Origin of the sequence: Methylocystis sp. (assembly GCF_046349115.1) — a bacterium.
Lineage (GTDB): Bacteria > Pseudomonadota > Alphaproteobacteria > Rhizobiales > Beijerinckiaceae > Methylocystis.
The window spans coordinates 223,723-279,628 of the sequence record NZ_JAXMCX010000004.1; the positions used below are offsets into that span (position 1 = coordinate 223,723).

54 protein-coding genes, 1 tRNA gene and 1 pseudogene (2 of these 56 running past the window's edge) are annotated in these 55,906 nt (G+C 63.0%); 25 read left to right on the plus strand and 31 right to left on the minus strand.

All coding sequences use genetic code 11. The features are described 5' to 3' along the window. The 6 genes from U1E20_RS12935 to aat form a co-directional block, all read left to right on the plus strand. Positions 1 to 734, plus strand: partial view of an LPS-assembly protein LptD gene (locus U1E20_RS12935; protein ID WP_409981030.1) — the final stretch only. The gene continues 1,840 nt to the left of window position 1, outside the view; the window shows 734 of its 2,574 coding nt (coding positions 1,841-2,574); its start codon lies beyond the left edge, outside the window; the stop codon is at positions 732 to 734. Between the two features lie 172 nt (positions 735 to 906). Beyond that, on the plus strand, positions 907 to 1,668 hold the full coding sequence (locus U1E20_RS12940; RefSeq protein ID WP_409981031.1) for a DsbA family protein: 762 nt from the start codon (positions 907 to 909) through the stop codon (positions 1,666 to 1,668). Positions 1,669 to 1,757: 89 nt separating this feature from the next. Then, a complete protein-coding gene (aroQ, locus tag U1E20_RS12945) occupies positions 1,758 to 2,201 on the plus strand; it encodes a type II 3-dehydroquinate dehydratase (protein ID WP_409981032.1) in 444 nt (147 codons plus the stop codon). Positions 2,202 to 2,208: 7 nt separating this feature from the next. Beyond that, the gene (gene accB, locus U1E20_RS12950; RefSeq protein WP_409981033.1) at positions 2,209 to 2,748 is read left to right on the plus strand and encodes an acetyl-CoA carboxylase biotin carboxyl carrier protein; all 540 of its coding nucleotides are present in this window, start codon (positions 2,209 to 2,211) and stop codon (positions 2,746 to 2,748) included. A gap of 7 nt (positions 2,749 to 2,755) precedes the next feature. Then, positions 2,756 to 4,114: an acetyl-CoA carboxylase biotin carboxylase subunit gene (gene accC / locus U1E20_RS12955; RefSeq protein WP_409981034.1), complete on the plus strand. Its 1,359-nt coding sequence runs from the start codon at positions 2,756 to 2,758 to the stop codon at positions 4,112 to 4,114. 151 nt (positions 4,115 to 4,265) lie between these two features. After that, positions 4,266 to 4,937, plus strand: coding sequence for a leucyl/phenylalanyl-tRNA--protein transferase (aat, locus tag U1E20_RS12960; protein WP_409981035.1), 672 nt, complete (start codon positions 4,266 to 4,268; stop codon positions 4,935 to 4,937). On the opposite strand, the gene U1E20_RS12965 is transcribed toward aat, so the two are convergent. Together U1E20_RS12965 and U1E20_RS12970 are read right to left on the minus strand one after the other, a co-directional pair. Then, positions 4,931 to 5,665, minus strand: a complete 735-nt coding sequence (locus U1E20_RS12965; RefSeq protein ID WP_409981036.1) for a DUF2155 domain-containing protein — start codon at positions 5,663 to 5,665, stop codon at positions 4,931 to 4,933. The two genes, aat and U1E20_RS12965, sit on opposite strands and share 7 nt — an antisense overlap. Positions 5,666 to 5,752: 87 nt before the next feature. After that, on the minus strand, positions 5,753 to 6,160 hold the full coding sequence (locus U1E20_RS12970) for an NADH:ubiquinone oxidoreductase subunit NDUFA12 (protein WP_409981093.1): 408 nt from the start codon (positions 6,158 to 6,160) through the stop codon (positions 5,753 to 5,755). A 136-nt stretch (positions 6,161 to 6,296) separates the two neighbouring features. Here U1E20_RS12970 and U1E20_RS12975 point away from each other — a divergent pair, with 136 nt between their 5' ends. Beyond that, positions 6,297 to 7,526: an FAD-dependent oxidoreductase gene (locus U1E20_RS12975; protein WP_409981037.1), complete on the plus strand. Its 1,230-nt coding sequence runs from the start codon at positions 6,297 to 6,299 to the stop codon at positions 7,524 to 7,526. Between the two features lie 154 nt (positions 7,527 to 7,680). Here the strand turns inward: U1E20_RS12975 and U1E20_RS12980 are convergent, their stop codons facing one another. From U1E20_RS12980 to U1E20_RS12990, 3 genes are read right to left on the minus strand one after another with little or no spacing between them, the layout of a single operon-like run. Continuing rightward, positions 7,681 to 8,679, minus strand: coding sequence for a YncE family protein (locus U1E20_RS12980; RefSeq protein ID WP_409981038.1), 999 nt, complete (start codon positions 8,677 to 8,679; stop codon positions 7,681 to 7,683). Positions 8,680 to 8,738: 59 nt separating this feature from the next. Next, on the minus strand, positions 8,739 to 9,326 hold the full coding sequence (locus U1E20_RS12985; RefSeq protein WP_409981039.1) for an SRPBCC family protein: 588 nt from the start codon (positions 9,324 to 9,326) through the stop codon (positions 8,739 to 8,741). Positions 9,327 to 9,336: 10 nt separating this feature from the next. Then, positions 9,337 to 9,888: an SRPBCC family protein gene (locus tag U1E20_RS12990; protein WP_409981040.1), complete on the minus strand. Its 552-nt coding sequence runs from the start codon at positions 9,886 to 9,888 to the stop codon at positions 9,337 to 9,339. Positions 9,889 to 10,002: 114 nt separating this feature from the next. Between U1E20_RS12990 and U1E20_RS12995 the strand changes: the two genes are divergently transcribed. Then, positions 10,003 to 10,845, plus strand: coding sequence for a lysophospholipid acyltransferase family protein (locus U1E20_RS12995; RefSeq protein ID WP_409981041.1), 843 nt, complete (start codon positions 10,003 to 10,005; stop codon positions 10,843 to 10,845). A 27-nt stretch (positions 10,846 to 10,872) separates the two neighbouring features. On the opposite strand, the gene U1E20_RS13000 is transcribed toward U1E20_RS12995, so the two are convergent. Beyond that, a complete protein-coding gene (locus U1E20_RS13000; protein WP_409981042.1) occupies positions 10,873 to 11,316 on the minus strand; it encodes a YybH family protein in 444 nt (147 codons plus the stop codon). 537 nt (positions 11,317 to 11,853) lie between these two features. Here U1E20_RS13000 and U1E20_RS13005 point away from each other — a divergent pair. Continuing rightward, positions 11,854 to 15,495, plus strand: a complete 3,642-nt coding sequence (locus U1E20_RS13005) for a vitamin B12-dependent ribonucleotide reductase (RefSeq protein ID WP_409981043.1) — start codon at positions 11,854 to 11,856, stop codon at positions 15,493 to 15,495. Positions 15,496 to 16,089: 594 nt separating this feature from the next. Here U1E20_RS13005 and U1E20_RS13010 read toward each other — a convergent pair. From U1E20_RS13010 to glyA, 7 genes are all read right to left on the minus strand, one after another. Beyond that, on the minus strand, positions 16,090 to 16,410 hold the full coding sequence (locus U1E20_RS13010; protein ID WP_409981044.1) for a GIY-YIG nuclease family protein: 321 nt from the start codon (positions 16,408 to 16,410) through the stop codon (positions 16,090 to 16,092). A gap of 189 nt (positions 16,411 to 16,599) precedes the next feature. Continuing rightward, positions 16,600 to 17,052 (minus strand): transcription antitermination factor NusB, encoded by a 453-nt coding sequence (gene nusB, locus U1E20_RS13015; protein ID WP_409981045.1) that lies wholly within the window; start codon positions 17,050 to 17,052, stop codon positions 16,600 to 16,602. Then, positions 17,049 to 17,531, minus strand: a complete 483-nt coding sequence (gene ribH, locus U1E20_RS13020; protein WP_409981046.1) for a 6,7-dimethyl-8-ribityllumazine synthase — start codon at positions 17,529 to 17,531, stop codon at positions 17,049 to 17,051. Before ribH ends, nusB begins: the two co-directional genes overlap by 4 nt. A 282-nt stretch (positions 17,532 to 17,813) precedes the next feature. Next, a complete protein-coding gene (locus U1E20_RS13025) occupies positions 17,814 to 18,416 on the minus strand; it encodes a riboflavin synthase (protein WP_409981047.1) in 603 nt (200 codons plus the stop codon). Beyond that, a complete protein-coding gene (gene ribD / locus U1E20_RS13030; RefSeq protein WP_409981048.1) occupies positions 18,416 to 19,546 on the minus strand; it encodes a bifunctional diaminohydroxyphosphoribosylaminopyrimidine deaminase/5-amino-6-(5-phosphoribosylamino)uracil reductase RibD in 1,131 nt (376 codons plus the stop codon). Before ribD ends, U1E20_RS13025 begins: the two co-directional genes overlap by 1 nt. Continuing rightward, positions 19,543 to 20,043: a transcriptional regulator NrdR gene (gene nrdR, locus U1E20_RS13035; RefSeq protein ID WP_409981049.1), complete on the minus strand. Its 501-nt coding sequence runs from the start codon at positions 20,041 to 20,043 to the stop codon at positions 19,543 to 19,545. The genes ribD and nrdR overlap by 4 nt, the downstream gene beginning before the upstream one ends. Before the next feature lie 169 nt (positions 20,044 to 20,212). Beyond that, positions 20,213 to 21,487, minus strand: a complete 1,275-nt coding sequence (gene glyA / locus U1E20_RS13040) for a serine hydroxymethyltransferase (protein ID WP_409981050.1) — start codon at positions 21,485 to 21,487, stop codon at positions 20,213 to 20,215. A gap of 270 nt (positions 21,488 to 21,757) precedes the next feature. Here glyA and U1E20_RS13045 point away from each other — a divergent pair, with 270 nt between their 5' ends. From U1E20_RS13045 to U1E20_RS13060, 4 genes are all read left to right on the plus strand, one after another. Further along, the gene (locus U1E20_RS13045; RefSeq protein WP_409981051.1) at positions 21,758 to 22,360 is read left to right on the plus strand and encodes a hypothetical protein; all 603 of its coding nucleotides are present in this window, start codon (positions 21,758 to 21,760) and stop codon (positions 22,358 to 22,360) included. 9 nt (positions 22,361 to 22,369) lie between these two features. Beyond that, positions 22,370 to 23,017 (plus strand): TetR/AcrR family transcriptional regulator, encoded by a 648-nt coding sequence (locus U1E20_RS13050; RefSeq protein WP_409981052.1) that lies wholly within the window; start codon positions 22,370 to 22,372, stop codon positions 23,015 to 23,017. A gap of 113 nt (positions 23,018 to 23,130) precedes the next feature. Further along, complete coding sequence (locus U1E20_RS13055; protein WP_409981053.1) at positions 23,131 to 23,964, plus strand: intradiol ring-cleavage dioxygenase; 834 nt, start codon at positions 23,131 to 23,133, stop codon at positions 23,962 to 23,964. A gap of 45 nt (positions 23,965 to 24,009) precedes the next feature. Then, entirely contained in the window at positions 24,010 to 24,153 is a 144-nt protein-coding gene (locus U1E20_RS13060) for a hypothetical protein (RefSeq protein ID WP_409981054.1), read from the plus strand. Positions 24,154 to 24,190: 37 nt separating this feature from the next. Here the strand turns inward: U1E20_RS13060 and U1E20_RS13065 are convergent, their stop codons facing one another. Continuing rightward, on the minus strand, positions 24,191 to 25,804 hold the full coding sequence (locus U1E20_RS13065; protein WP_409981055.1) for a peptide chain release factor 3: 1,614 nt from the start codon (positions 25,802 to 25,804) through the stop codon (positions 24,191 to 24,193). A 218-nt stretch (positions 25,805 to 26,022) separates the two neighbouring features. Here U1E20_RS13065 and U1E20_RS13070 point away from each other — a divergent pair. Then, positions 26,023 to 26,181: pseudogene (locus tag U1E20_RS13070) on the plus strand (hypothetical protein); the annotation flags it as partial. Between the two features lie 11 nt (positions 26,182 to 26,192). Further along, entirely contained in the window at positions 26,193 to 26,792 is a 600-nt protein-coding gene (locus U1E20_RS13075) for an IS5 family transposase (protein WP_409980372.1), read from the plus strand. Here U1E20_RS13075 and U1E20_RS13080 read toward each other — a convergent pair. From U1E20_RS13080 to U1E20_RS13100, 5 genes are all read right to left on the minus strand, one after another. Beyond that, positions 26,789 to 27,457 carry a hypothetical protein gene (locus tag U1E20_RS13080; RefSeq protein ID WP_409981056.1) on the minus strand — a complete coding sequence of 223 codons (669 nt, stop codon included), beginning with the start codon at positions 27,455 to 27,457 and terminating at the stop codon, positions 26,789 to 26,791. The two genes, U1E20_RS13075 and U1E20_RS13080, sit on opposite strands and share 4 nt — an antisense overlap. Positions 27,458 to 27,679: 222 nt before the next feature. Then, positions 27,680 to 28,270 (minus strand): DUF3501 family protein, encoded by a 591-nt coding sequence (locus U1E20_RS13085; protein ID WP_409981057.1) that lies wholly within the window; start codon positions 28,268 to 28,270, stop codon positions 27,680 to 27,682. Between the two features lie 152 nt (positions 28,271 to 28,422). Further along, positions 28,423 to 29,769 carry a heterodisulfide reductase-related iron-sulfur binding cluster gene (locus tag U1E20_RS13090; protein WP_409981058.1) on the minus strand — a complete coding sequence of 449 codons (1,347 nt, stop codon included), beginning with the start codon at positions 29,767 to 29,769 and terminating at the stop codon, positions 28,423 to 28,425. Between the two features lie 127 nt (positions 29,770 to 29,896). Beyond that, complete coding sequence (locus U1E20_RS13095; protein ID WP_292529561.1) at positions 29,897 to 30,316, minus strand: rubrerythrin family protein; 420 nt, start codon at positions 30,314 to 30,316, stop codon at positions 29,897 to 29,899. 152 nt (positions 30,317 to 30,468) lie between these two features. After that, positions 30,469 to 31,482, minus strand: coding sequence for a methyltransferase (locus U1E20_RS13100; RefSeq protein WP_409981059.1), 1,014 nt, complete (start codon positions 31,480 to 31,482; stop codon positions 30,469 to 30,471). A 56-nt stretch (positions 31,483 to 31,538) separates the two neighbouring features. Between U1E20_RS13100 and U1E20_RS13105 the strand changes: the two genes are divergently transcribed. Continuing rightward, a complete protein-coding gene (locus U1E20_RS13105) occupies positions 31,539 to 32,141 on the plus strand; it encodes a poly-gamma-glutamate hydrolase family protein (RefSeq protein WP_409981060.1) in 603 nt (200 codons plus the stop codon). Here the strand turns inward: U1E20_RS13105 and der are convergent. From der to U1E20_RS13125, 4 genes are all read right to left on the minus strand, one after another. Next, positions 32,138 to 33,538, minus strand: a complete 1,401-nt coding sequence (gene der / locus U1E20_RS13110; RefSeq protein ID WP_409981061.1) for a ribosome biogenesis GTPase Der — start codon at positions 33,536 to 33,538, stop codon at positions 32,138 to 32,140. The genes U1E20_RS13105 and der overlap by 4 nt on opposite strands. A gap of 37 nt (positions 33,539 to 33,575) precedes the next feature. Then, on the minus strand, positions 33,576 to 34,358 hold the full coding sequence (locus tag U1E20_RS13115) for a tetratricopeptide repeat protein (protein WP_409981062.1): 783 nt from the start codon (positions 34,356 to 34,358) through the stop codon (positions 33,576 to 33,578). A 118-nt stretch (positions 34,359 to 34,476) separates the two neighbouring features. Beyond that, positions 34,477 to 35,805, minus strand: coding sequence for a PQQ-dependent sugar dehydrogenase (locus U1E20_RS13120; protein ID WP_409981063.1), 1,329 nt, complete (start codon positions 35,803 to 35,805; stop codon positions 34,477 to 34,479). A gap of 356 nt (positions 35,806 to 36,161) precedes the next feature. Further along, positions 36,162 to 37,724 (minus strand): MFS transporter, encoded by a 1,563-nt coding sequence (locus U1E20_RS13125; RefSeq protein ID WP_409981064.1) that lies wholly within the window; start codon positions 37,722 to 37,724, stop codon positions 36,162 to 36,164. 137 nt (positions 37,725 to 37,861) lie between these two features. Here U1E20_RS13125 and U1E20_RS13130 point away from each other — a divergent pair, with 137 nt between their 5' ends. The 4 genes from U1E20_RS13130 (at position 37,862) to U1E20_RS13145 (ending at position 40,251) form a co-directional block, all read left to right on the plus strand. Further along, positions 37,862 to 38,281 carry an MAPEG family protein gene (locus U1E20_RS13130; RefSeq protein WP_409981065.1) on the plus strand — a complete coding sequence of 140 codons (420 nt, stop codon included), beginning with the start codon at positions 37,862 to 37,864 and terminating at the stop codon, positions 38,279 to 38,281. A gap of 153 nt (positions 38,282 to 38,434) precedes the next feature. Continuing rightward, the gene (rlmN, locus tag U1E20_RS13135; protein ID WP_409981066.1) at positions 38,435 to 39,616 is read left to right on the plus strand and encodes a 23S rRNA (adenine(2503)-C(2))-methyltransferase RlmN; all 1,182 of its coding nucleotides are present in this window, start codon (positions 38,435 to 38,437) and stop codon (positions 39,614 to 39,616) included. A gap of 58 nt (positions 39,617 to 39,674) precedes the next feature. After that, positions 39,675 to 39,962 (plus strand): BrnT family toxin, encoded by a 288-nt coding sequence (locus tag U1E20_RS13140; RefSeq protein WP_409981094.1) that lies wholly within the window; start codon positions 39,675 to 39,677, stop codon positions 39,960 to 39,962. Further along, positions 39,943 to 40,251, plus strand: a complete 309-nt coding sequence (locus U1E20_RS13145; protein WP_409981067.1) for a BrnA antitoxin family protein — start codon at positions 39,943 to 39,945, stop codon at positions 40,249 to 40,251. The genes U1E20_RS13140 and U1E20_RS13145 overlap by 20 nt, the downstream gene beginning before the upstream one ends. A gap of 1 nt (position 40,252) precedes the next feature. On the opposite strand, the gene U1E20_RS13150 is transcribed toward U1E20_RS13145, so the two are convergent. Beyond that, positions 40,253 to 40,765, minus strand: a complete 513-nt coding sequence (locus U1E20_RS13150; protein ID WP_409981068.1) for a disulfide bond formation protein B — start codon at positions 40,763 to 40,765, stop codon at positions 40,253 to 40,255. A gap of 205 nt (positions 40,766 to 40,970) precedes the next feature. Continuing rightward, entirely contained in the window at positions 40,971 to 41,549 is a 579-nt protein-coding gene (locus U1E20_RS13155) for a YqaA family protein (RefSeq protein ID WP_409981069.1), read from the minus strand. A 128-nt stretch (positions 41,550 to 41,677) separates the two neighbouring features. On the opposite strand from U1E20_RS13155, the gene U1E20_RS13160 reads away from it, so the two are divergent. Then, positions 41,678 to 41,762 (plus strand) — tRNA-Leu (locus tag U1E20_RS13160). A gap of 213 nt (positions 41,763 to 41,975) precedes the next feature. Beyond that, positions 41,976 to 43,004: a hypothetical protein gene (locus U1E20_RS13165; protein WP_409981070.1), complete on the plus strand. Its 1,029-nt coding sequence runs from the start codon at positions 41,976 to 41,978 to the stop codon at positions 43,002 to 43,004. 47 nt (positions 43,005 to 43,051) lie between these two features. Here U1E20_RS13165 and U1E20_RS13170 read toward each other — a convergent pair whose 3' ends face one another. Continuing rightward, positions 43,052 to 43,804 (minus strand): hypothetical protein, encoded by a 753-nt coding sequence (locus U1E20_RS13170; RefSeq protein ID WP_409981071.1) that lies wholly within the window; start codon positions 43,802 to 43,804, stop codon positions 43,052 to 43,054. Between the two features lie 136 nt (positions 43,805 to 43,940). Beyond that, positions 43,941 to 46,331 (minus strand): patatin-like phospholipase family protein, encoded by a 2,391-nt coding sequence (locus tag U1E20_RS13175; protein WP_409981072.1) that lies wholly within the window; start codon positions 46,329 to 46,331, stop codon positions 43,941 to 43,943. A 287-nt stretch (positions 46,332 to 46,618) separates the two neighbouring features. Between U1E20_RS13175 and U1E20_RS13180 the strand changes: the two genes are divergently transcribed. Next, positions 46,619 to 47,596, plus strand: coding sequence for a hypothetical protein (locus tag U1E20_RS13180; RefSeq protein WP_409981073.1), 978 nt, complete (start codon positions 46,619 to 46,621; stop codon positions 47,594 to 47,596). A gap of 49 nt (positions 47,597 to 47,645) precedes the next feature. Here U1E20_RS13180 and U1E20_RS13185 read toward each other — a convergent pair whose 3' ends face one another. Further along, a complete protein-coding gene (locus tag U1E20_RS13185) occupies positions 47,646 to 50,336 on the minus strand; it encodes a glycosyltransferase family 4 protein (protein ID WP_409981074.1) in 2,691 nt (896 codons plus the stop codon). A gap of 93 nt (positions 50,337 to 50,429) precedes the next feature. Here U1E20_RS13185 and dusA point away from each other — a divergent pair, with 93 nt between their 5' ends. Then, entirely contained in the window at positions 50,430 to 51,443 is a 1,014-nt protein-coding gene (gene dusA / locus U1E20_RS13190; RefSeq protein ID WP_409981075.1) for a tRNA dihydrouridine(20/20a) synthase DusA, read from the plus strand. 3 nt (positions 51,444 to 51,446) lie between these two features. Here dusA and cobS read toward each other — a convergent pair whose 3' ends face one another. Beyond that, positions 51,447 to 52,214: an adenosylcobinamide-GDP ribazoletransferase gene (gene cobS / locus U1E20_RS13195; RefSeq protein WP_409981095.1), complete on the minus strand. Its 768-nt coding sequence runs from the start codon at positions 52,212 to 52,214 to the stop codon at positions 51,447 to 51,449. Between the two features lie 57 nt (positions 52,215 to 52,271). Then, on the minus strand, positions 52,272 to 53,771 hold the full coding sequence (locus tag U1E20_RS13200) for a phosphomannomutase/phosphoglucomutase (RefSeq protein WP_409981076.1): 1,500 nt from the start codon (positions 53,769 to 53,771) through the stop codon (positions 52,272 to 52,274). Positions 53,772 to 53,882: 111 nt separating this feature from the next. Here U1E20_RS13200 and U1E20_RS13205 point away from each other — a divergent pair, with 111 nt between their 5' ends. Then, positions 53,883 to 54,437 (plus strand): DUF3617 domain-containing protein, encoded by a 555-nt coding sequence (locus U1E20_RS13205; protein WP_409981077.1) that lies wholly within the window; start codon positions 53,883 to 53,885, stop codon positions 54,435 to 54,437. Between the two features lie 21 nt (positions 54,438 to 54,458). On the opposite strand, the gene hrpB is transcribed toward U1E20_RS13205, so the two are convergent. Continuing rightward, on the minus strand, positions 54,459 to 55,906 hold the 3' portion of the coding sequence (hrpB, locus tag U1E20_RS13210; RefSeq protein ID WP_409981078.1) for an ATP-dependent helicase HrpB. It continues 1,126 nt past the right edge of the window; only the last 1,448 of its 2,574 coding nucleotides appear in the window; the start codon falls outside the window, past its right edge — the gene reads right to left on this strand; the stop codon is at positions 54,459 to 54,461.

The window sequence follows — 55,906 nt, forward strand, 5'->3', positions numbered from 1 at the left end:
GCGGCCAGGCTACCATGTCGCTGCCTAATGGCGGCTTCATCAATACGATGATCGGCCAATCGCGCCAGATCGCCGGCGCCAACTCCTATGCGCAAGCTGACGCGGCCAATGTCGGCCTCGATTCCGGTCTGAATTCGCGCGCCTCGGACATCGTCGGGCGTTTCGCCTTTGCGCCCTCCTCGCTCCTTAGCTTCGTCGCCAAGGGCCGCTTCGACAAGGGCAGCCTGCGCGCGCGACGTCTGGACCTGTTCGCCACTATGAATCTGGATCCGATCTCGATCCAGCTTCAATATGCGAATTACGCTTCGCAGCCGGCTATCGGCTTTGATATGCGTCGGCAAGGTCTGTCGGCAACCGGGCAATATAATATTACGAAAAACTACTTCTTGAACGGCACCGTCACCTTCGACATGAGCCGCTATCTCTATAATTCATTGACCAATCCGACGATCGTTCCGTACACGACGACATTGACCGGCACCAATCTCACCGGCTCGGCGCCGCTGTTTTCGGTGGCGACGCTTGGCGCCGGCATCGGCTACCATGACGAATGCACCACCCTGTCGATCAATTATACGCAAATCTACCAGCCGCAGTCCTATACGGGACTGCCCGCCCGCAACCAGACGGTGATGGTGACGCTCCAGCTGCGCACCTTGGGCGAAGCGAAGTTTAACTACGGCGTCGGTTCGGTGCTGGTCAACGACGGCGTACGCTCCAATGTGACGCGCTGAGCGGCTCCAATTCGCCGCGCCGCCCTAGTTATATGTCGGATTTCCCTCGTCGGGAGGACGCCCGCCGCCCCCCGTGCTAAAAGCGCCGCGATGCGCGCCCTGCGGGACGCGCCCCGGCCGCCAGGCGCGGATTAGCCCGACACAGACGCGCCGTCGCGCAAAGGAGAATGGAATGAGGTTTTTGATCCCGCTCGCCGCCGGCGCGCTTCTCGCCATCGGGCCGACCACGCCGCTTTTCGCGGAAATATTTTCGGGCCAGCAGAAGGTCGAGATCGAGAAAGTCGTGCACGACTATCTCATCACCAATCCGGAGGTGATCAAAGACGCGATCGACGAACTTGGAAAGCGCGAAAAAGTCGCCGAGGCCGCGACGCGCGAAAAGGCCGTCAACCAGCATGGCGACAAGATTGTCAACTCGCCCAACCAGGCGGTCGTAGGAAATCCCAGCGGCGACGTAACGCTGGTCGAATTCTTCGACTACAATTGCGGCTACTGCAAACAGTCGCTCAATTCCATCGCCAAGCTGATCGAAGGCGATCCCAAGCTGCGCGTCGTGCTTAAGGATTTCCCGGTCCTTGGGCCGGACTCGGTGGAGGCGGCGCAGGTCGCGACCGCCGCGCGGATGCAGCTCGACAGCCAGAAATTCTGGGACTTCCATCGCAAGCTGCTTGCGACCCGCGGCCATATCGGCAAGCAACAGGCGCTGGCGGCGGCGAAGGAGGTCGGGGCCGACATGGCGCGCATCGAAAAGGACATGTCGAGCGCGGAAACGAAGGCTGCTTTGAAGGAAGTGGCGTCGCTGGCCGATGAGCTGCGGTTCGACGGAACGCCGGCCTGGGTTATCGGGAAAGAGGCGATCATCGGCGGCCTGCCCTATGCCCAGCTGAAAGCCAAAGTCGACAACATGCGCAAATGCGGCAAGACCGTTTGCTGACCGGGAGGCGGGCTTCCTTTGCGGCGGCAATAAGGCTAAGAGAGACGGCCTGCCGCCTTTGAGATTTTCGGGAACGTTTCGGAAGCGCTATGTCAGCCGTCCATGTGCTTAACGGTCCCAATCTCAATCTTCTCGGCAGTCGCGAGCCGGCGATATATGGAACGGCGACTCTCGACGAAATCCGCGCAACGCTCGAACGGCGTTGCGCCGAGCGCGGCGTCTCTCTCGTCTTTCGGCAGTCCAACCACGAAGGCGATCTCGTCGACTGGATCCAAGAGGCCGGCGGCGCCGGCGCGCCGGTCATCCTGAACGCCGGCGCGCTGACGCATACGTCGATCGCGCTTTATGACGCGATCAAAGGCGCGGACGCTTTCGTCATCGAAGTGCATCTTTCCAATGTGCACGCCCGCGAAAGGTTTCGCGCCCACTCCTTCATCTCGCCCGCGGCGCGCGGCGTGATCGCCGGCTTCGGCCCGCTGTCTTACATCCTCGCCCTTGAAGCCGTCTTTCAAAACGAACCGAGAAAGAGCTGACACAAATATGGCGCGAAAAGCTCAACCGCCTCGCAGCGCTCCCACCCGCAAGCCGGCGCCGCAAGGCGCGCCCGGCATCGACGCCGATTTGCTGCGCACGATCGCCGAACTTGTCGCAGGCAGCGATCTGACCGAATTCGAGGTGGAAAAAGGCGATCTGCGGATCCGCGCGGCGCGCACGCCGGCCGCCGTCCATGCGAGCGTCGTCGCCGCGCCGCCGCCGACGATCCACCACTTGCCCGCGGTTGCGCCCCCGACGCCAAAGCCGGCGATCTCTTCCGCGCCCGCCGCCGCGGCGCCGGCCGTCGAATTCGCCGACGCTGTGAAGTCGCCCATGGTCGGCACCGCCTATCTTCGGCCGAATCCGGACGCCAAACCCTTCGTCGAAATCGGCTCGCGCGTTTCCGCCGGCGACAAGCTCCTGCTGATCGAGGCGATGAAGACGTTCAACGACATCGTCGCAACGAAGTCGGGCGTCGTGACCGCGATACTGGTCGAAGACGGCCAGCCCGTCGAATATGGCGAACCCCTCCTGGTAATCGAGTAGGCGAGGGATGTTCGACAAAATCCTCATCGCCAACCGCGGCGAAATTGCGCTGCGCATCCTGCGGGCGGCGAAGGAATTGGGGGTCGCGACGGTCGCCGTCCATTCGACCGCCGACGCCGACGCCATGCATGTCAAGCTCGCCGACGAGTCGGTTTGCATCGGACCGGCGCCGGCGCGCGATTCCTATCTCAATATCCCCGCCCTGCTCTCCGCCTGCGAAATCACCGGCGCCGACGCCGTGCATCCGGGCTATGGCTTTCTTTCCGAGAACGCCCGCTTCGCCGAGATTCTCGAAGAGCACAACATCACTTTCATCGGTCCGAAGTCCGAGCACATCCGGCTGATGGGCGACAAGATCGAGGCCAAATCGACCGCCAGGAAGCTCGGCATCCCCTGCGTGCCGGGTTCGGACGGGCCGATCCTGAGCGAGAAGGAAGCGATGCGGGTCGCCGAAAAGATCGGCTTCCCGGTTCTGGTGAAGGCGGCCTCCGGCGGCGGCGGCCGCGGCATGAAGGTCGCGCATAACGCCCATGATCTTGGGATCGCCGTCGCCACCGCGCGCACCGAGGCCAAGGCCGCCTTCGGCGACGACACCGTTTACATCGAGAAATTTCTCGACAAGCCCCGCCATATCGAGATTCAAATCTTCGGCGACGGCAAGGGCCAGGCCGTGCATCTTGGCGAACGCGACTGCTCGCTGCAGCGCCGTCACCAGAAGGTCTGGGAAGAAAGCCCCTCGCCGGCGCTCAATGACGCGCAGCGCATGGAGATCGGCGAAATCTGCGCGCGCGCCATGCGCGACATGCAATATGCCGGGGCCGGCACGATCGAGTTCCTATACGAGAACGGCGAATTCTATTTCATCGAGATGAATACGCGCATTCAGGTCGAGCATCCGGTGACCGAGTCGATCACCGGCGTTGATCTTGTCTGCGAACAGATCAGAGTGGCGGCGGGGTCGCCGCTCTCCTTGCGCCAGGAAGACATCTGGTTCTACGGTCACGCCATCGAGTGCCGGGTGAACGCCGAACATCCAGTCAGCTTCCGGCCGTCGCCGGGACGCATCGCCTATTATCATCCGCCGGGCGGCGTCGGGGTGCGCGTCGATTCGGCGGTCTATCAGGGCTATGTCATCCCGCCGAACTATGATTCGCTGATCGGCAAGCTCATCGTTCACGGGCGCAACCGAACCGAGGCGCTAATGCGGCTGCGTCGCGCCCTCGACGAATTCATCGTCGACGGCATCGACACGACGCTGCCGCTGTTTCGAACGCTGGTGCGCAACGCCGACGTTCAGAACGGAATATATGACATTCACTGGCTGGAGCATTTTTTGGCGACGGGCGGCATCGAGCCGGGCTTCTGAAAATTATCGGCGACGTAGGCGACGACGACTGGTTTAGCGACCCGGCGCGGCAGGAAGCTCGACTGCGCGACCAAAAATTAATCCGACCTTTTTGAAAGAAAGTCTGGGCGCCGGGGTGGCGCGGCCGTCTCGCGCCGCTATCCTTGAAGGAATGTCGCGCCTCAACGCTCCCTACGCGATCACCCCGCATCTCCTGCTTCGAGCCTATTCCATCGGTCTTTTTCCGATGGCCGAAAGCGCCGAGGACGATCAGCTTTACTGGGTCGATCCGGAGCGGCGCGCGATTTTCCCGTTCGACGGCTTCGCCGTGTCGCGCTCCCTGGCCAAGACCGTGAGGTCGGATCGCTTCGAAGTGGCCGTCGACCTTGACTTCGACGCGGTGATCGACGCCTGCGCCGCGCCGGCTTTCCGCCGCGAACGCACTTGGATCAATGCCGAAATCCGTCGGCTTTATCGCGAGCTGTTCGATCTCGGCTTCGCCCATACGGTGGAGTGCCGCCAAGAGGGACGGCTTGTCGGGGGACTATACGGCGTCGCTTTGGGAAGCGCCTTCTTCGGCGAGAGCATGTTTCATCTCGAACGCGACGCCTCGAAGGTCGCGCTCGTCCATCTTGTCGCGCGGCTGCGCGTGGGCGGCTTCGAATTGCTCGACACGCAGTTCATTACGCCGCATCTCGCCTCGCTCGGCGCGATCGAGATTTCGCGGGACGGCTATCATTGCGCCCTCGAACGGGCGCTGACGGCGAAAGCCGACTTCTATGTCTGGCCGAAATCCGAGCGCGTGACTGGAACGAAGGCGCTTGCCGCGCTGAAGATTCAGTAGGGAATATTCGCCGGCGGCACGGGCGGCGCCTCCTCGCCGCGCCGCTTTCGTTTTCGCGGGGGCGGCGCGGCCGGCGCCGGCTCGGGCGGCGCCTCGCCGGCCTCTGGATCGATTGGCGCGGGCGCCGCCTGATCGGCCGGTCCGATCGGCTGGTTTTCCATCGGCGGCGGCGCCTCGGGCTCGACCCGGCGCGAGCGGCGCTTCTTGCCGGCATCGGGCGGGGCGGTCGTCTCAGCCTCGGCGGCCGGGGCCGCAGGCGCGGCTGTCGCCTCGGCGGGCGGCGGCGCGGCGGTCTCCTTGCCGCCTTTGCAGTCGACGAGCCAGACGTCATAGACCGGGTGCTCGACGCCATGCAGGCCGGGACTGGAAGCGAACATCCAGCCCGAGAAGATGCGCTTGGCTTCCTGCTTGGCGTCGGCCTTGGCGGCTTCCGGCTTCGGATCGGCCCCGCGCTCGGATTTGAGAATGAGTTCGTCGACCTCGACGAAGCTCGTCGTTTGCGGCGTCTCGGTCTGAGGCCTTGTGTTGCAGACCTTCGGCGTCACCTGAAGCGCGCCGAACTGCACGGTTTCGTCGATCGCCACGTCGAAATTGATGATCCGGCCGGTGGTCTTGTCGAGCCCGGCGAACACCGCGGTCGGATGCCGGATCGGATCGGCAGACGCGCCGGCCGCGAAAAGCGCCCAGGCCCCGAGGGCCGCTGGCGCCAGGGACAGGGGCAATTTCATTCGTTCACCGCAAAATTCTCCGCCGGCTGCGCGCCGAGCGGGGGACCAGAACAGGCAACAAAGGCGTTTCCAAGGAGCGCCCGCCGCTCAGCCTTCCGGCCGCCAGGCGGAATAATCGCCCCCGGCCGGCGGACGCTCGCCGAGCGCCAGCTGCGACCCCGGCGGGCGGTAGGCCTGCGGCGTTCCGGTCAGATTCTCCTGATGGGGACGCTCCCAGGCGCGCGCCCGGTAGGTCTCGTCGGTCGGCGGCGTGTCCACCGTGTGATGGAGCCAGCCGTACCAGCCGGGCGGCGTGGCCGAGCCCTCGCAATAACCCTTGTAGATCACCCAGCGCCGTTCGATCCCGAGCGCCTTGTCGATCTTGCCGCCGCGCCGGCGGTAATAGACATTGCCGAATTCGTCTTCGCCGACGCGCTCGCCGTAAAGCAGCGTCCACAGGCCGGTGCTGAGCGTGGCGCGGTTCCACCAGGTGAAGAATCGAACGATGTAGGACATGTAGGGGAGTCCTCGAATTTCGAGGCCCCTTATTGCGTCTGCCGGCGTCAATGTCCAGCCTTGCGGCGGCGCCGCAATGATTTGGGTCATTCATCTCCCACGCTCGCGCTTTACGCGACCAGAAACGGAGCGCCGCTTGTCCGAGACCCTTTCCGCCCAATGCTGTGTCGTCGGCGGCGGCCCCGCCGGGCTGATGGCGGGGTTCCTCCTTGCCCGCGCTGGCGTCGACGTGATCGTGCTGGAAAAACACGCGGATTTTCTGCGCGACTTTCGCGGCGACACGATCCATCCCTCGACGCTGCGGCTGATGGAGGAACTCGGCCTGCTCGACGACTTCCTGCGTCTCCCGCACCACAAGGCCTATGCGCTTTCCGCCTGGATCGGCGAGCGTCAATACAAGGTCGCGGATTTTTCGAGCCTGCCCGGCAAATGCAATTTCATCGCCTTCATGCCGCAATGGGATTTTCTCGATTTCATCGCCGAACATGCGCGCGCCCTGCCGAACTTTCGGCTGTTGATGAAGACGGAGGCCGAAAAACTCCTCTTCGACGGCGACCGCGTCCGCGGCCTTTCCGCCACCGGGCCCGACGGCGAATTGACCATCGAGGCCCGGCTCGTCATCGCCGCCGACGGGCGCGGTTCGCATATGCGCGACGACGCCAAGCTTCCCGTCGAGGATTTTGGCGCGCCGATGGACGTGCTGTGGTTCAAGCTGCCGCGCAAGGAGAGCGACCCGGACGAAAGCTTCGGCCGCGTCGCCCCCGGCCGCATGCTGGCGATGATCGACCGCGGGACCTATTGGCAATGCGGCTGCGTCATTCCCAAAGGCGGCGCGCAGGAGCTGCGCGAGAAGGGCATCGGCGCGTTTCGCGAGTCGATCGCGCGGCTGACGCCCTTCCTCGCCGATCGCGTCGATGCGCTCAAGGATTGGAGTGACGTGAGTCTGCTCACCGTTCAGGTCAATCGACTCAAGACATGGAGCCGGCCGGGACTGCTCTGCATCGGCGACGCCGCCCACGCCATGTCGCCGGTCGGCGGCGTCGGCGTCAATCTCGCGATTCAGGACCCCGTCGCCGCCGCCAATCTACTTGGCGCGAAACTGCGTGGCGACGCCCTCACCGATGCGGATGTGGCTTTGGTGCAGCGGCGACGCGAATTTCCGACGCGCGTCACGCAGGCGATTCAGCTCTTCATCCAGAATCGCGTGGTGCGCGGCGTGCTCTCAGCCGACAGGCCGTTCGAGGCGCCGCTGGTCCTGCGCCTGTTCGACGCCATGCCGCTGCTGCGCCGCCTGCCGGCGCGGCTCATCGGGCTCGGCGTGCGGCCCGAGCACATCGAACTTAACCGCGACGCCAGTTCCGCCTGATCCGTCGGGCCCTGTCATTCCCGGCAGGCCGAAGGCCTGACCGGGAATCTAGAGCCGATCCAAGAATGCTAGTTTTGCTCTAGATTCCCGATCGCGCTTCGCGCGTCGGGAATGACAGCCTAACCGTTCAAACGAATGCCATATGACGGCGAGATCACTCGACGTCGCGGATGAAGGCGCCGAAGGCGCGTGGGCCGTCGCCGGTTTCGGCCTTGCCGACGACTTTGAGCGTCTGCGCGTCGAGCGCCCAAAGTTCGTTCGAGAACCAGTTGGCGACATAGACGCGCGCGCCATCCGCGCTCGCGGCGAGGCCTTCGGGATATTCGCCGACCTTCAGAGTCTCGAGCGGCGCCCGAGTCTCGGCGTCGAAGACGCTGACGCTGTCGCCGTGCTGATTGGCGACGAAGATTCGGCCCTTGGCGAGCGCCACCGTATAGGGCCGGCTGCCGCATTTGAGCGTCGCGATCACTTTGCGCGCGGCAAGATCGATGACGCTGACGTCATCCGACTCGACATTGGCGGAATAGGCGCGCTTTCCGGAAGCGTCGATCGTCACGCCGAATGGATGTTTGCCGACGGGTAAGGTCGCGACGCGCGTAAAAGAAGCTGCGTCGATAAGCGACAGCGCATTGTCGTCACGGTCGGCGACGATGATCGTTTGCGCGTCCGGCGTAACGGCGACGCCCGACGCCATCGCGCCGACGCCGACGCTGCGCTGCGCGCCGTTTGTCAGATCGATCTCGACGAGGCGCCGGCCGTAAAGATCGGCGACATAAACGCGCCTGCCGTCGGGACTCGCCGCGACGCCAAGCGGTCCGCCTTCGACAGGAATGCGCTTCTCGATCTTGCGCGTCGCGGCGTCGACGATGGTGAGAAACTTGCCTTCGGGGCTGGTGACGAAAGCGCGCGCGCCGTCGCGCGACACGGCGATCCCCGCCGGCTTGCCGCCGATCGGCAACGTCGCGACGGTCTCCATTCTGGAAAGATCGACGATCGAGAGCGCATTGGCGCCTTGCGCGGTGACGAAAGCTTCCGCGGCGATCGCGGGGGAGGAAATAAAAAGGAGCGCGCCAAATAAGGCGCGAGTCCGCCCCCTCTCCCCATTTACGGGGAGAGGGCTGGGGTGAGGGGCCGGGGCGTTATTCCGAGCCATTCGATTATCCGCGATAGATTCGCAAAATCACCAAGCCCCTCACCCTAACCCTCTCCCCGCTATTCGCGGGGAGAGGGAACTTTCCCCTCAACCTTCGCCTTCAGCGCGGCGAGATAGGCGCGCTGCAGCGCCGTCACCGCGGCGATGGCGACGTCGTCGTTGAGCTCCGGCGGCGGATCATTGTTGGGATGGCCGCGATAGAAGCGCGCCTTCCACTCGACCTCGGTCTTGCCGCCTTCCGCCGGCCGCACAGTGATCAGCGCGGTGTAATTGGTCGCCGGCAGGCGCTTCGGATCGTCGCCCTCGCGATGCAGGCCGAGCATCATCCGCTCGGCGTCGCGCTTGGTCAGAAGCTCGTCGATGACGCCGCCATCGGCCATGATCAACCGGCGCCGCGCCTTATCGGGAACGTCTTCGCCCGACGCTTCGACGCGGGCGACGCCGGGCAGCCAGTCGGCGTGCGTGAAGTCGCTAACCACCGCCCAGACTTTTTCTGGCGGCGCGTCGAGGATCGCCGTCTCGACCACTTTGAGCGGCGACGCGCCATGCGCCGCGAGCGCGGCGAGCGGCGGCGACGAAACGAGCGCCGCCGCGCCTCCAAGAAAAAGCCGGCGCGTCACGGCGATATCGACGGGCGCTTGGCGCATGGCGCGGCGCTTACTTGCCCTCCGCCTTGGCCTTCAACGCGGCGAGGCCGGTTTTGTAGACATCGGTCACCGCCTTCACCCCCGCCTCGTCGGAGAGTTCCGGCGGCGGATCATTGTTCATGAAGCCGCGATAGAAGGCGCCCTTCCATTCGACGACGCTCTTGCCGCCTTCGTCCTTCACCGAAATCGTCGACGAATAATTGTTGACCGGCAGCACCTTCACATCGACGGCGTCGATCTTGTAGCTCATCGACTTGCCGTCGGCGTCATATTTGGTGAGCGACTCGTCGATGACGCCGCCATTCTGCAAGGTCAGCTTGCGCTTGGCGTCGGCGCCATTGCCGCCGGTCCCTTCCACCTTGGCGACGCCTGGATGCCAGCTCAAATCCTGAAAATTGCCAATGATCTCCCAGACCTTGCCAGCGGGCGCGTCGATCTCGATTTTTTCCACGACCTTCTGTCGCGACGGACCATGCGCGACGGCCGGTCCGGCCAGCAACCCGGCGGAAAGAAGCGACAGGGCCGCAGCGGCAAAGGCGCGGCGCGCAAGCACGAATGTCATTAGGTTCTCCCGAGAAGCCTGACCTTGGCCGCCGGCGTGGGGCGGCAGGCCGCACATAAGGGCGCCTGAAGCGGCGGCGTCAAGCGCGGATGCGTCGGGAGTCACACAACCGTCTTGCTGGAGCGTCATCTGCGGGCCATGCCCTATTTGCGCGCCCTGGCCTTTGTCATCACGCTGACCGGCGCTTTCATCTTTCTCGTCCCGCTGCAAGCGCTGGCGCGCCGGCGCGGCTGGCCGGTTCAGCACGCGATCCAGACGCGCTTCTGCCGCGCGGTCTGCGCCGTCATCGGCGTCAAGGTGGAGGCGCAGGGCGCCCTGCCCGCGCATGCGCCGCGCTTCGTCGTCGCCAATCATGTGTCATGGACCGACATTATCGCGCTCGCGAGCCTCTATCATTTCGTCTTCCTGGCGAAGAGCGAGGTCGCGCGCTGGCCCGTGCTCGGACTGCTGGCGCGGTTGCAAGGCACGATCTTCGTCGAACGCGGCGCAAAGCAGGATGTCGCGCGCGTCAATGACGCACTCGCCGGCGCGCTGCGCGGCGGGAGCGATCTCGTCGTCTTTGCCGAGGGCACGTCGAGCGACGGCGCCGATGTTCGGCCCTTTCGCTCGGCGCATTTCGCGCCACTCGAAGAGATGGCCGCGCGCGGCGAAGCGCCGACTCTCGCGCCTGTCGCGATCGGCTATTGCGACGGCGCGCGCAGGATCGATGTCGGCTGGTACGGCGATATGACCTTCCTGCCGCATCTGTGGAGCCTGATGAAACGCGACCGGGTTGAGTGCCATGTCAGCTTCGGCGCGCCGATCGCGACGCGCGGCAGGGACCGAAAAACACTCGCGGTCGAGACTCGTGCGAGCGTGCAGGCGCTCCTCGCATCACTCATTGAAGCCGAAGACTCGGATAGCCCTTCGAGACGCGCGCTTCCCGCGCTCAGCACGGAACCCGCCGCCTGGCGCTGAGAACCGGTCGGCGCAGATTCGACGCTGTCACTTCGCGAGATAGGGAAGCAGATCGGTGTGATGGCCGATCATCTTCCACTTGCCCTGCTCCAGCCGGTAGACATTCGTCGCCCTTAGGCGCACGCGCTCGGTCTTGCCCGAAGCATTGGTATTTTCGCCCTGCTCGTAATTGCTGACGACCGCAAGGTCATCGCGGACCACGGCGTGAATCTCGACCGGCTCGACATGCCCGTCAAGTTTGAGCGCCGCCTGTCGGTCCCAGTCCTTGGAAACATTCGCCCAGCCGATTTCGAATCGGCCGTTCGGGCCCATGTAGCTGATGTCGTCAGCATGCGAGCAGACCTCGCGCATCGGCGCGACGTCGCCCACGAAGAGCTTGTTCAAGGCTGCGTAGAAGGCGCTGTTGGCGGCCGCCACACCGGCGGCGTCAGCCGCCCCGGCGCCGCGCGGCGACAGGATGCCCGCCGCCATGACCGTCATCGAAAATACAAGTCCTGCGAGAAAGCGAGATCGCATCTGGAAAACCCCATTAGCCATTGAATGAGCGGCGAGGCTTGTATCACGCATCGAGCGGCGGCCGCGGCGGCCTCCCGTCTCGCGGCGCGGATCAACCGACTCCGCTTGCCGAATCTCTCGGAATGGCCGACGCTCGGCGTCAGGCGACTGGAATTTTCCCCAATATCCACTAAATTTTCCACATATTGTCGTTCTTTTAATTTTTGACCACTACATCTTGACGCCGTCGGAAGACTCGCGCAGTCTGGAGGCTCACGGAATGACGACGCGGCGAATGTTCCCCAGGGAGTTCGGCCGTCTCCGGCGCCAGCCGGACGTGAGCGTCGCTTTGCGTGGGCGTGATCCTCGTTATCGGCGTGCTTTCAATCGCGGCGCATCGGTTCGCGATCTTAGGGCGCGCGTCTTTCGAGTTCCGAATTGGGCAAGATTTGCGTCGCGGGCCGGCGAACGGCTGCGCGCGGGCGGACGCCTGCGTCTTGAGGGGATGGAACGATGAAAATTGAGCGGCGCTACACCAAGTCTGGCGAATCTCCTTATGCCAATATCGCCTTCCGCGTGACGAAGAGCGAAATCCGCAATCCCGACGGCTCGATCGTCTTCTCCCTCGACAATATCGAAGTCCCGAACCAGTGGAGCCAGGTCGCGGCCGACGTTCTGGCGCAGAAATATTTCCGCAAGGCCGGCGTGCCGGCGCGCTTAAAGCGCGTCGAAGAGAACGCCGTCCCCTCCTTCCTGTGGCGCTCCGTCGCCGATACGGAGGCGCTCGCAAACCTTCCCAAGGATCAGCGCCTCGTCTCCGAAATCTCGGCCAAGCAGGTCTTCGACCGCCTCGCCGGCGCCTGGGCCTATTGGGGCTGGAAGGGCGGCTATTTCGACACCGAGGAAGACGCCCAGGCGTTCAGCGACGAGCTTCGCTACATGCTCGCCATGCAGATGGCGGCGCCGAATTCCCCACAATGGTTCAACACCGGCCTGCACTGGGCCTACGGCGTCGACGGGCCGAGCCAGGGCCATTTCTACGTCGACTACGCCAACGGCAAGATGGTGAAGTCGAAGTCGGCTTACGAGCATCCGCAGCCGCACGCCTGTTTCATCCAGTCGATCGCCGACGATCTCGTCAATGACGGCGGCATCATGGATCTATGGGTGCGCGAGGCGCGGCTGTTTAAATATGGCTCCGGCACCGGCACCAATTTCTCCAAGCTGCGCGGCGAGAAGGAGAAGCTTTCGGGCGGCGGCTCCTCTTCCGGCCTGATGTCCTTCCTCAAGATCGGCGACCGCGCCGCCGGCGCGATCAAATCCGGCGGCACGACGCGGCGCGCGGCGAAAATGGTCGTCGTCGACATCGATCACCCGGACGTCGAAGCGTTCATCGACTGGAAGGTGAAGGAGGAAGAAAAGGTCGCTTCGCTCGTCACCGGCTCGAAGATCGTCAAGAAACATCTCAAAGCGATCATGCGCGCCTGCGTGAATTGCGAGGGGCCCGGCGACGATTGCTTCAACCCGGAGATCAATCCGGCGCTGAAACGCGAGATCAAGCTCGCGCGCCGCAACGACGTGCCGGACAATTACATCAAGCGCGTCATCCAATTCGCCAAACAGGGATATAAGGACATCCAGTTCGACACCTATGACACGGACTGGGACAGCGAAGCCTATCTCACCGTCTCCGGCCAGAACTCGAACAATTCGGTGCGCGTCACCGATGAGTTTTTGCAGGCGGTCGAGAAGGACGGCGACTGGAGCCTTGTCAAGCGCCTCGACGGCAAGGTTTCGAAGACGCTAAAAGCCCGCGAGCTATGGGAGAAGATCGGCTACGCCGCCTGGGCCTCCGCCGATCCCGGCATTCAGTTCCATACGACGATCAACGATTGGCACACCTGCCCGGCCGGCGGCCCGATTCGCGCGTCGAATCCGTGTTCGGAATATATGTTCCTCGACGACACGGCCTGTAACCTCGCGTCGCTCAATCTGCTGCAGTTCCGCAATCCCGAGACCAAGTGCATCGACGTCGATTCCTACGAACACGCCGTGCGGCTGTGGACCATCGTGCTCGAAATCTCGGTGCTGATGGCGCAGTTCCCCTCAAAGGAGATCGCGCAGCTTTCTTACGACTACCGCACGCTCGGGCTTGGCTACGCCAATGTCGGCGGCCTGTTGATGTCGTCGGGCGTCGCCTATGACAGCGAGGCGGGCCGCGCCATCGCCGGCGCGCTGTCGGCGATCATGACCGGCGTCTGCTATGCGACGTCCGCCGAAATGGCCAAGGAGCGCGGACCTTTCGTGCGCTTCATGGAGAATCGCGAGGCGATGCTGCGGGTGATCCGCAATCATCGCCGCGCCGCGCATGGCGAACGCGTCGGCTATGAGAAACTCGCAATCATGCCTGTGCCGCTCGACAAGGCCGCCTGCCCCGATCAAGCGTTGATCGAACGCGCCGGCGCCGCCTGGGACAGAGCGCTGGCGCAAGGCGAACTCTATGGCTATCGCAATGCGCAGGTAACTGTCGTGGCGCCGACCGGCACGATCGGCCTCGTGATGGATTGCGACACGACCGGCATCGAACCCGATTTCGCGCTGGTCAAATTCAAGAAGCTCGCCGGCGGCGGCTATCTCAAAATTGTCAACCGCGCCGTGCCGGAGGGTCTGCGCGCGCTCGGTTATCGCGAGAGCGAAATCGCCGAGATCGAAGCTTACGCCGTCGGCCACGCGTCGCTCTCCAACGCGCCGGCGATCAACACCGCAAGTCTGCGCGCGCGCGGCTTTACTGACGAGAAAATCGCCGCGATCGAGGCGGCGCTACCCTCCGCCTTCGACATCAAATTCGTCTTCAACAAATGGACGCTCGGACCCGATTTCCTCTCCGAGACGCTCAAAGTTCCGGCGGCTTCGCTCGACGACAAGAATTTCGACCTTCTCTCGCATCTCGGCTTCGCGAAATCAGAGGTCGAAGCGGCAAATATCCATGTCTGCGGCGCGATGACTCTGGAAGGCGCGCCGCACTTAAAGCGCGAGCATTATCCGGTGTTCGACTGCGCCAATCCCTGCGGGCGCACCGGCAAGCGCTATCTCTCCGTCGAGTCGCATATCCGGATGATGGCGGCGGCGCAGCCCTTCATCTCGGGCGCGATCAGCAAGACCATCAATATGCCGAACGACGCCTCGATCGAGGATTGCGAACAGGCCTATCTTCTGTCCTGGCGCCTTGGCCTCAAGGCCAATGCGCTCTATCGCGACGGCTCCAAGCTCTCGCAGCCGCTCTCCGCGCAGCTTATCGCCGGCGACGACGACATCGACACGATGGACGCGATTGAGGAAGTCGTGACCGCGACAATGCCGGCGCGCGCCGCGGCGATCGCCGAGCGCATCGTCGAACGCGTCGTGCATCAGGTGATCCGCGAGCGCGAGAAGCTCCCCGACCGGCGCAAGGGCTATACGCAGAAGGCGGCGGTCGGCGGCCACAAGGTTTATCTGCGCACCGGCGAATATGCCGACGGACGCCTGGGCGAAATCTTCATCGACATGCATAAGGAAGGCGCCGCCTTCCGCAGCCTGATGAATAATTTCGCCATCGCCATTTCGCTCGGCCTGCAATATGGCGTGCCGCTCGAAGAATATGTCGACGCCTTCACCTTCACGCGGTTTGAGCCGGCGGGTCCGGTGCAGGGCAATGACGCGATCAAGAACGCCACGTCGATCCTCGACTATGTCTTCCGCGAACTCGCCGTCTCCTATCTCGGCCGCAACGATCTCGCCCATGTCTCGCCCGACGACATCGGCCATGACGTGCTCGGCAAAGGCCAGCACGAAGGCAAGGCGCCTGAGACGAATTCCGTCGTCTCGCGCGGATTGCTGCGCTCCAAGACCGACCGGCTGATGGTGGTGCAGGGCGGCGGCGCGACCGCGTTGAGGTCGGAGCCGACGCCGGAAGTCGTGCGCGAGGCGGAAGCCCTGTCGTCGCTCGGCTGGACTGAGCCGACGAAGACCGTCACCGGCGTCGCCGAAAAACGCGCCGAAGCGCGCATGAAAGGCTATGTCGGCGAAGCCTGCCCTGAGTGCGCCAATTTCACGCTGGTCCGCAACGGGACGTGTCTGAAATGCGAGACGTGCGGGGCGACGACGGGGTGTTCGTGAGCAATGTTATAGGTACTTTGTTACGAGAATTCGCAAATCTCACAAAATGGCGCGAGCCTGTCATTTGGAGATCAATATGTCGACTTCGAAACGTGATGCATCGAAAGCTTCGAAACTTCTCAGAAGCAAGACATCTTCTAAAGATGTGAAGTCGGTGGCGGGATCTGATTTGGCGCAAGCAAAGCACAAGGCGGCAAAGAAAAAGAAGTGAAGGGGAAGAGAAGTCCTCGTCCTTCGAGACGCGCCCTGCGGGCGCTCCTCAGGATGAGGACTGCTTGGTGGCGCGGTTATTGTAGCGCGACAAGCGATCGGGGCATGTCCACAAAAATGCTGCGCAATCCAAGGCTCCTCAGGATGAGGACTGCTTTCAGGCGCGGGATAAATGTTCAGAAGTTCTACTTAAAAACTGCGCAACATAAGGCCCCTCATCCTGAGGAGGCCGCGTAGCGGCTGTCTCGAAGGACGAGGGGCCGACTCCAGTAGCGGACAATCGGCGCCGCTTCCTGCGAAGCGCGAATTCTGAATCGCGCAGTCCTCGTCCTTCGAGACGCGCCCTACGGGCGCTCCTCAGGATGAGGACTGCTTATGGGCGCTTCAACATGAGGGCTGCTTGGGGCCGCCCTTCTTGTTTCTGCGCGCCGCCAGCGCCGGCAGCGCGTCATAATCACCGCGGATCAGCGCGTCCTTCTTGGCGCGGCTCCAGCCCTTGATTTGGCGCTCCGTCGCGATGGCCTCCGTCAGCAGTTCAAAATGTTCGGACCAGACCAGCTTCACGGGTCGGCGCCGCGTCGTGTAATCGGCGTTGATCCCGAGATTGTGTTCGCTGACCCGCGTTTCGACCTCCTTGCGCGTCAGACCGGCGTAATAGCTGCCGTCGGCGCAGAGCAGAATGTAGACGCTCGCGCCGTTAACCACCGCCGTCCTCGTCCTTCGAGACGCCGCCTTCGGCGGCTCTTCAGGATGAGGACTGCTTGCAGGCTTGTCCAGAGAGAGAGCAGCAAGGGTCGTTCATCCCCTGCAGCTGCGAAACATAAGGCCCCCCATCCTGAGGAGGCCGCGTAGCAGCCGTCTCGAAGGACGAGGAAGCCACAGGCTCTGTTCCTGTCAACTCAGCTCCTCGGCGCGCTCCTCATGGGCGATCCGATCGAGCACGGCGTTGACCATTCCTGACTCGGTCGGGCCGAAAAAGGCGCCGGCGACGTCGACATATTCCTTGATGACAACGCGCGCCGGCACGTCCTTTCGCGCGCGCAGCTCATAGGCGCCGGCACGTAAGGCGGCGCGCATCACCGACTCCAGCCGCGATAGCGGCCAACCGCCGGCAAGCGCGCGATCAATCTGCCGGTCGATCGCCACCTGATCGGTCAGCACGCCCTGCAGCACGTCGCGAAAGAAGGAAGCGTCCGCCGGCTTATATTGCGCGCCCTCGATCTCGCGCCCGATCCAATGCGACTCGAACTCGGCGAAAATCTCATTGAGGCCCTTGCCGGCGACTTCCATCTGATAGAGCGCCTGCACGATGGCGAGACGCGCCGCCGAACGTTGATCCAGACTCATGCGACGCCCCGTTTGAGGCGCACCAGCGCCAGCGCCGCGCGGGCGGCGTCGGCGCCCTTGTTTCCCTGTTTCGGATCGGCGCGCACGATCGCCTGCGCTTCGTTCTCGACGGTGAGCACGCCATTGCCGAGCGGCAGCCGGCGCGACACCGAAAGATTGGTGAGCGCGCGCGCGCTCTCATTGGCGACGAGTTCGAAATGATAGGTCTCGCCGCGGATGACGCAGCCGAGCGCCACGACGCCGTCATAAGGCGCGCCGGCGAGTTCGGAATCGTCAAGCGCGATCGCCGCCGCCGTGGCGAGCTCCAGCGCGCCGGGGACATGGATCACCGTCGCCTGCGCCTGCAGCGCCCGCAACGCGTCAAGCGCGCCGTCGCGCAGCATGTCGACGATATCGGCGTTGAACTTCGTCGCGACGACGAGAATGCGCGCGCCGGGAACGGGCGCGGAATCATCATCGTCGGGTGCAAAACCTGCCATGGGGACTCCAGAATGCGCGCAACCCTCTCCCATCGGGAGAGGGTGGCTGCAAAGCAGCCGGGTGAGGGGCGGCGATCTCGAATATGAAAAGCAGGCGGGAGGCGACCCCCGCAGCAACCAGATTTGCCGAGACGCCAACCCCTCACCCGACCCGGCTGCGCCGGGCCGCCCTCTCCCTATGGGAGAGGGAATCCGCGAGCCGATTTTGTGCGCGGGTTATGTCACATGAGCGGCGCGTTGTCAGCGCTCCAACTCTTTCACGCATTCACGTCGTGGCGCAGGCTATCTCGCCTCGCTCAACCTTGCCGCATAGCGCGCCATCAGATCGACTTCGATGTTGAGCGCGTCCGCTGCCCGGCGCGCGCCGAGCGTCGTCACGGCCAGCGTATGCGGAATGAGCAGCACGGAAAAGCGATTCTCCTCGACCTCATTCACCGTGAGCGAAACGCCGTCGAGCGCGACCGAGCCCTTTTTGGCGATGAAGCGCGACAGGTCGCGCGGCGCCTCGAACCACAAGAGGCACATGTCGTCAAAGTCCTCGCGCGACAGAACTTTCGCGACGCCGTCGACATGGCCGGTGACGATATGGCCGCCGAGTTCGTCGCCGATCTTCAAGGCGCGTTCGAGATTGATGCGCGTTCCACAGGCCCATGCGCCGACCGTCGTCACCGCGAGCGTCTCGGCGGCGGCGTCAACCTCAAAGACCGTACGCGCGCCTTCACGCGCGACGGCGACGACCGTCAGGCAGACGCCCGAGCAGGCGATCGAGGCGCCAAGCGCGGTGCTGTCGGCGTCGTAAGAACAGGCGATGCGCAGGCGCCGCAATTCGCCGCGCGGCGCGACTGAAATTACTTCGCCCATATCGGTGACGATTCCGGTGAACATCAGCCGACCCGCGCGTAACGGGTCATGGTGTCGGCGCCGAGCGCGCGCGTTTCGATCAGACGATAGCGCGCGTCGTCTTCGAGCGCAGCGCGCGCCGCCGGCGTCAGCGCGGGACGCCCTTCCCTGCCCAACGGCTTGACGCCGGTGTGCAGGATCACCTCGTCGGCAAGATCGGCGGCGAGCAGACTTTCGGCGACGCGCGGACCGCCTTCGCTGAACACGCGGGTGACGCCGCGATCGGCGAGCAGCCTGAGCGCGCTCGGAAGATCAAGCAGGCCGTCATGCGTCGCGACGCAGGCGACCTCGGCGCCGGTGGCGTTTTCGAACGCCTTGACCGACTCATCGGAAACCGCCGAGCCGGTGATCACCAGCAGCGGCGTTTCACGCGCCGTGGACGCGAGGCGCGAACGCGGCGACAGCGAAAGTTTCTCGTCGAGCACGACCCGCAGCGGCTTGCAGTTCTGCATGCCCGGCAGGCGCACGGTCATCAGCGGATCGTCGACGCGCGCCGTGCCGCCGCCGATCATGATCGCGTCATGGAGCGAGCGCTGCACATGGGTGAAGGCGTCGGCGACCGGGCCGGTGATGTGCAGGCGCGGATCATGCGCGGCGCCGGCGGCGTAGCCGTCCGCGGTGCGCGCCAGTTTCAGCGTGATCATCGGCCGGCGGCGGGTGACGCGCAGAATATGCCCGAGATGATCGGCGCGCGCCGCGGCGGCGCCCGGCCCGACCAGCACCTCGATGCCCGCATTGCGCAATCGCGCATGGCCGTCGCCGGAGACGCGCGGGTCCGGGTCCTCAAGCGCCGCGACGACCCGCGCGACGCCGCCGGCGATGATCGAATCGACGCAGGGCGGCGTCGCGCCATGATGCGCGCAAGGCTCCAACGTCACGTAAAGCGTCGCGCCGCGCGCCGCCTCGCCGGCGGCCGCCATGGCGATCGCCTCGGCATGCGGGCGCCCGCCCGGCGCCGTCCAGCCGCGGGCGATGACAATCCCGTCGCGCACCAGCAGCGCTCCGACCGCCGGATTGGGCGCTGTGCGGCCGAGATTGCGCCGGCCGAGCGCCAGCGCCGCCGCCATATAGGCGTCGTCGGTCGCGGCCTGCAGGAAGGATTTGTGAAGCGTCATGACTTCTCTGGGTCGTCCCCGCCCGACGCAAAGACCGCGCCGTCGCCGCCGCTCTCCAATTCGTCGATCACCGCCGAAAAATCGCTGACCTCGCGAAAATCGCGATAGACCGAAGCGAAGCGCACGAAGGCGACGGCGTCGAGCGAGCGCAGGCCTTCGATGACGAGTTCGCCGATGCGCTGGCTTTCGACCTCGACTTCGCCGAGGCTTTCAAGCTGACGCACGATTCCAGAAATCATCTGCTCGACCCGCTCCGGCTCGACCGGACGCTTGCGCAAAGCGATTTCGACCGAGCGGGTCAGCTTGTCGCGATCGAAGGGTGCGCGGCGGCCTGATTTCTTGACGACGATGATTTCGCGCAGCTGCACGCGCTCGAAAGTGGTGAAGCGCCCGCCGCAGGTTGGACAGACGCGGCGCCGGCGTATGCAGGACGAATCCTCCGCCGGGCGGGAGTCCTTCACCTGCGTGTCGGCGGAGCCGCAATAGGGACAGCGCATCTTGCGTCCTTCGAGCCGCGCGGAACACCCTCCCCTGGAGGGGGAGGGTCGAGCCCGCGAAGCGGGGTCGGGGTGGGGTGACAAACCAACTCGACTCGGGGTTCACCCCCACCCGGTCGCCGCCGGCGACCGACCTCCCCCCTCAAGGGGGAGGTGGACGTCCCACCTTTTAATAGATCGGGAACTTCGCGGTGAGCGCGTGAACCTTTTCCTTCACCGCGGCTTCGGTCGCGGCGTTGCCCTCCTCGCCCTTCGACGACAAGCCGTCGAGCACTTCGACGATCATCTTGCCGACCGCTTTGAATTCGTCCTGGCCAAAGCCGCGCGAGGTCGCCGCCGGCGAGCCGAGACGAATGCCGGAGGTGACGAAGGGCTTCTCCGGATCGAAGGGAATGCCGTTCTTGTTGCAGGTGATATGGGCGCGGCCGAGAGCGGCTTCCGCCGCCTTGCCTGTGATTTTCTTGGGGCGCAGATCGACGAGCATCAGATGATTGTCGGTGCCGCCCGAGACGATCGCGAGGCCGGCGTCGACCAGCGTCTGCGCCAGCGTCTGGGCGTTGTCCTTGACCTGCTGCTGATAGGTCTTGAACTGCGGGGTCAGCGCCTCGCCGAAGGCCACCGCCTTGCCGGCGATGACATGCATCAGCGGACCGCCCTGCAGACCGGGGAAGACCGCCGAATTGATCTTCTTGGCGATGTCCTCGTCATTGGTCAGCACCATGCCGCCGCGCGGGCCGCGCAACGTCTTATGCGTCGTGGTGGTGACGACATGGGCGTGCGGGAAAGGCGAGGGATGCAGGCCCGCGGCCACGAGGCCGGCGAAATGCGCCATGTCGACCATGAAATAGGCCCCGACGCTGTCGGCGATCTTGCGGAAGCCTTCGAAGTCCCAAATGCGCGAATAGCCCGAGCCGCCGGCGATGATCAGCTTCGGCTTGTGCTCCTTGGCGAGCGCGGCGACCTGCTCCATGTCGATGCGATTGTCATCCTTGCGCACCGTATAGGGAACAGGCTTGAACCATTTGCCGGAGAGATTGACCGGCGAGCCATGCGTCAGATGGCCGCCGGCGGCGAGATCGAGGCCCATGAAAGAATCGCCCGGCGTCGCGAGGGCGAGGAACACCGCCTGATTGGCCTGCGAGCCGGAGTTCGGCTGCACATTGGCGAAGCCGCAGTCAAACAGCTTCTTGGCGCGGTCGATCGCGAGATTTTCGGCGATGTCGACGAACTGGCAGCCGCCGTAATAGCGCTTCCCGGGATAGCCCTCGGCGTATTTGTTGGTGAGAACCGAGCCCTGGGCCTCAAGCACCGCCTTGGAGACAATATTCTCCGACGCGATCAGTTCAATCTCATGCCGCTGGCGGCCGAGTTCGAGTTCGATCGCCTTGGCGATTTCCGGATCGGAAGCGCTGACGGAGGCGGTGAAGAAACCGGAATGGCTCATGGAATTGGACCTCTATGCCTAACGGCGCTGAACGAAAGCAAAAACCGGCTCCCGGCGTTAAGCGGCGAAGCCGGTCCTTACGACGCGCATCGTGAGAGGGGTCGCTTATCACGACGAAGTCGTGACGGGAAGAGCGGCCGCTGTCGCGGACCCGGTCCGGGGCCGCAAGCGCTGAAATGACGCATTCGGGCCCGGTCTTTTTGCGGCGCCATAATTTGGCTTCAAACGGGCGTTTGAAATTCAATCAGTCGTTTTAAACGGAGGTTCGCCATGGGGAGCCATTTGGAGGAAAAATTTGCCGCCGCCGGCGCGAGGTCGCGCCGGCTTCTCGTCGACGCCGCCGTCTGCTTCGTCGCGACCTCGCTCGTCGCCGTCGTGCCGCCGCAATGGAAGAATGGCGAAGCGTTGAAGGAGATGGTTTTCACCACCGACCCGGTGAGCGGCAAGATCATCGATCGGCTCCTGTCCGACGACCCCGAGCGTGGCGCGACGGAGCGCGACGGCGCCGCGCCGACGCCGGCCGTCGTCACGGTCTATCCCCGGGAGCACATCTATGATTGGTCAAACGAAATCGCCCCTGTGACGACGGAGACGCGCCCCGCGAAGCCGACGAAAGTCGCAGCTTCGCGCAAGCCGTCTGCGGAAACGAGAAACCCTGTCGAGTCGACGCCCCGAACGCCCCCGACCAAGAACGCCGAACCGGTCGCCCAGACAACGGGCGAAAGCGCGGACCAACCGGAACGGAGTTTCTTGGCCAAGTTCGACCCGACAGGGCTCCCATCAAAACTGGCCCCGCTCGGCCAAAAGGTGTGGAATGGGGCGACCTCGCTGACCGGCGCGGTGTCGGGCTTCGTCAACGCCTATCGTTTTTGAGGACCAGGATTGAGTAATCTGGATCAGGCGCGCGTCGCCTCTCGCACTGCGGAGACGACGCGCGCGGCGCTCATCAAGGCCGCGACGTCAGTCTTCGCCGAATATGGGTATGACGGAGGCTCGGTGCGGCTCATCACGCAACGGGCGACCGCCAATCAGGCCGCCGTGAACTATCACTTCGGCGGCAAGGAAGGGCTCTATCGCGAAGTGCTGCTCGCCGCGACGCGGGCCTTCGAAGAGAATGCGTTCCTGGACGCGGAAGAACTCGACGGGCTTTCGCCCGAAGACGCGTTGCGGCGCTATCTGCATCAATTCCTGCTGCCGCTCGTCAAGCGCGATCGCGTCAGCCGCTATCTGCGCATCTTCGCCTGGGAAAGCGTGCAGCCGAGCCAGGTCTTCAGCGCCTTCATCGCCAACTCATCGCCGCGCATCTTTCGCCTTGCGGAGCGCGTCGTGCGGCGTTTCCTGCCGCAAGACGCCTCTCCAGAGACCGTCACATTCGCGACGCTATGGCTGGCGCAGCAGCCGATGTTCTTCGTGCGCGAAGCCGAACGGCTGGCGCAGCCGCCATTCTCGCTGAAATTCGACGAAGACGCTCTGGAGCGCCTCGTCGATACGCTGACGAGCTTCAGCCTTCGCGGCCTTGGAAACCAGTAGATCGCTGACGCGCATCTTTTGAATTTTATTCGTTCAAATTCCTTACCCGACGCATTTTCCAAAGCGAGGCGACGTCCGCTTCGACGGAAAGCGTTCAATCGACAGGCTAAGAGATGAATGATCGAAGAGGATGGCCGGATCGGCGCGACATTCTTGGCATGATCGCCGCATTGACGACCGGAGGGGCGACGCGCAAGAGCTTCGCTGAAACGCCGACCGATGACTCGGCGCCTCCCCTGCTCGGGGCGCGGGCGTGCCTTTTGACGCCGGAAGCGGTACAGGGCCCCTATTATTTCGATCCAAAACTGGTTCGGTGCGACATTCGCGAGAACAAGACCGGCGTTCCGATCTTGTTGCGCCTCCAAATCGTCGATCAGACATGCCGACCGATCGCCGGCGCGCGAGTCGACGTCTGGCATTGCGACGCCGCTGGCCTCTATTCGAACTATGCCGGACAGGGCGACAACCGTGCGCAGCCGATCAGCACGATAGGCGAATCCTTCCTGCGCGGCTCGCAGCTCGCTGACGACGCCGGCGTCGCGACATTCAAGTCCATTTATCCAGGCTGGTATCCCGGACGCACGCCGCACATTCATTTCAAGGCGTTCCTGAACGACGCCAACATTTTGACTGGACAGCTCTTCTTCCCGGACGCGCTCAGCGAATTCATCTATCGCGACATTCGTCCCTATTCGGCGCGGACGGCCAAGCGAGACACGATGAACAAGAATGATTTCATCGCGATTGGCGCCGGACCTGGCTCCTTCGCGAGCGTCACCGAGGAAAAACAGCGCTACCTCGTCACGCTCGTAATTGGAGTTGACCCCGCCGCCCGTTCAAAAGCGTCCGCCGACATCACGCCGCAAGCGCTTGGACCGCCGACGTCCGGCGCGCCGTCGTTGCGAGACCCAAAGCGAGTCCCGCCAATCGTACCCGGAATGGACTGACGCGCCCTCTTGAAATTCGCCGCCTTTGAGCAATCGAGGACTGAAATGCAGACGCTGTGGTATGGCAGATATTATGAGGCGGTTCTGGTCGAGGCTCAACGATATCTGGAGCTAACCCAGAATCTCTTCATCATTGCGATGACGATCGCGCTCGTCGTCGTGCTCTGGGCGCTTGTCAAAGGCGCATAGGCTTCTCACCTCTTGTGAATTTCGAGCGCCCCGTCAGTCAGGCGCCTTTCTGATAATCCTTCACATCCGAGAATTTCACCGCAGGATTGCGCTCGGCGTCATAGTTGAGCTGGAACGCAGACGAACTCATGAAGACGGGCGCGCCGTCGAGATCGTCGGCGATGCTGGAGCCATTGGCGTCGATGAAGCTCTTCAGCTTTGCCGGCTCGTCCGACGCGATCCAGCGGCAGATCGTGAAGCGCGGCTGTTCATAACGCGTCTGCAATCCATATTCGGCGTCGAGACGCGTCGCCAGCACGTCGAGCTGCAAGGCGCCGACGACGCCGACGATCGGACCCGACCCGTCATGCGGGGTAAACACCTGCACGACGCCCTCCTCCGCGAGCTGCTGCAAGGCCTCGCGCAACTTCTTCGCCTTCATCGCATCGCCGATGAGAATGCGGCGCAAAATTTCCGGAGCGAAGCTCGGCACGCCGCGGAAGACAATTTCTTCTCCTTCGGTCAGCGTATCGCCGATGCGCAATTGTCCGTGATTGGGCAGGCCGACGACATCGCCCGCATAGGCTTCATCGGCGATCGAGCGGTCGCGCGCGAAGAAGAATTGCGGCGCATTGATCGGAATATTCTTGCCGGTGCGAATGAGCTTCGCCTTCATGCCGCGCGTCAGCCTGCCCGAACAGACCCGCATGAAGGCGATGCGGTCGCGATGGTTTGGGTCCATATTCGCCTGAATCTTGAAGACGAAGCCGGTCATCTTCGGCTCTTTCGCTTCAACAAGACGCTTGTCGGCCTCCTGAGCGCGCGGGCTCGGCGCATATTCGGCCATCGCGTCGATGAGATCGCGGACGCCGAAATTGCGCAGCGCGCTGCCGAAGAAAACCGGCGTCAGATGGCCTTCGCGGAAGTCTGCAAGATCGAAGGGCTTGCTGCCCGCTTCGGCGAGCGTCGCCTCATCGCGCCATTCGTCCGCGCCGCCCGGCAGCAGCGCATCGAACAACGGATCGTCGAGGCCGCTCGTCGTCAATTCTTCGGCGTCCTTGTCGAGCTGTCGGACGGTCTTCGTGGCGAATCGGTAAGTGCCGGCGAAGCTCTTGCCCGAGCCGATCGGCCATGTGATCGGCGTCGCGTCGAGCGCCAGCGTCTTCTCGATTTCGTCGAGGAGATCGAAAGGATCGCGCGCTTCGCGGTCGAGCTTGTTGATGAAGGTGACGATCGGAATGTCGCGCAGGCGGCAGACTTCGAAAAGCTTTCGGGTGCGCGCTTCGATGCCCTTGGCGGCGTCGATCACCATCACCGCGGCGTCGACGGCGGAGAGCGTGCGATAGGTGTCTTCCGAAAAGTCCTCATGGCCCGGCGTGTCCAGGAGATTGAAGACGCAGTCGGCATATTCGAAGGTCATCACCGACGTGACGACCGAGATCCCGCGCTCGCGTTCGATGCTCATCCAGTCGGAACGCGTCTGCTGGGCGTTGCGCTTGGCCTTCACCGCGCCGGCAAGCTGAATCGCGCCGCCGAACAGCAGCAGCTTTTCGGTGAGCGTGGTTTTGCCGGCGTCAGGATGCGAGATGATCGCGAAGGTGCGGCGGCGGGAGACGGGGTCTTGGATGGTAAAGCTGGTCAAGCGGACGTAACCCGTCGCGTTAGATGTCAACGAGCCTCGCCTTTAGAACTCTTTAGCCAATTGCGCCAGTCTTCCAGACCCAGCCACTTACCGGAATGGGTCCCCAGGCCAACATAAGAGGTTTTTTGTGTTTCCTAGGCCGTGTGGACGAATTGATGATTGAAGACTGCGAGGGGATTCCCTCGCGGAATCAGGCATGATTCATAGGACTCCGACTGAGTCGGAGACCAGAAGCCATGTCGACGCGGATGGACGAGGAAGACTGGGCGCATACGCTCGCGGTGTTTCGGGCCTGCCTTCCGCGCCGCGGACGCAAGGCCGAAGACGATCGCCGCTTCCTCGAAGCGCTTCATTTCTTCACGGTCGAAAACGTAAGATGGCGCGCGTTGCCGGAGCGGTTCGGACACTGGAACAGCGTATGGAAACGGTTCGACCGCTTGAGCAAGGCCGGCGTATTCGAGGCCTTCTTCGACACGCTCGCCTCCATGAGTTCGTCGGCGCATCTGATCCAGATGTTCGATTCAACCATCGTGCGCGCGCACGTGTCGGCCGCAGGCGCCAAAGGGGGCAAGAGGCGCAGGCGCTCGGGCGCTCGCGCGGCGGCTTCACCACGAAAATCCACGCGAAGTCGGACGCATCGGGCGACATCATCGCGTTCGATCTGACTGGCGGCGAGGCTGCCGACGCACCGCATTTCGAAACGTTGCTCAACATCGGCCCGGATATTCGGCCGCGCGCCGCCATCTGTGACAAGGGCTACGCCAGCAAGGCCAACCGCGCCGCGGCGAGGGCGCGCGGCATCGCCCCGGTCATCCCGCACAAAGCCAATGAGAAAGACAAACCGAAGTTCTTCGCCAAGACGCTCTACAAAGCACGCGCCCGCATCGAGCAGGGCATCGGACGCATCAAACGCTTCAAGCGCGTCGCCCTACGCTGCGAAAAGACAGCCAGAAATTTCCGATCCATCGTCAGTTTCGCCGCAGGCCTGTGCTTGATAAAATTCGTCCACACGGCCTAGGGCGCGCGTTGACCAAGGTTCAACTTCGAGAGGAAACCAGTGAAGATTGTCGGATCATAGCCGACTGCAAACCCCACGGCCGATATAACGCCAGCTATTCGAACATACTGCGAAGGGTCCACCTTAAGCAAAACCGTTTCGCTTCCACCTCCCGGAACCACAATAGAGATTCCTGCGATATATAGCAGATATATCGCAAAACTCCTTATAGCGCTGGCAATTGGCGGCTCCATCTGGTAAGCTATACTTTGTGAATTCGGGCCTTTTAAAAGGTCTTGGAGTGTTGCTCCGGCAACTGCAACATAAGAGTCCAAGCTTAACCTACTGAGAAAGCCGCCAAGCGATCCAGACAGCAATGCCAGGAAGGCGATATTCGAATATGCATATGTGATCGTGATTGCAGGTAGGTAAACCGGGAAATTGATTGCGCTCAATTTGCAAACAATATTTTGCGCGGGAACTGTAGCGCCAATGGCAAACAACCCCACCCAACCAATAAATAGTAAAATGCAAATGGACGTCTCTTTCCCCTGCAAACCTATCAAAAATTCGTACGCGCTCTTAGCTGCAGTCCGGACTGCACCGACAACTGCGCCGATGGCCGTCAATAGGTAGCGAAATAATATGCTCTGTCGGGTTCCGTCGCCATTGGTGCTTCCCGCCATGATTCTTTCTCCAAGTATTTTTAATGATAACGGTCGTCTTTCCGTGAGCTACTGAAAATTCGAATCGACCAATTCTCACATTAGAACTGCTTCGTCGACGCGCAAGCAAGCGGTTTCAGGAATGGGCGTAGGCAAGCGGAGCCAACTCCCATTCGATCCGGCGATAGAAAGCATGCAAAAAAAACCTAAGACTGGGCTTCGCCCAATAGTCCTCCGAGCCTCTTACCCGAAATCCTCCGCCAGCGCCGCGCGCGTCGCTTCCGACAGCACCGCCATATGGCTGTAGTTGGGATGCGACAGGCCCAAAATCACGCGTGCGTTCGGCGCGCTGAAGGCGGCGATTTGCGCGTCGGTGAAGGCAAAATGCACGAATTGCACGCTGCTCGCCTTGCCGGCTTCGGAGGTGCGGTCCTGATCTTCCTCGGCCTTGCCGGGGATGCGCTCGCCCGCGACTTCGATGAAGGCGGTCTCTTCGATGCCGCCGAGCTGCGCCAACACGCGGGCGCGGCGCAGCGCGTCGTCGATTTCGATCATGAAGGTGGCGATGAGTTCCCTGCCCTTCGGGATCAGCGGATTATAGGCGGCGAGTTCGTCGACGAGCTGCGCTTCGCCGCCTCTCTCAATATGCAGCATTTCCTGCACCTGCAGCCACATCGTGTCGAAATTCTCGAAGTAGAAGGTGACATAAGGCCCGACCTCCACCCGGCGATGCCGCTTGAGCGCGGTGATGCGCTTGCGATGCTCGGCGCGGCCCTTGGCGTATTCGGCCCAGGAGAGAATGTCGGCGGCGGTGAGTTGGCGACGGTCGGTCATCTTCTTGGTGCTCCAACAACCTGAGCCCTCATGCTGAGGAGCATCCAGGGGATGCGTCTCGAAGCACGAGGGCGAGGCAGCCAGTAGAAATTTTTGCTCGTCCTTCGAGACGCGAGCTTCGCTCGCTCCTCAGGATGAGGAAAAACCCAAACTTACGCGCCTGTAAGTCCGTAAGCCCGCGCCATCAGCACGATCGGATGGCCGACGCGCTCCGGCTTCGGCGTCTCGCCGCCGAGCGTTTCGATCTCCTGTTCGACATGCAGTCCGGCGAGCGGGCATTCGGAGACGATATGCTGCTTGCCGGCGCTCTGCATCTGCCGCGCGGCGGGCTTGCCGACCTTCATCGCGATGTCGAAATTGCCCTTCTTATAGCCCCAGGCGCCGCCATGGCCCGAGCAGCGCTCGACCACCGTTACGTCTGCTTCCGGAATCAGCGCCAGCAGCTCCGCACCCTTCTGGCCGATGTTCTGGGCGCGCGAATGACAGGAGACATGGAAGGCGACGCCGCCGTCAAGCGGCGTCATGCCGGCGGCAAGTCCTTCCTTACGGGCGATGTCGACGACATATTCGGACAAATCGAATGTCGCTTCGGCGAGGCGCCTGATGCTCTCATCCTCGGGCAGGATGAGCGGCCATTCGAATTTCAGCATCAACGCGCAGGACGGCACTGGCGCGACAATGTCATAGCCCTCGTCGATATAGGGCGCGAAGGCGGCGGCGACCTTTTTCGCCGCCTCGGCCACTTCTTCGATCATGCCCTGTTCGAGCTTCGGCATGCCGCAGCAGGCGGGATGCACGACTTTCGCTTCGACGCCGTTCCTGGCGAGCACGGCGAGCGCCGACATGCCGATCGACGTGTCGTTGTAGTCGCCATAGCAGGTGGCGTAGAGCACGGCCTTGCGCGCCTTCGCCGGCGCTGATTCATCGCGCGCCGGCGGATTCGCGGCGGCCTGCGCTTCAAGCGATTTGCTGGCGTATGTCGGCAGTTCGGCGTTGCGATCGATCCCCGCCGCCTTCTCCTCAAGGGAACGCATCGTCTTATTGTCGCGGCGCGTCGCCCAATTGACCGCGCCCGAGATCAGCGTCGCCCATTTGCCGTTGCGGTCGGTGTCGGCCAGCGCGCGATCGGCGGCGGACACGCCCTTCTTCTTCGCCTCGACCGCGCGGTAACGCAGAATGAGATGCGGAAAGTCGATGTTGAATTCATGCGGCGGCACATAGGGGCACTTCGTCATGAAGCACATGTCGCAGAGCGTGCAGGCGTCCACGACCTTTTTAAAGTCCGCGCTGGCGACGGTGTCGAGTTCGCCGCTTTTCGACTCGTCGACGAGATCGAAGAGCCGCGGAAAAGAGTCGCACAGATTGAAACAGCGCCGGCATGTGTGACAAATGTCGAACACCCGGCGCATTTCGGCGTCGAGCTTGGCTTCGTCATAAAAATCGGCGCTCCTCCAATCCAGCGGATGCCGGATCGGCGCCTCGAGACTGCCTTCTCTCATGATGGTCCTGTGATGCGACCGCGACCGTCATTGCGAGGCGCGTAAGCGACGAAGCAACCCAGCGGCCTCGCGGCGAGTCTGGATTGCTTCGCTTCGCTCGCAATGACGAAGCCGTTGGGCTGGCGCTTTACTTCAGCTCATCCAAAGCGCGCTGGAAGCGGCCGGCGTGCGAGCGCTCGGCCTTGGCCAGCGTCTCGAACCAGTCGGCGATTTCCTCGAAGCCCTCTTCGCGGGCCGAGCGCGCCATGCCGGGATACATGTCGGTATATTCGTGAGTCTCGCCGGCGACGGCGGCCTTGAGATTGTCGGCGGTCTTGCCGATCGGCAGGCCGGTCGCCGGATCGCCGACGGTCTCAAGAAACTCAAGATGGCCATGAGCATGGCCGGTCTCGCCTTCGGCGGTCGAGCGGAACACGGCGGCCACGTCATTGTAGCCTTCGACGTCGGCCTTTTGAGCGAAATAGAGATAACGGCGGTTCGCCTGCGATTCGCCGGCGAAGGCGGCCTTCAGATTGTCTTCGGTCTTGCTGCCCTTGAGCGTAGCCATTTATTGCCTCCGGATGTCGAGTCGGCGGGCCGGCGAGGCCCGCGACGCAGGAATTAGAATAATTCAAAACTGGCGTCTGTCCAACCCCAAATCCGCCGTCGCGACGCGGGGATTGGTCGCAGCCGCCAGGAGCGGCCGGCCTGGCGGCTCGGCTATTTGAGGGCGACCGCCATCGAATTCGGCCCGTTCAGCGGCTCGACGCGCGTGCTGGAGAAGCCAGCGTCCTTCATCCAGCCCTGGCACTCGGCGCCGGTGAAGTCGAAGCCGCCGTCGGTTTCGATGAGCATGTTGAGGCTCATCAGCAGGCCGAAGGCGTTCTCGCGGCGGTCGTCATCGATCATCGCCTCATAGACGATCAGCGCACCTCCTGCGGGCAGCGCGTCATAGGCTTTCTTCAGCAGAATCCGCTTCTGGTCGAGGTCCCAGTCGTGAAGAATATGGCCCATGATGATGACGTCGGCCTTCGGCAATTCGTCCTTGAAAAAGTCGCCGGGATAAAAGCGCAGCCGATCATTGAGCCCATTGGCGGCGACAAATTCCTCGAAGATCGGTCCGACCTGCGGCAGATCGAATCCGCCGCCGGAAAGATGCGGATGCGCCCGCGCGATGGTGACGGGGACCATGCCCTGCGCGGCGCCGACATCGACGAAGCTCTTATAATCGCGCCACGGGAATTTGTCGGCGATCGCCTGCGCCGCGCCGGCGCTGACGCCGCTCATCGCCGCCAAAAAGCCGCGCAGGCGCTTCGGATCGGCGTAAAGCGCCGCGAAGAGATCGCTCGCGTCCCGGTTTTCGCTTTGGCGGCGGCCGGTTTTCAGCGCCTCCGAGAGATGTCCCCAACTCTCGTAGAGACGGGCGTTGGCCATTTCCAGCAGGCCGCCGACATAGCTCGGCCGGCCGCGCACGAGGAAAAATTCGGTTTCCAGCGTATTGGCGTAGCGTCCGTTCGAATCGCGCTCCAAAATCTTCAACGCGACGAGCGCGTCGAGGAAGTCGCGCGCCGAACGTTCGTGCAGCCCGAGCTTCTTTGTCAGCGTCGCAAGATCGATAGGGCCGTCGGCGAGGGCGTCGAAGAGGCCAAGCTCAACCGCCGAGAGCAGCGTCTTGGCGTTCCAAAAAGACATGCCGAGAGCGAGGAGTTTTTCGGGAGAAGGCTTTGTCGTCATAATGCTTTCCCTGAGCGTGCGAGAGATCCGGCTCGTTCATCGAGGCCTTTAACCACATGGCGGACCGATACGATAGTTTCGCAACGCTCGCGGCGAATGAAATCGAAGGCGTCGATTATCGCATTCGCCTCGACGAACGCGCTTCGCCAATCGCCATCGTCGCGCCGCACGGCGGGCTGATCGAGCGCGGAACCTCGGAAATCGCGACGGCGATCGCGGCGGACCGCTTCTCGCTCTATTGCTTCGAAGGCCTGACCAAAGTCAGCGGCAAAAGCCTGCACATCACGTCGACGCGTTTCGACGAGCCGCGAGCGCTGGCGCTCGTCTCCGCCTCCGCAATCGCAATCGGCGTTCACGGCCGCAAGGATCGCGGCGACGATGCGTCGATCTGGGTCGGCGGCCTGCATGAGAGTCTGCGCGACGCCATTTGCGAAGCGCTCGCGAGCGCGGGCTTCAAGGCGAAACCAGTCGGCGAAGGCCATCGTCTCGCGGGACGCGATCCGGCCAATATTTGCAACCGGGGCCGATGCGGCGCCGGCGTTCAGCTTGAATTGCCAAGGACGTTTAGAGTTGGGCTCGCCAACGAAGCTGGCCGCTGCGCCGCCCTTGCGGCGTCGGTACGCGAAGCGCTTGAGCGCGCAGCGCCGTCGTCGGCTTAGTCCTTTCGATTCCCCGCGTAAGGATTGTCGCCCGCCTTTTTCGAAATCCTGATCGGCACGCCGGGAAGGTCGAAGGTCTTGCGCAGCCTGTTGATCAAAAAGCGCTCATAGCTTGCCGGCAATTCATCGAGCTGATTGCCGAACAGCACGAAATGCGGCGGCCGCGATTTCGCCTGCGTCATGTAGCGGATTTTAATTCGCCGTCCGGAAACCGCCGGCGGCGGCGTCTCCTCGACTTGGTTCAACAGCCAGCGATTGAGCCGCGCCGTGGCGATGCGCTTATTCCATGTTTCATGGACGGCGACGATCCCCTGCATCAGCCTGTCGAGCCCCTCCCCCGTCGCGCCTGAGACGGGAACAACCGGACAGCCGCGCAGCTGCGGCAGCAGGCGTTCGGCGTCCTCGCGCAGCTTGACGAGCGTCGCGCCGCGATCCTCGATCAGGTCCCATTTGCCTAGCGCGATGACGACGGCGCGGCCTTCGCGCGCCGCGAGGTCGGCGATCGAGAGATCCTGCTTTTCAAACGGAATCGTCGAATCGACGAGCAACACGACGACTTCGGAAAATCGCACGGCGCGCAGCGCGTCGGCGGCCGAGAGCTTTTCGAGCTTGTCGACGACGCGGGCGCGCTTGCGCAGGCCGGCGGTGTCGAAGAGCTTCATCTTGCGGTCGCGCCAAAGAAAATCGACCGAGATCGAATCGCGCGTAATCCCCGCTTCGGGTCCGGTGAGCAGCCGCTCCTCGCCGAGAATGCGATTGATCAGCGTCGATTTGCCGGCGTTGGGCCGGCCGACGACGGCGATCCGCAGCGGCTTCGTCACATCGAGGTCGCTGCCGTCCTCTTCGTCGTTCCTCGAACTCTCTTCGATGACGATGTCTTCGTCGACGGGCTCGGCGGTCTCTTCGGGGAGAGCCTCGCGCAGCGCGTCATAGAGTTCTCCCATGCCTTCGCCATGTTCGGCGGAGAGCGGCACGGGATCGCCGAGACCGAGCGAAAAGGCGTCATAGGCGCCGGCCTCGCCCGCCCTTCCTTCCGCCTTGTTGGCGACAAGGATCACCGGCTTGCCGGCGCGACGAACGAGATCGGCGAAATATTTATCGTCGGGCGTCACCCCGACTCGCGCGTCGATGAGAAAGAGAATGGCGTCGGCGGCGAGGATCGCGCTCTCGGTCTGAGCGCGCATGCGTCCTTCCAGCGTCGCGCGCGCGCCTTCTTCGAGCCCGGCGGTGTCGATGATGGTGAACCGCAGATCGGCGAGCTTGGCCTCGCCCTCGCGGCGATCGCGGGTGACGCCGGGACGATCGTCGACCAGCGCCAGCTTCTTGCCGGTCAGCCGGTTGAACAGCGTCGATTTGCCGACATTCGGCCGGCCGATGATCGCGAGCGAAAAGGACATGACTCGTTTCTCGCCGCGCCGCCGCGCCGCTTGCGCGCTACTTCGACGGCTTCACCTCGAAAGGCGCGTCGCCGGAAGACGCGGCGCCTTCCTGTTCCGGCTCGATCACCGGCGTCACGGTGACATTGCCGCTCGTCGCGCCGCCTCCCGCGGGCGCCGCCGCCGGCGCCGGCTTGGGTCCGCGCTTGGCGTGCAGCAATCCGCGATAGGCCGCGGCGCGCTGACGCATCGACTGCGGCGCGTCGCGGTCGCTCAGCAGAATGTCGAAGACTCGCTCCGCCTCGTCGAAATCATTATTGGCGAGCGCGTCGAGGCCGTTCCATTCCTGCGCCGAGAAGCGGAAGGCGCCGTTCGAGGTCATCATCGGACCGAGCGCGCGCTCCATTTTCTCGCGGCTGCCGCCATCGAGAATGATCAGGGCGGCGCGCAGCAGGGCCACTTCCTGATTGAGCTTGTCGACGTTCTTATCCTCGGCGATGGCGTTCAATTCCTCCAGCGCCAGCGCCTTGTCCTCGCGCAGCTCCGCCGCGCGGATGCGGGCGAGCGTCGCATAGCCCTTGGGTCCGTCCTTGGCGAGCGCGTCGAAGGCGGCGGCGGCTTCCTTGGCCTTCCCGTCATTGGCGAGGGCGACCGCCGCCTCGAAGCGCGCATTGGCCGCCTCCGCCGCCTTTTGGCGATTGGTCTGGTAATAGCTCCACGCGCCGGTCGCGGCGACGATCAGCACGGCGAGAATCACGATCGGCGTCTGATAGCGCCGCCAAAGCTCCGCCGCCTTGTCGCGCCGGACGTCTTCATCGACCTCGTGGAAAATATCGGACATCAGCTCCAGACCCTTGACTTAGCCCGGTAAAGCCAGGCTGGCCGCAGCCGTTAGCACAGGCGGCGGCCAAATGCGAGCGACGCCGGTCAGTTGCCGTCCTGCTCAGTTGCCGTCCTGCTTAGTCGGCGTCCTTCTTGGCGCTGACGCGCCATACCGCGCCGCCCACGTCATCGGCGACCAGCAGGCCGCCGCGCTTGTCGATGATGACCCCGACCGGCCTGCCCTGCGCTTCGCCGCGCTCGTTCAAGAAACCGGTCAGCACCTCTTTCGGCCCACCGACCGGGACGCCCTTCTCGAATTTTACGAAAATGACGCGATAGCCGACGCGGGGATTGCGGTTCCACGAGCCGTGCTGGCCGATGATGACGCCGTTCTGAAATGGCCCCAGCGCCGCCTCCGTGACGAATGTCAGGCCGAGCGAAGCCGTGTGAGAGCCGAGCGCATAATCCGGCTTGATCGCCTGTTGAACGAGTTCAGGATTCTGGGGCTGCGCGCGTGCGTCGACATGCTGGCCATAGTAGCTGTAGGGCCAGCCGTAAAAGGCCCCCTCGCGCACCCCGGTCATGTAATCCGGCACGAGATTATCGCCGAGTTCGTCGCGTTCATTCACCGCGACCCAGAGGTCGCCGGTCGCCGGATTCCAATCCATGCCGACCGGATTGCGCAAGCCGGAAGCGTAGACGCGCATGTCGGCCGTCACCGGATTGATTTCGAGAATGTCGGCGCGATTATGCTCCTCCTCCATCCCGTGCTCGGCGACATTGGAGTTCGATCCGACGCCGACGTAAAGACGGGAACCCACCGGGTCGGCGACAAGGCTCTTGGTCCAGTGCCAATTTCGTCCCGACGGCAGATCGACGAGTTTCTCCGGCGGCGCGTCGATGCGCGTGTCGCCCTCCTTATAGGGAAAGCGCACCAGCGAATCGGCGTTGGCGACATATAGCTGATTGCCGACCAGCGCCATGCCGAAGGGCGAATTGAGATTTTCCAGAAAAACCTCCTTCGTCTCGGCGACGCCGTCGCCGTCCGCGTCGCGCAGCAGCGTGATCCGGTTGGCGCTCGGCTTGTCCGCGCCGGCTTGATTCATGTAAAAGCGCATGATGAAGCCGCGAACGCCGCCGGCGCCGCCTTCTTCCGATTTCGGCGCGTCGGTTTCCGCGACAAGAACGTCGCCGTTCGGCAATTCATAGAGCCAGCGCGGATGGTCGAGTCCAGTCGCGAAAGCTTCGACGCCAAGGCCCTCTGCGGGCACGGGCTTTTCGACGCCGCGCCAACCCACCGCTGAGGCGATGTTCACATAGGGAAAGGCGCCAGTCGGATGAGGTTCGGGCAGCGTCGGATTGGGACCATATCCCGCGCTTTCCGGAAGTTCAGGCCCGCGATCGCAGGCGGCCAGCGCCATCGCGGCCAGCGCGAGAAAGATTTTCCACATAACATTCGCCGCCATTGCGTCTTCTCCCCGAGCGTCGCCGGCGAGCGTCACCCATCGACGCCCGGCGATAAAGACAAATATATCATTACGACGCCGCTAAGATGGCGCGGCAGGGGCCACTCTCAAGCCCTCGACGTCGCTATGGCGGAGCGCCGACGCCTCGAAAGGCCGGGTGCATTTATGTCGGCGTAGATGGCTGGACTTATGCGGGCGCGCTGAGCGAGCGAATTTCGAGCTAGATATTTATGTCCGCCCAAATCGCCGCATGATCGGAAGCGGCGTCTTCCTTGCGCTGGAGTTCCGGATAGGCCTCCCAACGCTTGGCGCGCGCGCCGGGCCACAGGCGCGACAAGATCGTGACGAAGGATGCGCTACGCGGCGGCTGAACGCGACTTTTCCCGCTCGCCGGCGGCCGACGCCGATGGCGCCGCTTTGAGCGCAATTTTCGTCGCGAGCGCGGCGCCGAAAAGCCCCAGGGCGCCGAGCCAGGCGCTCGCCTGAAATCCGACGTTGAAGGCGTCGCGCGCAGCCGAAAGCGTCCGTTCCGCCTGTTCGGCGGGGAGCAATCTCACGGCGTCCACTGCGCCGCCGAGAGTCGCCGCGGCGGTTCCCGCGACGTCGGCGGGAAGCCCCGCGACGACGCCGGCCATTTTGGATCGGTAGATCAGCGTGACGAGACTGCCGAGCACGCCGATGCCGAGCGCGCCGCCGAGTTCATTCGCGGTCTCCGACAGAGCTGAGGCCGCGCCGGCGCGCGCTGGCGGCGCCGAGGTGACGATGATTTCCGTCGTCAGCGTGATGACCGGCGTGAAACCGACGAGCAACAGCGACGACAGAAGGACGCCGTAAAAACCGCTCGCCAGCGCAAGGCCGACGAAGCCGATCGCCGAAATGACGAGCCCTCCGGCGAGAAGATCGACCGCTTTGATCCGGCGCGCGAGCGCCGGCGTCGCGAAGGAGCCGACGGTAAAAAGGATCGCCGACGGCATCGACCACAATCCTGCGTCTAGCGGGCCCAATCCCGCCACCAGCTGATAATACTGGCTGAGGAGGATGAACGCGCCGAACATAAAGAAGACGCCGAGGATATTGATGCAAAGCGCCATGTTGAGCGTTCGCGACCGAAACAGCGCGAGATCGATCAGCGGATCTTCGAGCCGCGCCTGCCGGCGCAGAAACAGGATCGCGAGCATGGCGCCCGCCGCCATCGGTGCGATCGAGTCGGCGCTAAAGCCCGCCTCGGCGGCGCGTTTCAGACCGTAAATGAACGACAATACCGCAGCGAGCGAGAGCAGCGCGCTGACGACATCCAGATGGCCCGCCTTCGGATCGCGATATTCCGGCAAAAGCGTCGGCCCGAGAACGAGCAACGCGACCATCACCGGAACGCCGGCGAAGAACACGGAGCCCCAGCCGAAATTTTGAATGAGCGCGCCGCCGACCAGCGGGCCGACGATGGCGCCGGCGGAAAACGCCGAAATCCACATGCTGACCGCGAAGGTGCGCTCGCGCGGATCGCGGAACATGTTGGTGATGAGCGACAGGGTCGAAGGCGCCAGCGTCGCGCCCGCAACGCCAAGCGCGGCGCGCGCGACAATGAGCGCTCGCGCCGACTGCGAGAACGCCGCCAAGATCGAGACGGCGCCAAACGCCGCGGCGCCCAGCAGCAGCACCTTCCGCCGGCCGATGCGATCGCCGAGTCCCCCCATGATCATCAGGAAGCCGGCGACCATGAAGCCGTAAATGTCGATGATCCACAGCAACTGCGACGCGCTCGGCCGCAGCTCAGCCGTCAGCGAAGGAATGGCGAGATTGAGGACCGTGAGGTCCATCGAATAGACCATGCAGGGCAGGACGACGACGGCGAGGCCGATCCACTCCCGGCGCGTCGCCTTGAGCGAAGGATTGGATGCGTCTGGCGCGGCGCTGTGCAAGGGAGTGCTCCGTCGGCCGCTTGGCCGTGAGCGCGCAGCCTTTATCGGTTATGCCGGGCGACATCAAGGAAGGAGGCGGACTTTCTTATAGCGGACGGGCCGAGCCTGAGGCGCTCGGGAGGACAGGAGAAACGAGAATGCACAGCCCGCTTTTAGCGCCCGTTATCGCGCTTGTTCTGTGGACATTCGTCATGTGGGCGTGGCTTTACGCAACGCGCATTCCGGCGATCAGGCGAAATCGCATCCCGCTGTCTCCAGACCAGAGCAAGGAAGCGTTCAACGCGCAGATTCCGCCGAAGACCCGGTGGAAGGCGGACAATTACAATCATCTGCTGGAGCAGCCGACGCTGTTCTATGCGGTTGCCATCACTCTCGCGATGCTGGGCGCCGGGGATCGTCTCAATATCGCGCTCGCCTGGAGCTATGTCGGGCTGCGAATCCTCCACAGTCTCATTCAAGCGTTGATCAACATCATCATGCTGCGCTGGTTGATCTTCATGATCTCGTCGCTCGTGCTCTTGGCGCTGACCATCCGCGCCGCTCTGCTGGTTTTTTAAAGCTTCAATTAGGCGAAGGGCGCAACCTCACCCTCCCCTTGAGGGGGAGGGTCGCATTGCGAATGCACTGCGGGGTGGGGTGACAGCCCGGATGACAGCCCCTGACAAAAATCGCGCAAAGGCATGATATAAGGGGCGCTCTTCGAGGAATTCATGACGCTGTCCGACACATCCCAGGCGCCCGATGTAAAACTTAAGCCCTCGCTCGCCGGCATGACCCGCGCCGAGATCGGCGACTCGCTGCGCGCGCTCGGCCTGTCCGAGCGTGAAATCCGCATGCGCGTGTCGCAGCTCTGGCACTGGACCTATTTTCGCGGCGCGCGCGAGTTTGGCGACATGCTCAATGTCTCGAAGGCGCTGCGGGCGCGGCTTGCCGACGCCTTCGCGCTGCGCCTGCCGGACATCGTCGAGGAGCAGATTTCGGTCGACGGCACCCGCAAATGGCTGCTGCGGCTGCAGCCGGTCGACGCCTTCGACAAGGGCGCGGAAGTCGAATGCGTCTATATCCCGGAAAGCGACCGCGGCACGCTTTGCGTCTCCTCGCAGGTCGGCTGCACCTTGAATTGCAGCTTCTGCCATACCGGCACGCAGCGGCTCGTGCGCAATCTGACGACCGCCGAAATCGTCGGCCAATTGCTCGTCGCCCGTGAGCGGCTCGGCGACTTTCCCGATCGCGAGCGGCCGACCGACGGTCTCGTGCCGTCGGGCGAAGGCGTGCGCGCCGTCTCCAACATCGTCTTCATGGGCATGGGCGAGCCGCTCTATAATCTCGACAGCGTCATGGCGGCTGTCGAGGTCATGGCCGACGGCGACGGGCTGGCGCTGTCGAAGCGCCGCATCACCGTCTCGACCTCCGGGGTCGTGCCGCAGATCGAGCGGCTCGGCGCCGAATGCGGTCCGGCGCTGGCGATTTCCCTGCACGCTGTGCGCGACGAATTGCGCAACGACCTCGTGCCGCTCAACAAGAAATATCCGATCAAGGAGCTGCTGCAAGCCTGCCGCGATTATCCGGGCGCGTCGAACGCGAGGCGCATTACCTTTGAATATGTGATGCTGAAAGGCGTGAATGATTCGCCGGCCGAGGCCAGGGAGCTGGTGCGGCTGCTCAAAGGCCTGCCGGCGAAGATCAATCTTATCCCGTTCAATCCCTGGCCCGGCGCGCCTTACGAATGTTCGGACTGGGAGACGATCGAGCGCTTCTCCGACATCGTGTTCAACGCCGGCTACGCCAGCCCGGTGCGCACGCCGCGCGGCCGCGACATTCTCGCCGCCTGCGGGCAGCTCAAAAGCGAGACAGAGAAGCTCAGGGCCAGCGCCAGGATGGCGGCGGGATGAACTATCGCCGCGCTTGTTATTTACATTATTGTGTATACAATTTAGTCGGAAGCTGCACGTGAGAATTGAATGGGATTCCGATAAGGCGCGGCGGAACGTCGCCAAGCATGGGGTTTCATTAGAAGTTGCGCAACGGGTTGGGGACGACCCCTTGCATGTCATCATCCCAGATCGTTTCGAGGATGACGAAGAAGTTTGGCATGCGATCGGCGTTGTTGGCTCAGTAGCGTTGCTCGTTGTCGTTCATTGCTATCCCGACGAAGACGACGCTGAGCGCGTGCGGATCATCGGCGCGCGAAAGGCGACGCCTCAAGAGAGAAGGCGCTATGCGCAAGAAGGAACTTAGCCCGACGGAACGCCGCGAGCTTGAAGAGCTCGCCGCCATGCCCGACGAAAAGATCGACACAAGGGATATTCCTGAAGCGCCCGCTGAAAACTGGGCCTTTGCGCGCCGCGGCGCATTCTACAGGCCAATCAAACAGCCGGTGAACATTCGCATCGATGCGGACGTATTGGACTGGTTCAAGAGCCGCGCGGAGGGACGAGGTTATCAGACCGAAATCAACCGCGTGTTGCGGCGCCATGTCATGGAGCATGCCATGAATCATGTCGTCGAGAAGGAAAAACAGCGCTGATCTATCGCCTGCACCCCCAACCCGCGTAACCCGCCAGCGCCGCCAGCGCGGCGCAAATCGCGATGTTCCAATTGGCCAGCGTCAGGCCGAAAATCCACAAATTCGGCTCGTCGCAGCGCACGACCCTGGTCGTTTGAAGCTGCTTCATGAAATCGGCGACGGACGGCGCCGTCGTCAGCGCCCCGGAGCAATCGGACGGCCCCGCGAAAATCTTCCACTCGACGCCCGAATGATAGGCTGAAAGCAGCGCGTCGCCGGCGAAAAGCAGCGCCATTAGCAGGAAGGCCGCGCGCGACAGACGCTCCCTGCCCCTCTGCGCGGCGAGAGCGGCGAGCGGCGCGAGCCCGAAGGCGGCGTAATAGGGAACGCGCTCCTTATAGCAAAGCTCGCAGGGCAGAAAGCCGAGCGATTCATAGGCCCAGGCGCCGCCGATCGCCGCGACGGCCGCGGCGAGAATGAGGAGCGAGGCATTGCGAGGCTCGATGATGCAATCGAGAAGGCTGCGCCAAGTCATACGTCTGACCAAGTCATGCGGAGTCTAGTTAATCCGTTCGCTTGGATCATGTCATTCCCGGCTGGCCGAAGGCCTGACCGGGAATCCAGAGACAATCCAAGAACGCGGGCGTTGCTCTGGGCTCCCGATCGCGCGCGTTGCGCGCGTCGGGAATGACAGCCGAACAATTCAAATGGATTTCCTATCATTCGTCCGGGCCGACCGTTCAAAACATCTTGGCGGCCAAGGCGAAACCGGCGACGACGATGACCGCGAGCGAGCCCATGAACCATCCGAAATGGCTTTCGAGCTTCGAGCGGATTTGATCGCCGAAATGATTGATCGCCGCAGCGAGCACGAAGAAGCGCGCGCCACGGGTCAGCATCGACAGAACGATGAACAGCGGGAAATTATAGGCGAGCAGCCCGGAGACGATGGTCACGAGCTTATAGGGGATCGGCGTGAAGCCCTTCACCAGAATGAAAATCGCGCCCCATTGCGCGTAGAAGGCGCGCAACGCCTCCATCTTCTCGCCATAGCCGTAAAGACTGATCAGCCACTGGCCGATCGTGTCATAAAAGAGCGCGCCGAAGGCGTAGCCGAGCGCCCCGCCCGCGACCGAGGCTAGCGTGCAGATTCCGGCGAAATACCAGGCCTTCTTCGGCTCTGCGAGCGTCATCGGGACAAGGATCACATCGGGCGGCACCGGAAAGAAGGAACTCTCGGCAAAGGCGATCGCGCCGAGCGCGAAAGGCGCGTGCCGGCTACCGGCAAGCGACATGGTCCAGTCATAGAGCTTTTTCATTCGTTTCCGAAGTTGGGGAGCGCGCCACGCGCATAGCACGTATCTTATGCGGAAAGAAGTTTCGCGGGTTGACGGGCGCCGCGCCGCCGCTAATATCCGCGCCGCTTCGCCGGCCTCGCCCGGCCAAAGCCCCTGTGGCGGAATTGGTAGACGCGCTCGACTCAAAATCGAGTTCCGCAAGGAGTGCTGGTTCGACTCCGGCCAGGGGCACCATCTCCTATCATTTTCCTCAAATATCAATTGCCTAGGATCGGATCTCGGTCGCGCGCCGGTTTCGTCCCCAGCCTTGTTTGGCGTCGCTCGGAACGAAAGCCGGCAAGGCGCGTTATTGGGAGCGATCGCTTCGCGAACGTAACCTTTCGCTCACCTGAAGCGAAGATATCCCCAACCTCGAAATCCTCAACGATTGGCTGAAGGATGTCGCGCATGTATATGACGCCAATCGACTTTCTCGACTTCGGGCTGCGCACCTTCATGCGCAATCCCTTTTTCAATCCCGAACGAATTTCCCTGCAGCAAGGGGAAAGCGACTTTCGGCTGTTGGACGCGAGAGAGGGACTGGTGGTGACGCTTGGTCCCGACACGTCCTTTTTTGATCGGCCGAGCAGATCCGTTTGCCGTTGGCCTGGAACGCGGACGATTCCGCGCCAGAGTCCGCATTCGGCGCAAAAACGCTCCTGGATCGCGCATGAATTCGCCACCTTCCTTTATGTGTGCTTTGGCGGCGGAGACGTGAAACTCAATCGCATCGCCGCTTCAAGAAAACAAAGCGAGATTTTGCTGACCGCCGGCGAAGGCAATGTCATCGAGAAAATCGATCTGACGAAATTGGCGCGCGACAATTCGCCGCCGCTTCTGTTTCTTCAGCCCGCCTATCTCTGCTCCTCCGCCAATGTCGCAATTCGCTCGGTTCCGTGCGACGCGTCGACGATGAGCTGGGCGCGCGCGCCTTATGTCTATCAGACGCGCGCGATCGACGATTTGTCGACGCCCGCCATCTTGTGTCTTACCGGAAAAACCTTGATTTGGTGCGAAAGGATCGAACCCGGCGAGAGTCGCGATTACGCGCTCGGCAACGTCATCGCCGCTACCGCGAATATTGCTTCGAAATTGCGACCGACGAGTCAGGAGCACCCTGAAGATCGCAGAGCGGCCGCCGTCCAGCTCAGTCATTCCAGCGCGAATGAGATCGTCTTGGCGTCAACGAAAACGAGCCGCGACAACTTCCGCCTGCGGCTTCGCGAAATCGCCGCCGCGACCAAAATCCTGTTCGAGTCGATAAGGGCGCGAGAGGGATTCTTCGTTTGCGAAATGAGCAATGATTCCGAAGCGCCGGCCCACGTCTTTGTCCAGCTGAACAAGAGCGACTTTTATGGCGGCTCCGGGCTTATCGGTTTCGCGATAAAGTTCCTGTCCAGCATCTTCCGCCTGTCGCATCTATCGCTGGGTCATTAGAGCGCGCGGATGAATCATCGATTCATCAATGCGCGCGGAGAGCTATCTTATGGCGCGGAGGCGCCGAGCGGGCGCGGCGCGCCCGGCGCATTGGGATGTTTCGACGGCTCGAAAGCGTCGTTGCGGCGTAGTTTGGGGCGTCGCAGCCCCTCGCCGACTTTCACCGTCGCGGAAACGGTCGTCCGTCGCGGCGCGCCTTGTTCGAGGATGACATATTCGCTTCGCGATGAGCGCGCGGCGGCTTGCTCCGGGGGCGCGCTGGTCGGCGCAGGCTTGGCGGCCGCGTCGCGCCGCAGTCCCTCGACTTCAGTGGAGAGCGCGCCGATTGCGGCGCCGGTCTCCGTCTTCATTGCGTCGATGCGCTTGCCGAGATACTCGACGGCGTCGGCGGTCGGCGTCGCCGCCTGCGTCGAAGCGCGCATCGTCTCCATCTCCGCGCGCAGCGCCCTTATTTCCTCTTCCATCTTCTGCGTCGTGCGCAGCAAGGCGGCGCGCTCCGCGCTTTCCCGCGTCGCCATAGTCCTGACGAAGTCCGGCGCCGCGGCGAGCGTCGGCCATGCGGCTTCGGCGATCAGCCAGCCGGCAAGACCCGCGGCGCCATAAACCGACGCAGCCCAAAGAAGCCGCGCGCCATGGAAGACGGCGCGTTTGAACGCCGCGAGCGGCCTTCGTTCGGCAGGCGTCGCGGGATCATTCGAGACAGGCGCCGACATCGGCGCGTCGGAACGCTCCGCTCTCAACTCTGGCGCGTCGGCGGCGGGAGACGCGGCCGGGCTGAAGTCGAGGGCGGCTATTCCCATTGGCTCGGTCATGGAGAAGGATCGGATCGATACAGGATTGACGAGCGTCACGCCGATTGCTTGACAATCGATTAACGCGGCCGGCGCCGCGAACGCCGGCCAATCCGCCCTTACAAGCGACAGGACCCAGAAGGCGTCACGCCATCGCTTCGTCCGGGGTCTTCGCTGCTGACTGCGGACATGGTCTGAAAGTGACGTTCAAGAGCTGTTCGGCCCGCTTGAACGACTGCTTGTCCTTGCCGATTAGATCAGGTTCGACCGAGGCGCAGTCCTGCCCGTTGAACAGCCGATTGGAAATATGATATCCGAGCGCGCGATAGACTTCGAACTGTTCCTCGCTGAAAAACTGGTTCAGCGTCGTTTCATGCGGGAAGTCCGGATTGCGCTTCTTGTAATCATTGACGTAGTCGTTTTCGTCGCCGGTCAACGACGCTTTCAGATAGATCAATACGCCCGTTTCGCCCTTCGTCGCCGCTTCAGGATATTCGATAATCCCGATCGCCGCGTGCGGGCCGAAGCTCTTGGTTCGCACCTGTTCATTGGCGATTGCAGCGCTGGTCTCTCTGGAGTGAGTTTTGATCTCCCCCCAGGGCAAGCGGATGCGCACGCCAAGGTCGATGCGCGCCAGGCGCTGCAGCTGGATGAGCGAGGGAAAGTCCATCTCCGCGTCAGCTTCGCCGTCGACGGCGACGATCACTGCGGCGCGCCGGCGCAGCAATTCATAGACGCCGAGATTGTCGATGTGGCCGCCATCGCTGAGGAAGACAAATTTGAAATTTTCCTTCGTGCGAAAGAAAGCCTCCCTGAGAAAGTATTGCGGCCGAGGCCAGTTTGCGCGTTTACCAAACTCACTTAGCTTTTTCGGGTTCGGAAACCATCGCCCAAGGCGCACGTTCAAAAGCGCAAACGTAAAGGCGAGCGGACGAAGGGACGCAATGCCCATATTTGGCGCCGCCGCCGCTCCCGAGATCGCCATGGCGGTGCCGATGTCCCCGCCCCACAAGTGCTTCACAGTGTTCGTTTCGACATAGCCGGTGACTTCGCTGCCGACAAAATTGCGACTCAGCAGAAAGAAATCTCCATTGCGGCCGCGGCGATTGGCCCTCGCCGACCCCGGCACGTTGAGAGTCGTGTTGATCAGGTGGTAGGGCGTGTTGACAGTTGAAATCTCAGTGAGGAGAAAATCATCTGAGACGATATTCTTGCTTTCTTCTTTTTCGTCACGTTCTATTGTGGGGTCAACGAGAAAGGCGTCCACCAGTCGATCCCGGTAGTATTGATGCAACGAGTTCGCATTGACGTCGATGAAATACCAGAAGACCAAGAAAATCGGGAGCGCGATTGCGAGATAGACGATCACAGAAGGCGTGAAATGCGCGCTCCAGGAGCCTGGTTCAATCGAGTTCCCAATCGCCCATTGCGCAACGCCAAAGAGCGATTGAAGAAATTCGGGAGCGTGGGGATAATTCCAACGGTCGGCTGATACCGAAATTCCCCAATATGAAAGCTCAATATAGAGGATCCATAGGATCAAAGGGACGATTAGCGCGACAATATAGATGATGAGTCTGCTCGCCAATTTGGCTGCCTTTTGCGTCAGGGAGTTCTGTTTCTTGACGACCGCAGACTTTGCGAGGAGATTCATGAAAGGCAAGCTGATCGGAGTCGCCGCAGCTATAACCGTCCCAACTATGGTATAATATTTTGATAAACTAAGAAAGCCGCCGGCGACGGCACCGCTCGCGCCGCCCGTTTCGAGTTGGGCCAGGATAAACTTTGGCTGAATTTCGACAATAAGCGCCACTAAAATAAGCGTCACCATGGTGCCGAACGCTGCGGCGAGTGGGCCACGAATGTCTCTTGGCGGCCCATGCGCCGCTAATGCATAGATGAACAACAAGGCCGCAACGACCAAGGCCACGGCGGTCGTGATCGGAAACGGGTTGTCGCCGAGGACGAGGACGCGGGATAATCCGCCTTCAAGAAAGCCCCCCGAATCCAGATCGCTATGCGTTGGGGAAAAGAAGATCGTGAGCGCTGCGAGAGAAAGCAGGACCGGAAGGGCGATGAGCGCGCCGGAGAGCAGGCCTCGAATATAAATCGCCGCAAATACGGGAAACGACTTCAGCCCTTTGGGCACGAGGTAGCGCGAATTATCGCGAATATGCTTGGTGTGCTGCGTTTCTCCGTCGTAGCTGGTTGGCGGATCGAAGGGAAACCTGCCCCCGTTTTTTGACATGGCGAGCGTCATCGCCGAGCCGATGTAGCCGCCGCCCGATACGGTCGAAAGATAATCCAACCGATTGATCAATCCGGCGCTGTCGAGACCCTGCAGCGCGCCCAAGCAGAAGGCCGCGCATCTGACGCCGCCGCCGGACAGCGCCAGGCCAACGATGTCGTGGGTCGTTTTAGGCGTAACTTCAGCCGTCGGAATTTCGGGTCGCCCCGAATTCCGCCGACGCTGGTTGATGTCTTCAATCTCTTCGGCGAAAACTTGCGGAAATTTCTTCGTCGTGTCCTCGCTCATACTCGTCTCCAAAAATTGGCGACAACATCGCATTTCATCGCAATCATCGGCGGGTGTCGGCATCGCAGCCAAAACCGCCGTCGCCAAATGTTAGATCAAATCGCCGTCGTTGGACAGGCCGCCGGCGAACGCTTTGAGGATTGAGGCGAAATTTCGGGCGCCGAGGGCGTTGCCCCCCGCGCGCGGACGAATTCGCATCCCCCTGACCATCGTTTACGCTTTCATAACGGGATGCTGCTCCCCTCATTCGCCATTCGATCGGCGTCGTGCGAGTGAGGAACAACGCAATGGATGAGCCAGCCGCGCCAAACGAGACCTCCGCCGACCGGGACGAGCCAATGCGCAAGGAACACGCCGCGCCGACCGGTTCGGAGCGCGGGGTCGCCGTCTCGGCCTGCGCGCCGGCGACATTGATCTCCGCCTGTGAGACCTCGAAGGAGCCGGGAAAACTCGAGATCAGGATCAATCTCGGTTTTGACGAGCAGGCGCTGCAAGACCTTCTGTCGTCTCTCAAAGGCGTGCCTCGATTGCAGCCGCAGTTGGCGGACTACATCAGCCTGAGCGCGCCGCTTAAGGATGAGGGATTCGCTTCTCCTGAAAAGCGTGCCGGCGACGATCGCGGCATACGAATTTCTCCCATCGCTCTCGTCTTGATTTTCGCGGTCGGATTCGGATTGAAGCTGCATTTCCACGATATTCATCTTTCGCTGTTTCCCGATCAGGCGTCGTCGTCGCTCAAATCCTTGGTCGACAGGATTACGATGGCCGAGTCGCAGGGCATCGCCGACGCGCGAAACAAATTTTCCTCCGCGGTGGGACTGGGCCAGTTCATCAACGCCACATGGATGGAGCTGATCAGGAAACACCGTCCCGACCTCGCCGGAGCGATGAGCGACAAGGAGATTCTTGACCTGCGCAAGGACCCCGAGCTTTCGCGAGAAATGACGGCGCACTATGTCGAGCAAAACAGCTCGATCCTGCTAAAGAAGGGTCTGCCGGTCACGCCCGGATCGCTTTATCTCGCGCATTTCGCCGGACCTGGCGGCGCGGCGGCGATCCTGTCCGCGCCGGAGGAAGTCGACGCCGCGACGGTGATCGCCAGCGCCGACGGACAGCCGGCCAAGGCGCGCGATAAAATCGTCAACGGAAACCCGTTTCTGAAACGCTTCACCGTGAAGGACCTTAAGAACTGGGCGCATCTTAAAATGCAGGGGATCAGCTTCGAACTCGACGCGCCGGCGCAGGAGAATTCGCGTCAGGATTGATCCGAAACCGCAATCTCCTTGCGCGAAGGCAGGCGGCTGAGAGCCGCCGTCACGCAGAGACCATATTCAAAAGATTTTGAGTCGATTCCTTCCAAGACAGCACCGGCAGCGGATGCGCAACCTTCTTCGAAGCGAGCGTTTCAATTATTCGCTCCATCAAGGACTCGGCGTCGAGCATATCGAAATAGCCGATCGCGTCGCCGCCGACCTCGTGAAAAATCTCGATGTCGCTCGCGATCACCGGGGCGCCGGCATGCGCCGCCTCGATGAGCGGCAATCCAAATCCTTCGGCATAGGACGCGCAGAGAACGGCGCGCGCGCTGCGATAAAGCGACTGCAATTCGGCGTCGCTCGCATCGCTGAGCCAGAACAATCTCCGTCCATGTTCAGGATGCTCCCGCAGGCGCCGCGCCAGAGCGGTTGTGTTCCAGCCGGGACGACCGACAATCACCAATGTCGCGTCGACGCCCCTCGCCCATAATTTTTCAAAAGCGGCAAGACAGAGCGCCTGGCCCTTGTTCGGCGCGAGCGTTCCGACGCTGAGGAAGAAGGGCCGCGCGGCCTCGGAGATGGCGCGCACGCGCTTCGTTGGCGCCGACTCAATGTAATTCGAAAAATCCGCGCCGAGCCACCATACCTCGGTCGTCTGTCCGTCCTTGCGCAGAGAGCCGCGCTCGACGCAATAGTCCTCATAGATGCGCGCGACGCTGTGCGAAATCGCGACAATGCGGTCGGCGCGAAGGATCACGCGCTCGAACCAGTTGCGAAAACCGATTTGCAGCGAATGAGGAAAGGCCGCGGCGTAAACCAGAGGAAAGAGATCATAGAGACAGACGATGATCTCTCCGCCCCGAGCCGTCACCGACTCCATGACAGAATCATATTCTTCGACAAAGATCCATCCGGCGTCCAGCAAGAGCAATTTGTCGCCGGACTCGATCGCGACCGGCTGTGGCTGCGCCGCGTCGCGCGAAAAGAAGCTGAGTTGTCCTTCAGCGATCACGACGGGCAGTCCACAGCCTGCGTCGACCGACGCTTTGACGACTTCGCGCACGACGCGCTGTATCCCGGTTTTCACATCGGCGCGCCACGTCGTGGTGACGTCGATCAACAGCCTCCCGCGGCCGGAGTTCGCGGCGCCCCGCTCGACGATCATCCAGTCGGCAGGCGCCTTTTGTTGCGTTCGCGGCGCCGCGCCGACCCATCCGCGCGTGGCGCGAATTAAGCGTGAGGCGGTCCAATAGAATTCGCGCGCACGGTCATAGGCCCATCTCAGTCGAGGATCGAGGGGATGGCCGCCCCGCTCGCAGACTTCTTCATAGAGCTGCGAGAGAAGATAGGCGCCGATCTTATCTTTTGGCGCAACGACGTCATTGCTGGCGAGCGCATTGCGTATCGACGCCGCGTCGAGCTGATAGGCGTTTTCACGCAGCATCGTCGTCAGCGTCGCAGCAGAGTCGCGCCATCGCAGGACAGGGAGGCCGCTATGCGTCTCTTTCCTTTCCTCGTCGATCTCGACGATGCGGGCAGCGAGCGACGCCGCGTTGAGAAGATCGAAATAGACCACGCTTTCGCCGCCAACTTCGCGAAACACGGGAATATCGCTCGCGATGACACGCGCGCCATAATGCGCCGCTTCGATCAGCGGCATGCCGAAGCCTTCGACAAAGGACGGAAAGATCAGCGCGCGCGCGCGCGGATAAAGATAGGAAAGATCGGCGTCGCTCGCATTGTCGAGCCAGAACAGCCGACGATTGAATTCCTTATGCTGGCGGATGCGGCGTTGCAGCGCCTGCGTGTTCCACCCCGGCCGGCCGACGATGACGTAACGCGCGTCAAAGCCTTGCGACCAGAGAAGTTCGAAGGCGTCCAAAGCGATCGGATAGGCCTTGCGCGGCTCCAGCGTGCCGACGCTCATGAAGAAGGGCGTCGGCGCCGTGGCGATTTGCGCCGCTGTCTTTGACGGCGCGCCGGGCGCGCCCGCGCCAAAATCCGCGCCGAGCGGCCACCAGCCGATGCGCAAATTGGCGGGCGCCGCGAGCCGCTCGTCGCGCAAATAGGCGACGAGGTCCCGCGCGACGCTTTGCGAGATGCAGACGATCGCGTCGCAATGCAGCAGCACATTCTCGAACCAGGACGCGAAAGGCGCGCTGTTCTTTAAAGCCGTGGCGGCGGGATAACGCAGCGGGATGAGGTCGTAGACACAGCCGACGACTTCGACGCCGGCCGCGCGCGCCGCTTCCAACAGCGGCGGATATTCGTCGACGAAGCCCCATCCTGAATCGAGGAGGAACAGAATGTCGCCCGGCTGCAATTTGATCGCGTCAGGCAAATTCTCATGTTTGAACTGGCCAAAGAGCCGGCCTTCTTCAAGATAGACGGGAATGGCGTCGCCGCTTTCGACGCAGGCGCGCGCAATTTCGCGCACGACGCGCTGCACGCCGGAATGGCCGCCAAAGCGTCGCGTCGCCGTCATGTCGATCAGCAGCCGATTGCGCTCAGCGGGAGCAGGAATCGCGCCTTCGAGCGGCGTGCGCAGCGCCTGCGCGCCGGCGGCGTCGGGCGTGCGCCAGCGCCCGTCATGCAGGCGGCCAAGGCCCAGGAGGCGCGAGAGCGTCCAATAGAGTTCGAGCGCCTTCCCGTGAAGGAAACGCGTGCGCGGATCGACGTCATATTGCTCGAAATCGCACAGTTCGCGATTCAATTCCCTGAGCAGATAAGCGTCGATTTTTTCTTTCATTCCGCCTCCGGGCGCACGCCGCGCCGCCGCTTCCGCTTGCGCTGCGAAGCGTTGGTACGGCAGGTTGGGGCCCATGACAAGGCTCCCGCGCCCATGACGCTTCGCGCCACCGATGTCCGCTTTTCCGTGGCGCCGATGATGGATTGGACGGATCGGCACTGCCGATACTTCCATCGCCTCCTGTCGCGCCGCGCCCGGCTTTATACTGAAATGCTGACGACCGGCGCGGTTATCCACGGCGACCGGGCGCGGCTGATGGCTTTCGACCCTTTCGAGCAGCCCGTCGCCCTGCAGCTCGGCGGCGCCGAGCCTGCGGCCCTCGCGAAGGCCGCGGGCCTCGTTGAAACATTCGGCTATCAGGAAGTTAATCTGAACGTCGGCTGCCCGTCCGATCGCGTTCAGAACGGCGCATTCGGCGCCTGTCTGATGCGCGAACCTGCGCTGGTCGGCGATTGCGTCAAGGCAATGAAGGATTCGGTCGCCATTCCAGTCACCGTGAAATGCCGCATCGGCGTCGACGATCAGGAGCCGGAACAGGCTTTGTTCGCGCTTGCGGAGACGTGTGTGGCGAATGGAGTCGACGCGCTGTTCGTGCATGCGCGAAAAGCGTGGCTCAAGGGGCTCTCGCCGAAAGAGAATCGAGACGTGCCGCCGTTGGACTACGCGCTGGTGCGTCGTCTCAAGCGGGCGCTGCCGGATGTGCCGATCGCGATCAATGGCGGGCTCACGAGCATGTCGCAGATCGAGGAACAGCTCGATCACGTCGACGGCGTGATGATCGGGCGCGCCGCCTATCATGACCCTGCCCTGCTGCTCGCGGTCGATCCGCGCTTGTTCGGCGCCCCTGCCCCGGCGGCCGATCTTTTTGAAGCCGTCGACGCCTTCCTTCCCTATGTCGAGCGGCAACTGGCGGCAGGCGAAAGGCTCGCCAACATGACGCGCCATCTTCTCGGGCTTTTCTCCAGAATGCCCGGCGCGCGGTCGTTCCGCCGGCGGCTGGCGCTCGACGCGGTCAAGCCTGGCGCGGGCGTTGAAACGCTGCTCGCCGCCGTCGACGAAGTGCGCGCCGCCGCCGCGCGCCGCGCCGAATTAGCCGAAACTGGATAGGGCTCACACGGCCGACAGCGCGGTCAGAATCGCGATTTCCGCGAGCTGCTGCGCGGCGCCGAGCACATCGCCGGTATAGCCGCCGATCTGCTTTTTTGCGAGTTTCACGGCAAGCGCCGCCATGGCGAATGCGGCGATGATAGCGAGGGCGGTCTGGCCCGCGCCAGCGCCAGCGAGCCAGGGCGCGAGACTGATCGCGGCGGCAATCATGCAGGCGCGGCTCCATGCGCCGCGTGGCGGCGCGGCGACCGTCGCGCCCAGGCCATCGACGCGCGCCGGGGGAAGCCACAGCATCGGCGCCAGCCCGGCGACGCGCGACAAGGCGCCGGCGAAGATCAGCGCGAGCGCCGCGAGCGTGACGCTTCGCTCGAGGATCGACGCGAGCGCCGCGACGCGAAGCAGGACAGAGATGCAGAGCGCCAGAACGCCATAGGTTCCGATCCGGCTGTCGCGCATGATCGCGAGTTTCGACTCGCGCGTCGCGCCGCCGCCAAATCCATCGGCGACATCGGCGAGCCCGTCCTCATGGAGCGCGCCGGTCGCGAGCACGAGCGCCGCGACAGCAAGGAGCGCGCAGACGAGCGAAGGAAGATGGCAGATGCGCGCAACGAGCAAAGCGACGGCGCCAGTGGCGCCGATCATTGCGCCGGCGATCGGCAGCGCCGGCGCCATGCGCGTCAAATCGAGCGGCGCGTGGACGCCATCGCCAATCGGAAGGCGCGAGTAGAACCGCAGGAATGTCGCGACATCGGCGAGGAGCGGGCGCTGCATCACTCCCATGTTTAGCTCCCCCGCCAGAAGCGCCTACCCTCGCTCGCGGCGACGGCTCTATATCGTCTGATTATAGGCGCCGACCTCGGGATTTTCGCGCAGCACCGCGTCGATCGCCGTAAACATTTCCTTCATGCGCGCTTGCGACACCGGGCTCTCGACGACGACGACGAGCTCCGGCTTATTGGACGACGCCCGCACCAGCCCCCAGGTGCCGTCGGCGGCCGTCACCCGCACGCCGTTGATCGTCACGACGTCGCGGATCGGCTGACCGATGATCTTATCGCCCTTCGCGCGCATCGCCTCGATGCGCGCCGTGACCTTGTCGATCACGCCATATTTCTTTTCGTCGTCGCAATGCGGCGACATGGTCGGCGAGCCCCAGGTCTTCGGCAGTTCGGCGTAGAGGTCGGCCATCGACTTCGTCGGATTGCGGTCGAGCATTTCAAGGACATGGATGGCGGTAAGCAGACCGTCGTCATAGCCGCGCCCGATCGGCTCGTTGAAGAAGAAGTGGCCAGACTTCTCGAAGCCAGCGAGCGCCCTCTTCTCGCTGACCCGGCGCTTGATGTAGGAATGTCCGGTCTTCCAATATTCGGTGACGACGCCGCGCGCGACAAGCTCGGGGTCTGTCGCGAACAGGCCGGTCGACTTAACGTCGACGACGAATGACGAATTGGGATGAACCTTCGAGAGATCGCGCGCCAGCATGACGCCGATCTTGTCGGCGAAAATCTCTTCGCCATTATTGTCGACGACGCCGCAGCGATCGCCATCGCCGTCAAAGCCAAGGCCGACGCAGGCGCCAGTCTCGCGCACCTTGTCGGCGATGGCGTGTAGCATGTGCAAATCTTCGGGGTTCGGATTGTAGCGCGGGAAAGTATAGTCCGGCGCCACGTCGAGCGGGATCACCTCGCAGCCGAGGCGCTCCAGCATCTGCGGCGCGAAGGCGCCGGCGGTGCCATTGCCGCAGGCGGCGACGACCTTCATCTTGCGGGCGAAGGGCGGCCGGCGGGTGAGGTCGTCTATATAGCGCGCGCCGAAATTTTCGATGTAGCGATAGGAGCCGCCTTCCGCCTCGTGAAATTCGCCGGCGAGCACGATCTCCTTCAAGCGGCTCATCTCTTCTGGTCCGAAGGTCACCGGCCGGCGCGCGCCCATTTTCACGCCCGTCCAGCCATTGTCATTGTGCGAGGCTGTCACCATCGCTACGGCCGGCACATCGAGATCGAACTGCGCGAAATAGGCCATGGGCGACAAAGCGAGGCCGATGTCGCGCACGCGCACGCCAGCGGCCAAGAGGCCGCTCACCAGCGCCAGTTTGATCGACGAGGAATAGCTGCGGTAATCATGGCCGACGACGATTTCCGGAGCGACGCCCATGTCGCGCAGCAGCGCGCCAAGGCCCATGCCGAGCGCCTGCACGCCCATCAGATTGAGTTCGGCGCCAAACAGCCAGCGCGCGTCATATTCGCGAAAGCCGGTCGATTTGATCAGCGGCGCCTCTTCATATTCGAATGTGTTGGCGCGCAAATTCGTTACGGGCTTGGGAAACATAGATGATCCTTGGATGCCTCGGACGTCGCTTCGGCGCATCGTTTACACCGTCGCGCCGCGCCGGCAAAATATCGTGGGTGCGGCCGCCGGATGACGACAATGGAAGCAAATATGCGCGCAACAGGAATTCTCCCCCTTTCCATCGCCTTACTGCTGGTTCCGTCGGTCGCCGGCGCAGCCGAGGAGCCGCCCCGGCGAAAACCCGGACTTTGGGAAATTCATTCAGAATTGAACGGCAAACCCTCGCCGATCGGCGCGATCCAGAATTGCATCGACGAGAAAACCGACAGCCTTCTGAAGGCAGGCATGAGCGACGCCCAATCCAGGTGCGAGAAGACGAGCTGGGCCAAGGAAGGCGACGGCTACGTCGTCAACTCCGTCTGCAAGATCGGCAACAGCGTCGCGACGACGCAAGGCCGGTTCACCGGGTCCTTCGATTCGAATTATCGCGGCGAAATGCATATGAGCTACGATCCGCCGATGCATGGCATGTCCAAATCCGACATCACGCTCACCGCCACATGGCTCGGCCCCTGCAAGCAAGGCCAGAAGCCCGGCGACGTCGTGATGCCGAACATGCCTTCAATTCCCGGCATGTCGAAGACCATCAACACGGAAGACATCATGAAGATGCGCGATCAGATGAAGCGGATGCAGTCGCGCTGACGCGGCCCGAAGACGCGCCGCCTATTGGCCCCGCGGCTTGGCGCGGGTCGTCGGCTGGGCGGCGGCGGGATCGTCCGGCCAGAGATGGCGCGGGTAGCGCCCTTTCATCTCCTTCTTCACCTCGTTCCACGAGCCTTTCCAGAAGCTCGGCAGATCGCGCGTGGTCTGGATCGGCCGATGCGCGGGAGACAACAGTTCCAGCGTCAAGGCCGCGCGACCGCGCGCCAGCGTCGGATGGCGTGAGAGTCCGTAAAGCTCCTGCACGCGCACGGCGAGGATCGGCCCGTTCTCGGTCGAATAGTCGAGCGCATGCCGCGCGCCGGCGGGCGTCTCGAAAAAAGCGGGCGCTTCGATGTCGAGCCTGCGCGCCATTTCGTAGGGGAGAAGCTGCGCAAGCGCCGCTTCAAGATCGTCGGCCGTAATCTCCGCAAGCGACGCGCGTCCGACGATGAACGGCGCAAGCCAGTCCTCGGCGCTTGCCGCCAGAGCGGCGTTCGAAAGATCGGCCCATTCATCGCCGTCGGCGCGGCGCAGAAAAGCGACGCGGTCGCGCCGCTGAATCTGCGCCTTCGTCCATGGCAGGCGCGCCAGGCCGAGGCCGGCGACGCCGCGCGCCAGCATCCGTGCGTTTTCTTCAGACGCCTCCGCAGCGAGATTGCGCTCGGAGAGTCGTATGGCGCCAAGACGTCGGAAGGCGCGCCGCCGCAGGCTGGCGCTCGCCGCGTCAAAAATCGTTTCGTCGCGAGTCTCGATGCGATCCCCGGCGATCGCCTCGACCTCTTCGGCGGTGAGGGCGCAAGCGGCGAGAATGCGCGCCTGCGCCGCCCGGCCGGTGAGTTCGGCGACGGCAAGAAAAGCCGCGCGCGACAATGGGTCTTCGATGGGCAATGTCGCAGCGCGGCCATTCGCCATTAGGAATTCGCCGTGCGCGCCGCGCGATTTGGCGATGCGGTCGGGATAGGCCAGCGCGATCAGCGCGCCTTCGGTGAAGAGCCCCCTCCCTGTCCCTCCCCCGCTTCGCGGGAGAGGGGACGCCAATGATCGGCCATTCGCGAACTGAAGAGCGGCGCCTGCTCCCTCTCCCGCGCCAGCGGGGGAAGGTTGGGGTGGGGGCGTCGCGCCGTCCGCCAGCCTCGCCCATTGCGCCGCGAGGCGCAGCGCGTCGCCGGCGCGCTTCGACCTTTCGCCCTGCAGGCGATCGAGCCGATGCGCCAAGTCGGCATCATTGCCGCCGAGGCCGCGTTCGGACAGTAGCATCGCGAGTTCGGCGGCGCGCTTCGCCTCGTCGCCTCGCGCCGCCTCGACCACCATCCGCGCCAGCCGCGGCGCGAGCGGCAGCGCGCGCATCGCCCGACCAATATCGGTGAGCCTCCCGTCGTCGTCGAGCGCGCCGAGTTCGCGGTCGAGCGCGACCGCCTCCTTCCAGGCGGGCGTCGGCGGCGGATCGAGCCAGTTGAGCCGCCCCGGAT

Excerpts from the sequence above, each read along its gene's own strand:
- U1E20_RS13165 (WP_409981070.1), top strand. The coding sequence starts at position 41,976 with ATGTATATGACGCCAATCGACTTTCTCGACTTCGGGCTGCGCACCTTC.
- U1E20_RS13005 (WP_409981043.1), top strand. The coding sequence starts at position 11,854 with ATGAAAATTGAGCGGCGCTACACCAAGTCTGGCGAATCTCCTTATGCC.
- U1E20_RS13090 (WP_409981058.1), bottom strand. The coding sequence starts at position 29,769 with ATGAGAGAAGGCAGTCTCGAGGCGCCGATCCGGCATCCGCTGGATTGG.
- der (WP_409981061.1), bottom strand. The coding sequence starts at position 33,538 with ATGTCCTTTTCGCTCGCGATCATCGGCCGGCCGAATGTCGGCAAATCG.
- U1E20_RS13095 (WP_292529561.1), bottom strand. The coding sequence starts at position 30,316 with ATGGCTACGCTCAAGGGCAGCAAGACCGAAGACAATCTGAAGGCCGCC.
- U1E20_RS13170 (WP_409981071.1), bottom strand. The coding sequence starts at position 43,804 with ATGGGAATAGCCGCCCTCGACTTCAGCCCGGCCGCGTCTCCCGCCGCC.
- U1E20_RS12965 (WP_409981036.1), bottom strand. The coding sequence starts at position 5,665 with ATGAAATTGCCCCTGTCCCTGGCGCCAGCGGCCCTCGGGGCCTGGGCG.
- U1E20_RS12990 (WP_409981040.1), bottom strand. The coding sequence starts at position 9,888 with ATGACATTCGTGCTTGCGCGCCGCGCCTTTGCCGCTGCGGCCCTGTCG.
- nrdR (WP_409981049.1), bottom strand. The coding sequence starts at position 20,043 with ATGCGCTGTCCCTATTGCGGCTCCGCCGACACGCAGGTGAAGGACTCC.
- ribH (WP_409981046.1), bottom strand. The coding sequence starts at position 17,531 with ATGGCAGGTTTTGCACCCGACGATGATGATTCCGCGCCCGTTCCCGGC.
- U1E20_RS13175 (WP_409981072.1), bottom strand. The coding sequence starts at position 46,331 with ATGAGCGAGGACACGACGAAGAAATTTCCGCAAGTTTTCGCCGAAGAG.
- aroQ (WP_409981032.1), top strand. The coding sequence starts at position 1,758 with ATGTCAGCCGTCCATGTGCTTAACGGTCCCAATCTCAATCTTCTCGGC.
- U1E20_RS13025 (WP_409981047.1), bottom strand. The coding sequence starts at position 18,416 with ATGTTCACCGGAATCGTCACCGATATGGGCGAAGTAATTTCAGTCGCG.
- ribD (WP_409981048.1), bottom strand. The coding sequence starts at position 19,546 with ATGACGCTTCACAAATCCTTCCTGCAGGCCGCGACCGACGACGCCTAT.
- accC (WP_409981034.1), top strand. The coding sequence starts at position 2,756 with ATGTTCGACAAAATCCTCATCGCCAACCGCGGCGAAATTGCGCTGCGC.
- U1E20_RS13200 (WP_409981076.1), bottom strand. The coding sequence starts at position 53,771 with ATGTTTCCCAAGCCCGTAACGAATTTGCGCGCCAACACATTCGAATAT.
- U1E20_RS12970 (WP_409981093.1), bottom strand. The coding sequence starts at position 6,160 with ATGTCCTACATCGTTCGATTCTTCACCTGGTGGAACCGCGCCACGCTC.
- U1E20_RS12980 (WP_409981038.1), bottom strand. The coding sequence starts at position 8,679 with ATGGCTCGGAATAACGCCCCGGCCCCTCACCCCAGCCCTCTCCCCGTA.
- U1E20_RS13115 (WP_409981062.1), bottom strand. The coding sequence starts at position 34,358 with ATGTCCGATATTTTCCACGAGGTCGATGAAGACGTCCGGCGCGACAAG.
- U1E20_RS13205 (WP_409981077.1), top strand. The coding sequence starts at position 53,883 with ATGCGCGCAACAGGAATTCTCCCCCTTTCCATCGCCTTACTGCTGGTT.
- rlmN (WP_409981066.1), top strand. The coding sequence starts at position 38,435 with ATGACGCTGTCCGACACATCCCAGGCGCCCGATGTAAAACTTAAGCCC.
- U1E20_RS13180 (WP_409981073.1), top strand. The coding sequence starts at position 46,619 with ATGGATGAGCCAGCCGCGCCAAACGAGACCTCCGCCGACCGGGACGAG.
- U1E20_RS13080 (WP_409981056.1), bottom strand. The coding sequence starts at position 27,457 with ATGGCGGGAAGCACCAATGGCGACGGAACCCGACAGAGCATATTATTT.
- U1E20_RS13120 (WP_409981063.1), bottom strand. The coding sequence starts at position 35,805 with ATGGCGGCGAATGTTATGTGGAAAATCTTTCTCGCGCTGGCCGCGATG.
- U1E20_RS13060 (WP_409981054.1), top strand. The coding sequence starts at position 24,010 with ATGCAGACGCTGTGGTATGGCAGATATTATGAGGCGGTTCTGGTCGAG.
- glyA (WP_409981050.1), bottom strand. The coding sequence starts at position 21,487 with ATGAGCCATTCCGGTTTCTTCACCGCCTCCGTCAGCGCTTCCGATCCG.
- U1E20_RS13155 (WP_409981069.1), bottom strand. The coding sequence starts at position 41,549 with ATGAAAAAGCTCTATGACTGGACCATGTCGCTTGCCGGTAGCCGGCAC.
- U1E20_RS13150 (WP_409981068.1), bottom strand. The coding sequence starts at position 40,765 with ATGACTTGGCGCAGCCTTCTCGATTGCATCATCGAGCCTCGCAATGCC.
- U1E20_RS13130 (WP_409981065.1), top strand. The coding sequence starts at position 37,862 with ATGCACAGCCCGCTTTTAGCGCCCGTTATCGCGCTTGTTCTGTGGACA.
- cobS (WP_409981095.1), bottom strand. The coding sequence starts at position 52,214 with ATGCAGCGCCCGCTCCTCGCCGATGTCGCGACATTCCTGCGGTTCTAC.
- U1E20_RS13105 (WP_409981060.1), top strand. The coding sequence starts at position 31,539 with ATGGCGGACCGATACGATAGTTTCGCAACGCTCGCGGCGAATGAAATC.
- U1E20_RS12985 (WP_409981039.1), bottom strand. The coding sequence starts at position 9,326 with ATGCGCCAAGCGCCCGTCGATATCGCCGTGACGCGCCGGCTTTTTCTT.
- dusA (WP_409981075.1), top strand. The coding sequence starts at position 50,430 with ATGACGCTTCGCGCCACCGATGTCCGCTTTTCCGTGGCGCCGATGATG.
- nusB (WP_409981045.1), bottom strand. The coding sequence starts at position 17,052 with ATGAGTCTGGATCAACGTTCGGCGGCGCGTCTCGCCATCGTGCAGGCG.
- U1E20_RS13185 (WP_409981074.1), bottom strand. The coding sequence starts at position 50,336 with ATGAAAGAAAAAATCGACGCTTATCTGCTCAGGGAATTGAATCGCGAA.
- U1E20_RS13145 (WP_409981067.1), top strand. The coding sequence starts at position 39,943 with ATGCGCAAGAAGGAACTTAGCCCGACGGAACGCCGCGAGCTTGAAGAG.
- U1E20_RS13045 (WP_409981051.1), top strand. The coding sequence starts at position 21,758 with ATGGGGAGCCATTTGGAGGAAAAATTTGCCGCCGCCGGCGCGAGGTCG.
- U1E20_RS13055 (WP_409981053.1), top strand. The coding sequence starts at position 23,131 with ATGAATGATCGAAGAGGATGGCCGGATCGGCGCGACATTCTTGGCATG.
- U1E20_RS12940 (WP_409981031.1), top strand. The coding sequence starts at position 907 with ATGAGGTTTTTGATCCCGCTCGCCGCCGGCGCGCTTCTCGCCATCGGG.
- U1E20_RS13085 (WP_409981057.1), bottom strand. The coding sequence starts at position 28,270 with ATGACCGACCGTCGCCAACTCACCGCCGCCGACATTCTCTCCTGGGCC.
- U1E20_RS13100 (WP_409981059.1), bottom strand. The coding sequence starts at position 31,482 with ATGACGACAAAGCCTTCTCCCGAAAAACTCCTCGCTCTCGGCATGTCT.
- U1E20_RS13075 (WP_409980372.1), top strand. The coding sequence starts at position 26,193 with ATGGAAACGGTTCGACCGCTTGAGCAAGGCCGGCGTATTCGAGGCCTT.
- accB (WP_409981033.1), top strand. The coding sequence starts at position 2,209 with ATGGCGCGAAAAGCTCAACCGCCTCGCAGCGCTCCCACCCGCAAGCCG.
- aat (WP_409981035.1), top strand. The coding sequence starts at position 4,266 with ATGTCGCGCCTCAACGCTCCCTACGCGATCACCCCGCATCTCCTGCTT.
- U1E20_RS13000 (WP_409981042.1), bottom strand. The coding sequence starts at position 11,316 with ATGGCGGCGGGCATCCTGTCGCCGCGCGGCGCCGGGGCGGCTGACGCC.